Origin of the sequence: Roseateles sp., from assembly GCF_049240545.1 — a bacterium.
Classification (GTDB): domain Bacteria; phylum Pseudomonadota; class Gammaproteobacteria; order Burkholderiales; family Burkholderiaceae_C; genus Paucibacter_A.
The window spans coordinates 1-55,180 of the sequence record NZ_JBMLSK010000213.1 but is presented as its reverse complement, the minus strand read 5'-3'; the positions used below and the strand labels follow the sequence as shown (position 1 = coordinate 55,180).

The following is a 55,180-nucleotide window of genomic DNA, read 5'->3' as shown; positions in this document are numbered from 1 at the left end:
CATCTCGGTTTGCGGGCTCAGGGTGTTGCTTTCCCAGGGCATTTTCTGGTCAAGCTGAGCATGGGCAATGGCGAGTTGATCCTGGATCCCTTTACCGGCGATTCTTTGTCGCGCTCACGCTTGGATGAGTTTTTGCAGAGCTTTCGTAGCAATAGCGGGTTTCAGGGTGATTTGGATCTGCCGGTGGACTTGTTTTTGCAAACCGCCAAGCCGCGCGAGGTGTTGGCTCGCATCTTGCGGAATCTGAAGGAGATCCACCGTGCGGCATCCGATGATGCGCGTCTTCTTGCGGTTCAACAGCGGTTGGTGGTGCTCTTGCCTGAGGATGCCAAGGAGCGGCGCGATCGAGGATTGATGTTGGAGTCGCTGGCGCATTGGAGTGCGGCGGCCGATGACTTGGCTTTCTATCTTGAGCAAACGCCGGGTGCGCCGGATGCCGAGATGCTGCGCAGTCGATTGAGTCAATTGCGCCAGCGCGGCGCGCCGCCGCTGCATTGAGGGGGCGGTCTTGCTGCCCACTAGAATCGCGCCCGCTGATTTGAATAAGCCCGCTGTGTGGATTTTGGGTATTTGTAGGGGAGGCGAGCGCGTCAAGGCCGGGGTTTTGCTTGCGTGCCTTCCTGGATCTGGGATGTTTGGGTTTTGAAACAAATACCGCTTGCGATTGGTCCCGAGCCAATCTTCACTTTTGAAAACTTCTTGCCCGGGGCCAATAGCGCGGCCTTGGCTCATGTGCAAGCGCTCAAGCCGGGCAACGTCGGCGAGGCGCCTGTGTTTCTTTGGGGTCCGCCGGGCTCGGGCAAGACGCATGTGCTGCGTGCTTTGGCCCAGCGTTGGCAAGATGGTGGTGCCCAAGTTGGATGGTATGACGCCGAGACCGCATTGCCCTGGGAGTTGCCCAGTCAACCCAGTTTGCTGATTCTCGATGACTGTGAGCGCTTCGATGCGGGTCAGCAGCATGCAGCCTTTGCCCTGTTTGTCGAGGCGGCTACGGATGGCTTGGCCGTGGTTGCAACCGGCAGTGCTCCACCCACTGATTTGCAATTGCGCGAAGACCTCCGGACCCGTTTGGGTTGGGGGCCGACCTTTGCCCTGCAACCGCTGTCCGAGCTGGAAACGCGCGCCGCGCTGCGGCGAGAGGCTGACCGGCGTGGCATCTTGCTGGGTGATGAGGTGATGGACTATTTGTTGACCCGTTTCGCTCGCGATCTCAAGCACTTGATGCGCTTGCTCGATCGCTTGGATGAATTCGCGCTAGCCGCCAAACGAGCGGTAACGGTGCCCCTGCTGCGCCAGATGTTGGCCGATGAAGGACTTGTTGGATGAATTTGACTCTGTTTGATCTCGACGGCACGCTGATCCCCAGCGATTCTGACCATGCGTTTGGTGCTTTTATGGTCGATATCGGCTGGGCTGATGGCGAGCAATGGCGGCGGCGCAATGATGAGTTTTATGCACAGTATCAAGCGGGGCGGCTCGATCTTGACGAGTACATCAACTTCGCTACGGCGGTGTGGCGTCGTCGGCCCTTGGCTGAGGCGCATGCGGCGCGTGAACGCTTTATGCAAGAAGTGATGACGCCGATGTTGCAAGACAAGGCGCGAGCCTTGGTACGCCAGCACCAGGAGGCCGGAGATTTGGTGGCCATCGTCACAGCCACCAACGAATTCGTGACCGAGCCGATTGCTCGTGCGTTTGGGGTAGAGCACCTGATTGCGGTTGAGTTGGCGCGTGATGGGGCAGGGGGTTACACCGGCGCGGTGCAAGGCGTGCCGTCGTATCAGGCGGGCAAGATCAGTCGGGTGCAGGATTGGCTGGCGGACTTGGGGCGACAATGGCAGGATTTCGAGCGCGTCACCTTCTACAGTGATTCGGTCAATGATTTGCCACTTCTGGACTTGGTCAGCCACCCGGTGGCGACCAATCCGACCCCAGCTTTGGCGGACATTGCGTCCGCGCGCGGCTGGCCCATTCTGAATCTGTTCGCATGATCAAAAAATTCATAGACAAGCTGCTGGGCAAGCCCTCGCTGGCCAAAGTGGCCAAGGCGGTCAAAGTCGCCAGCGCGGGCAAGAGTCCTCTGGGCAAGCGAGTTGAAGTGCAGCTTGCCGAGCATGGCATCGACCCGAGTTTGCTGGATGAGCGAGCCGTGCGAGTGGTGCAGACCCTCACCGATGCTGGGTTTGAGGCCTATATCGTCGGTGGTGCGGTGCGCGACTTGTTGTTGGGCATGCGTCCCAAGGATTTTGATGTGGCGACCAATGCCACGCCGGAGCAGGTCAAGGGTTTGTTTCGGCGCGCTTTCATCATTGGCCGGCGCTTTCGCATCGTTCATGTGGTGTACGGGCGTGGCCGCGAGCACGAGGTCATCGAGGTCTCGACCTTTCGTGCCCTTTTGGTCAACGAAGGTGCCGAGCAGGTAGCGGGCAACGAGAAGACCTCCAAGTCGGAGTTGGCCGGCAAGTCCCATGTGGTGGATGCCGCCGGCCGGGTCTTGCGCGATAACGTTTGGGGGCCACAGATCGAAGATGCGGCGCGCCGTGACTTCACGGTCAACGCCCTGTATTACGACCCTCAGCGCCAGTTGGTGGTGGACTACCACGGCGGGCTGGCTGACGCCAAGAAACGCGTCTTGCGCATGATTGGCGACCCCGAGGTGCGCTACCGCGAAGACCCTGTTCGCATCGTGCGGGCGGTTCGGTTTGCGGCCAAGCTCGGCTTTGAGCTCGAGCCCAAGACTCGGGCCCCCATCAAGAGCATGGCTGAGTTGTTGGCGAACGTGCCGGCATCGCGCTTGTTTGATGAAATGATCAAGCTCTTGCAAACTGGGCATTCGCTGGCCAGCCTGGACGAGTTGCGCAAGCAGGGCCTGATCCCTGGAGTGTTCCCCATTCTGGATGCGATGCTTGACGAGAGCGGTCAGCTGGCGGAGGGCGTGCGCGGTAAGTTTGTACGACAAGCGTTCGAGGATACCGATCTGCGCGTTTCCGAGGGGCGCGGTGTATCGCCGAGCTTCATGCTGGCCTGCATGTTGTGGTTTGAGGTCCTGGAGCGCTGGACGCGTAATCGCGAGGCGGGTGAGCCTGCAATTCCGGCTCTGCAACTGGCCATCGACACCGTGTTTGATGCTCGCATTGGCGACATCTCGGGGCGTGGCAAGTTGGCGACCGATATGCGCGAGATCTGGATGATGCAGCCGCGATTCGAGCGGCGCACCGGCAGTGGCGTCTACACCTTGGTGGATCAGCCGCGCTACAGGGCCGGTTTCGATTTTCTGCGTCTGCGGGCCGACGCGGGTGAGATTGACCCGGCGCTGGCTGATTGGTGGGAAGACTTTGCGCTCGGCAGCGATGATGAGCGCGAGGCCTTGCTGGATGAAGCTCGCGCGGCCGAAAAACAACAGCGCCGCACCGGGGGCAAGGTCCATCAATTGCCTCGCAAATCGAGTGCGGCATCTGCGCTCAAGTCCGATGATGCTGAAGACTCTGAAGTCGAGGCATCGAGTGAAGCGGAGCCCAAAGGCGAGGGCTCGCCAGCCAAGAAGCGCCGTCGTCGCCGCAAGCCGTCGGGCGCGAAGCCCGTGGCTGCGAGCGATAGCGTCAGCTGAATGGACCCAGGTCTCGGCGCCGGCTCGGGTGAGGCTCCGGTGCTGGCATACATTGGTCTTGGTGCCAACCTGGGGGACTTGGCGCTCACGCTAAGGCAAGCCCTGCGCAGCATGGCGGCTCTGCCTCAATGTCGCTTGGTGGCGGTCTCGGGGGCTTATCGCAGCGCACCCATTGAGGCGGGCGGGCCCGATTATCTGAATGCGGTTGCCTTGCTCCATACCACGCTGCCCGCGGTGGCCTTGTTGCAAGCCTTGCAATTGATCGAACTTCAACATGGACGCGAGCGCCCCTATGTCAACGCGCCCCGCACTCTGGATCTGGATCTGTTGTTGTACGGGCAGGAAACGATCGACTCGGCCCATTTGACGGTGCCGCATCCAAGGCTTTGCGAGCGCGCTTTTGTCTTGCATCCCTTGTTGGAGCTTGCCGAGGATCTGCGTGCCCCGGGCTTTGGGGCTTTGGCCGCATTTCTGCCGGCGGTGGCTGGGCAGATCATCGAGCGCCTGCCGCTGTCTTTGAGCGATGCTTAGGCTAGGGGGGGGGTAGAGGCCCCGGATTTGCCATGACTGGTAAATATGATCGTCTGACGGCCTCCCGCTGAAGCCCTTGGCGCCGCTTGAACAGAGAGAGTCTTTGGCCCCCGACGCTACTTCTTGTCGGGGCTGGCAGGCCTCTCTGGGTTTGGTGTTTCGGCCGGGGCCGGGCTTTCGATCTGGCTTTCAAAATAGCGTTGTGCGCTGAAGGCGATGGTGGACATCAAGCAGATGCCGCCAATCATCACGCAGGCCACGATCGCGATGATGACCGCCCAACCGCTGGGTCGGATGGTTTGACCGGGGTTGTGCTTGGCGTTCCAGTCTGCGTCTGAGTTGAGGCCATAGACGATGCCGGTGATGGTCGCGTTGACCAGCATCAGCCCAAGAATCGGCATCAAGACCCAGGCGAGTCGGTCATCTTGCCCAATCAGGTCCATGCGTTGGACGCCATAGAGCCCCAGGAGCGTCGGCCAGGGGTGCATCCAAGCCCATTTGTCACCCAGGCCATAGAGGTAGAAACGATGCAGGCCCAGGCTGCCCAGCAGCAATGCCAGCCAAGTGGCGATGGTTTTTGATTTGTAGCTAGTCATGCCTTGACTCATTCCGGTTGGCTTTGATCGCCTGGGCCCAAGGTGCGCTGCATCATCACAACATCCAGCCAGCGGCCGAACTTCCAACCGGCGCTGTGCAGGGTCCCCGAGGCCTGAAATCCCAGTGCCTGGTGCAGGCCGATGGACCCTTTGTTCTCGGAGTCTCCGATCACAGCCAGCATCTGACGTGCGCCCGCTTGTTCGCAACGAGCGATCAACTCGGCCAGCAACAAGCGACCTAAGCCCTTGCCTTGTTGGTCGGCATGCAGATAGATGGAATCCTCGACACAAAAGCGATAGGCCAGACGAGGGCGGAAGTAGTTGGCATAGGCGTAGCCCGCCACCTTTCCTTCGACTTCTGCGACCAGCCAAGGTAGTTGTCGACTCAGAACCTCGGCGCGACGCTTGGCCATTTCTTCGATGGCAGGTGCTTCGGTCTCGAAGGTCCCGGTTCCGTGCACAACTGCATGGGCATAAATCGCCTGAATGGCGGGTAAATCAGCTTCGCGACTCGGTCGAATCAGCACTTGGGCTGGAAATATGGATTTTTCTGTGTTCATGTCTGTGCCGAGTTGAATGTCCGAGTTTATAATGCTGGGTTTTGGACCTGGTCGAATAGTCATAAATTCTGCAGAAATTGCGGGTGAGGGGCGATTCGGCGTATCTACAGGTCCAACCACGGCGGCTGCGGTTTGAGTGCTTGTTTGTGCATTGCTTTGGGCTTTGCGCGCGGGCTTTGGGCTGAGGCGCTACCCCGATCTATTCGCCCTGAGTGTCTCCTGGTGCGATGGATGCAAGAGATTCATAGGAAACATCATGGTTGTAATTCGTCTGGCTCGCGGCGGCTCCAAGAAGCGCCCCTTCTACAACATCGTCGTGGCAAACAGCCAAATGCGCCGTGACGGCCGCTTCATCGAGCGCGTGGGTTTCTACAACCCCGTGGCTTCCGGTGCTGCTGAGCCGCTGCGCGTCGCTATGGACCGCGTCAACTACTGGATCGGTGTCGGCGCCCAGCTGTCGCCCACCGTCGAGCGTCTGGTGACCCAGGCCAAGAAGGCTGCCGTCTAAATCGACGTCAGGCATTCTGCAATGACAAGATCACCCGCCGATATACGCTCCACACCTGCCGCCTCAGAAGAGTTGGCTTGGCCCGAAGATGCGGTTGAAGTCGGGTGCATTCTTGATGCCTGGGGCGTCAAGGGCTGGTTCAAGGTGCAAGCCTATTCCAGCGACGCCCAGGCGCTGTTCTCCTCGCGGCGCTGGTTTCTCCGTGCGCCCGAGGGCAATGGCCCTGTCGTGGCACGCGCCAAGCCGCTGCCGCGATTGCTAAAGATTCTGTCGGTGCGCGAACACGGCGAAGGCATTGTGGCCAACGCCCAAGACATCGCGGACCGAAACCAAGCTGAAGCCTTGCGCGGTGCGCGCATCTTCATCTCGCGCTCGGCTTTTCCCAGCGCCAACCCAGATGAGTATTACTGGGTCGATTTGATTGGCCTGACGGTCATCAATCGCCAGGGTGAAACCTTGGGCGTGGTGGAAGGCTTGATTGATGCCGGCCCGCACAGCGTGCTGCGCATCACCCCTCCGGGCCTGGATGCACCGGTGAAGCCGGACCAAGAGCGTCTGGTGCCTTTTGTGTCGGCCTTTGTTGACGATGTGGATCTGGAGCAGCGCCAGATCACCGTTGACTGGGGTCTGGACTACTGATTCGGGCCGGACTTCTTTCGGTTCAGCGCAGCATGCGCTTTGACGTCATCACCCTTTTTCCGGAACTGTTCGGGCCGCATCTGAGCCAGGGCGTGACACGCCGTGCGTTCGAGTCGCGCCAGGTGGATGTGAACCTGTGGCAGTTGCGTGACTTTACCGATGACAACTATCGCCGCGTCGATGATCGTCCCTACGGCGGCGGCCCGGGCATGGTCATGCTGGTGGAGCCTTTGGAGCGTGCACTGGCTGCGGCCAAGTCCGCTCGTGTCGAGGCGATGGCCGAGGCCGGTGCGCCCGCCATCATCCATTTCAGCCCGACCGGTCGGCCCATTACCCAGGGCCTGGTTGAGGAAATGGCGGGCGGGACCGGTGGTGTCCTGCTGTGCGGCCGCTACGAGGGCATAGATCAACGCTTTCTCGACCGCCATGTCACGCTGGAATTGAGTCTGGGTGACTTTGTCCTGTCGGGCGGCGAGCTGCCTGCGCTGGCCTTGTTGGACGCTGTTGCGCGGCTGCAAGAGGGTGTGCTCAATGATGCGCAATCGCATCAGCAGGACAGCTTTTCGGAGGGTCTCTTGGATTGCCCGCACTACAGTCGGCCCGAGGTCTTGACTGGCATGCCGGGGCAAACCGAAGCGCTGCCCGTCCCTGAAGTCTTGCTTTCAGGGCATCACGCCAAGATTGCGCGCTGGCGGCGGGATCGTGCGCTGGAAATCACGGCGCGGCGCAGGCCTGAATTGATCCAATTGGCCCGCGCGGCCGGCCGCTTGAGCAAGGCTGATGAGCGTTTTTTGGCCGATTTGGCGCAGGCCAAGCCCGAAACCTAGGCGAAACCAGCGATTCGGGCTATACTTGCGGGCTGTCCGATCCTCTGGTGGGTGGGTTTAGAGCCGATCGATAGTTTATTGATGGGTTCAAAAGCACTCAGTTTGATTCCCGTGTTTGGGGATCAACGCCCGCGCCGCCATGATCACTAGGAGAACTCTGTGGACTTGATCCAAACCCTTGAGCAAGAAGAAATTGCTCGTCTGAACAAGACATTCCCGACCTATTGCCCAGGCGACACGGTCATCGTGAGCGTCAACGTCGTTGAAGGCACACGCAAGCGCGTGCAGGCTTTTGAAGGCGTGGTGATCGCCAAGCGTAACCGTGGCCTGAACTCCAGCTTCATCGTGCGCAAGATCTCCAATGGCGAAGGCGTGGAGCGTACGTTCCAGCTGTACAGCCCGCTGATCGCTTCGATCGAAGTCAAGCGTCGTGGCGATGTTCGCCGCGCCAAGCTGTACTACTTGCGCGACCGTTCGGGCAAGTCGGCTCGAATCAAGGAAAAATTGGGCTGATCTTCGGATCACCCGGATGGCGCTTGGTCGCCATCCCTGTTGGCGGCCTACTGCCAACAAGCAAAGCCGCCCTCGGGCGGCTTTGTCGTTTTCGGGTGCAGATGTTTCGGCCCCGAGTGGCGGCCACAACGGGAATCGTTGAACAAGCCCTATGCTTCGCCCATGAGTCGTCCTCCTATTCTTGACCCCAAGGCAGTCCCAGTGACCGCCGTTGACAGCCATCTGCCCCCGCTGCCGGCCGAACGATTGCAACTCGACTTTTTGCGCCAGCGCTTTGCCCATCCACCTCTTTGGCAAGTCGAGATTGCGGGGGACGGCGCACAGTTTGCGCAGCGCAGTCCGGCGGCCGCGGCCGTCCTCTTGCCCTTGGTCATGCGTGAGCAAGGCCTGAGCCTGCTGCTGACGCGTCGCTCTGAGCAACTGCGGGACCACGCGGGGCAGATCAGCTTTCCGGGCGGGCGTGTCGAGCCGGACGATGAGTCCAATGAAGCGGCCGCCCTGCGCGAAGCAGAAGAAGAGATTGGCCTGAGCCGGGCCTACGTCGAGGTCTTGGGCCAATTGCCGGTTTACAGCACGGTCACCGCCTTCCAAGTCACACCGGTCGTGGCCCTGGTGCGTCCCGGCTTCGGTTTGAAGTTGGATGGGGTGGAGGTTGCCGAGGCCTTCGAGGTGCCCTTGCAGTTTTTGATGACGCCTGCCCATCATCAGCACCATCGTTTTGAGTTTGCCGGCGGACAACGTCAATTCTTATCGATGCCTTGGCGCAACAACCAGCATCCAGGCGAGCCGCGCGAGTACTTTATTTGGGGTGCTACCGCGGCCATGCTGCGCAACTTCTATCGTTTCCTTTCAGCTTGAGCTGCGCTGCCCGCTATCATCCTCGGCCATGAACTTCTTTGCGGTCCTTTTGGCCTTGCTGTGTGAGCAGCTGAAACCTTTACGCCATGGCAATGGCATCCACCACGGTGTGATCGGCTGGGTCCGATGGACGGGCCGTAACTTCGATGCTGGACGGGATCATCATGCCATGGTGGTCTGGGGCATCACCGTGGTCGCTCCGGCCTTGTTGGCCGCCGTGATCTACTTTGTCGTCGGTCGCTTCAGTCTGATGCTGGCCTTGGCCCTTGATGTGGTGGTGCTTTATCTGACCTTGGGCTTCAGGCAGTTCAGTCACTACTTCACCGATATTCGCGATGCACTGGAACGCGGGGATGATCTTGAGGCGCGCCGCCTTTTGTCTGAGTGGCGGCATCTTGACGCCAGCGAGTTGCCGCGCACCGAATTGGTTCGGCATGCGATTGAGCATTCATTGCTCGCCGCCCATCGGCATGTTTTTGGCGTGTTCTTTTGGTTTGTCGTTTTGTCCACGGTGGGCTTGGGGCCTGCAGGTGCGGTGCTGTACCGGATGGCTGAGTTCGTGAGTCGGTATTGGGCCTTCAAGAGTCGTACATTGGAAGCGCCGACCAATATGCGCTTGATGACTTTGTCGCGAATGCTGTTTGCGTGGATTGATTACATGCCAGCGAGGTTGACGGCCACAGGTTTCACCATTGTGGGTAACTTTGAAGAGGCGGTGAACGGATGGCGCCGTGATGCGGGGCTTTGGCTGCATCCCAACGAGGGCATCATCTTGGCCACGGCGGCAGGTGCGCTGGGGCTGCAACTGGGGGGCGCTGCAGCACCCGGTGTGACGCCTGATCGCAGCAAGACCTTCAACGCGGGCATGGATGGGGACGAGACGCTGGCCGAGGGTTCGACGCCAGGTCAATTGCCTCAGTTGGGGCATTTGCAAAGCGTGGTGGGTCTGATCTGGCGGTCGGTGGTGCTGTGGATGCTCCTGCTGTTGCTGCTGACTTTGGCGAATCTGGTGGGTTAGAGGCCTTTCTGGAGGCGAACAGGCAGAGGGTGCCTAGCACTGGAGGCCGACAGGGTTTAAAGTTCGCCATGAGGATGTCGAAAATATCCTCATGATCTGTGATAAAAGGCTTGATCGCTGCCCTTAGCTATGAAGCCATCGCAGCCCTGCAAAGTCTCTCATGTGGAGGTTTGCCATGATGAATTCCGTCACGGGCGCAGCCGAGCGGGCTCTCGGCTCTGCAGCCCGAAGCAATGGGGATGAGGCGTCCAGGCGCGTTGACTCGGTGCGCGTGAACAGGTCTTCGACACCGTTTGAGCGCAAGCCTGAATCAGCCGTGGTCGAGATTTCTAGCGAAGGAGCGCGGCGTGCGGAAGAGCAGCGCGAGACTCGGCCGCCAACTTCGGTGCCCAGAGTTGCTGCTTTAGGCGCAGAGGCTCAGGCAGGCGGGGTTGGACCTGACCCAAGCCCATTGACAAGCCAGCCCCAGACGGTGCCTGCGATCCAGAGTCAGGCTACTGATGTGCCGGCTTCTGCCGCTGAACAGGGCGCAGCAAACTCGGTTGCGGTGCAGGAAGATCCACTCAGTACCGTCAAGCAGTTTGATGACGCTGACACCAACCAAGATTACACAGTCAGCGTCTTGGAGCAGCGTGCCTATGACTTCCTCCATCCGACCTTGAAGAGCTTGGCCGAGGCGGAGCAGGAGGGCAATCAGCCCGCACAGATTTCCCGCGCGGTCGATGCCGAGTTGAAGGCCTACGCAGAAATTGCCAAGGCAGGGCGCTCAGTCTGAGCTAGTACTTTTCAGCTTGTCACATGAAAAAAAAGGCCCGCAGAGCGGGCCTTTTCTTGTGGCGGTCGTAGTGACCTTAGCGTCCTTGAGACATTCAGTTGCGGGCCTGGATGCCTGCAATCGCCCATTCGCGGCTTTCGTCGATGGGGCGCACCAAGTGCCAGACTTCATCGAAGTTTTCAGCGGCCGCACCGCTTTGCTCGCGAATCAGACCCCAGAAGCGCACGCTGACGATTTGCTGCCCATCTTCCTGGACACGTTCCACGACGGCTGCGTCCAGTTGCAACACCTCGGTCGACTGGGTGGCACCCTTGCGGTCGAGCAAGTCTTGCTGAATCACGCCGTACATTTCCGGTGTCGTGAAGCGGCGCAGGTCGGCTTGATCGCCGGCATCATTGGCGGCTTGCAAACGGATAAAAACGCGCTTGGCCAACTGCTCGAAGCCCGAGGTATCAAAGCCATCGTTTGCAATGGGCGCAGCGGCGGCAGGAGACACGGGCGCCATCCCGGACGAAGCGTTGCTTGAAGCCACGCTCGGTGGCGTTTGCGTTGCGGAAACCGGCATTGGCGAAGGCTGGTAAGACTGCGCCGCCTGGTTCGGGAAGGGGGCGCCGGCACCGGCATACTGCATGCCGTTTGGCATGCCGCCTTGCATTCCGTTCTGCTTGGCCTTGTTGGCAGCCATGCGGCGCAACACAAAGCCGATCACGAACATCAAAGCCACACCGATCAAGAGCATGGTCATGATATTGGCCAGCGCTTCGCCGAAGCCGAAGTGGCTGGCCAAGGCTGCAAGTCCGAGGCCGGCCGCCAAGCCTGCGACGGGGCCCATCCAACTGCGTTTCGGGGCTGCGGCAGCGGCTGGCGCGGCAGCCGCGCCAGCGGTGGCTGGAGCCGCTTGTTGTGGGGACGGTGTAGCCGCCTGCTGGGGCGGTGTTCCCTTGCTGGCATCGTGCGTTTGCTGTGGCGCGGCACGCTTCATTCCTGAAGATCCACCGTTACCCAAGCGCTTGGCTTCGGCGTCAAACGAAGTCAGGCTCATGGCCAGAAAGGCGACGGCTGCACTCAACACAAAGAATCGTTTCACTACAAGCTTCCTCCAGGCCACCATTGGCCTCTGCGCATATTTTGGGGCCGACCAAGCTTTCACAAGGCCGGTTTGACAATTAACAAAACGTGAACGGACGATGAATTGCATGAATGGCATCGTGCCTTGTCACGCATCGCCATGCGGCCGTGTTCAGGCATCTCTCACATCGGCCAGAACCGTCGAACCAAAGTCATCGCGTGCGAGGTAGCGCAAGACCTTGCTTGCGGCCTCTTCCGGGCTCATCAATTGGCCGCTGTTTTTCAGGGTGGCAAACACGGCCTGGTCGGGGAACTTACCTGGGTCACCGCTGCGCAATTGTGTTTGCATCTCGGTGTCGATGACGCCTGGTGCTAGCGAAACCACGCGAGCTCCTACCGGCTTGGCGGCCTCATCCAAAGCCATGGCGCGTGACAAATTGTCCATGCCTGCTTTGGCGGCGCAATAAGCGGCGCTGCCTGCCATGGCACGCCGGCCCAGGCCGGACGAGATGTTGAGGATGCGACGCTGTGACCCCCAGTGGGCGGTGCCACGAAGAAACGCGCTGCTGAGCAAGAGGCAGGCTTCCAGCCCGACCCGAATTGCGTTGGACAAGTCCTGCAGCGAGGTTTCATTGATCGGCCCGGGTTCTGTGACGACCCCTGCGTTGTTGATCAAGATGGCTTGGCTGAAGCGCCCCTGCGGCTGGTTGATCAACCAATCTTCCAGGCGCTGAGCGGCGGCAAGGGGTTGCGCCAAGTCTTGCTGCCACTGTTCAAGCGGCGCGGAAAGAGACTGCGCTTCGGCCGTCAACTCTGGACTGCTGCGGCGCGAGATGCCAATCACCAGATGCTGAGGTGAGAGCAACTGGCACGCCATCGCTTGGCCCATGCCGCGCGATGCGCCGCTGATGATGTAAAGGGATTGAGTCATACGAATGCTCCAGCAAGTTTCATTCAAATAGCCCCCGGTTTTGGGGATGCCGGCTTCGCGCGGTTGGCGCGAGCGAACACCAGCAAGAGGTTGTTGGCCGGCATTCTCAGCGTTTGCTGTAACTGTAGCCCCGAGTGCTGGGCGGCGTCAGAGACCTCGCGCAAGGAGCGCAGGCCCCAGGCGGGATCGCGTCGCCGCAAATCGGCATCGAATGCCAGATTGCTAGGTGCTGTGGACTCACCCGGCACGATGAAGGGGCCATAGATGATCAGTAGGCCTGCTTGGCTCAGATGGTGGGCGCTGCCGCGCATCAGCGCCGCCGTATTGGACTCTGGCGAGATGTGCAACATATTGGCGCAATAAATCAGGTCAAGCGTTTGGTGGCTCGGCGGCAGCGCCCAGTCTTTTTGTGCCACGTCCAGTTTCAAGGGCTTCGGGCCTTGGGGGTGCCATGCCTCAATGGATGCGAGCGCTGCATCTGAGGGGTCAGAGCCTAACCAGTTCCACCCGGGCAGTGCTTGGCTGAAGTGGGCCAAGTGCTGCCCGCTGCCGCTGGCGATCTCGAGCGCCACACCTTGCTGAGCTAGCAATTCCAACAAGGCCGCCAGAATCGGTGTGCGGTTGCGCTCGGCAGCAGGCGAGTAGAGCTTGGTATCAAAGGGCGTCATGGCTTGCGTTTTCGCAGAGTCTTCAGAAATCGGGCGGGCATTCAAAAGCGAGATTCAGCGCCGGAAGCTGCAAGGAGCAGGCATGGAGATGAAGCCGAGAAGCCTTGTCCAGTGCCGGGCCGTAAAGCGAGTCGCCCAGAATCGGATGCCCGAGCGCCAGCATGTGGACTCGCAGTTGATGCGTTCTGCCGGTGACGGGCTCCAGCAGCACCCGGGTGTGGCTTGCCGGGCTTGAGTTCGGGAGGACGGGTCGGTAGCGCGTTAGCGAAGGCTTGCCATTCTGGGGGTCGACTTTTTGACGGGGTCGGTTGGGCCAGTCAGTGATCAAGGGGAGCTGAATCTCTGCCCAATCCTTGTCGGGTGTGCGCAGCTCGCCGTGTACGACGGCGACATAGCGTTTGTGCACTTGGCGGGCTTCAAATGCCATGCTGAGTCGTCGCTGCGAGGCCGCGCCCCGGGCCAGCAAAAGCAGGCCTGAGGTTGCCATATCGAGGCGGTGGACGATCAGCGCTTCGGGAAAGAGCTTTTGGATTCGGTGGATCACGCAGTCTTGTTTGTCCGGCCCACGGCCAGGGACGGACAGCAAGCCACTGGGCTTGTTGACGACCAGCACATCCTGATTGGCAAACAAGACCTCGATGGCGAGCGGCGAATCCGGGGGCTGCGCGGCATGTTCGCTGTTGCCGGGCGAGTCCGTGTCCGTGTCCACCGAAGTCAAAACCGATCAATCCAAGTCGATTGCACGGCAGACTGTGGATTGGCGCCAGCAGCTCTGACGGCTGACAGCGCTTGATCTCGACTGGCCCCCAAATGTTTCAACACACAGGCCGCGACGGTGCCGGTGCGGCCAATTCCAGCGGCGCAGTGCAGCAAAACTTGTTCACCGAGGATGAGGCTGTTTCCAATCTGCTCCACGCCGAGTCGAAATGCGGCGGGATCAGCTCCCAGCCCAAAGTCGCGCATGGGCAGGTGTTGCCAGCGAAAGGGCAGGCGGCCTTCAGAAATGGCCTTGTGATAGGCCGGTGACAACTGCGCCACCTCCTCCAGCGGGTTCAGGCAGACCACCAAGTTCAGCTTGCGTCGGCGCGCCTCGTCCAAGAAGCCGCTCCATGATTCGAGCCGCCCCGGCATGGATTGAAGCCATAAGCGTGCTTCAACTGTGTTGGGGCTTTGAAGTGCGGAAGGAAGGGGCAGTGGACGAAATGGCATGGCGCTATTTTGGGGCAGAGCTGAAAACCCGGCTTTGAGTCTGGTGCTACCTAGCGGCTCATTCGGCGTCTGTCGAGCTGGTCTTGGCCTGCTGCCGCCCACGCCAACGCAAGCCCACGGACAGCAACACGATCAGTCCCAAGACCAGCAACAGCGCGGGCCAGGCCAGATCCTCGGGATGCTGGAGCCAAGCCAGTATCCAATCAGCGAAAAAGGCCATCGCCAACATGCTCGGTGAGATGCCAATTGCAGAGCCCAAGAGCAAGTCCCTGAGCCGGATGTGAGTCGCCCCGGCGACCATATTGACCACGGCATACGGTGCGATCGGCACCATGCGAATGGTCACCACGGCCCAGAAACCTCGCCGACCCAAGGCCTGACTCAGCAGCCGCACCTTGGGGCCGGCCACTCGCTGTAGGGCTTGGTGCCCCAGCAGATGCCCGAGGGCGTGGCTGATGCTCGCACTCAGCAGGGCCCCGATGATGACCGCAGCAAAGCCTGTCCAAGGTCCCAGGGCAGCAATCATCAGCAGGGCCAACAGGCCCAGCGGTACCGCCAGGGTCAAGGCCAGCGTGAACAAGGCCAATAGCCATAGCGGTCCCGCCTGCAGGGCCGTGGCTTGCAGTTGCGTCAGGCTTTGCTTCAAGTCCGGGCCGCTGAAACTCCAGTAAACCGCCATGCCCAAGAGAGCCAGAAGACACAGGCCCAGCATCAGCAAGCGCATCCACGGGTGGTGCAAGGACCGAAAAACGGCACGCAGCGCGCTTCGCGTAACCGGGCTGGCTGGATCAGACGGCCGCGCTGGATCCACAGGAGGCAAGGAATCGTCCTGGCTCATGCTGGCGCTTGCTTCGAGGGCTCAAGCATGAACTGACGCATCGCGTCGGCCAACTCGTCTACATGGCTGGGCTCAAAGATCGACCCATGCAGACCGGTCACCACGCAGGTGCGGAGTCTGTCGGGCAAGAGTCGGTGCCAGGCCTGAAATAGCAGACGGTTCCAGCCCGCCAGACCGCTGGATTTGAGCAAAAGCACCGGGCCGTCGAAAGCCTGGCAATGGTGGCCGCGCAAAGCCATCACCTGGCTGATCAAGCCCGGATCGCTGAACATGGCGCTGAGCCTGCGCCCATTCATGCTGAGCTCTTGCATGTGCAGTTTGCGCACCAGCCAGCCCAAGGTGCGCCAAGAGGCGGCGCCGCCGAAGACGGCTTCAGGGTGAATGGTGTCCAGCAACATCAGCCCCAGCGGCGGACGGCCACGCCGCTGCAGCTCCCGTGCTGTTTCCAGGGCCGTCACGCCGCCGACCGAGAACCCAGCCAGCCAGACGTTTCCAGGGGCCTGTGCTTCTATCGCGTCGGCGTAAAGGGAAGCGAAATCTTTCATCTTGGCAGGGGGCGGCTCCAGCGGGGCTTGCAGCATGAACAAACGGGCGTCGCCTTGGAGCGACTGCGCCAGATTTTGCAAGCGCAAGATGTCACCCAATCCAGAGGCCACCAAAAACACCGAGGTCTGAGAGGCCGCGGGGCCCACCTCATCCAAGCTGGCGCCTCCAAGAGGCTGGACAATGCCGGGCCGAGCGATAGGCTGGGAGAGCGCGCTTGCCAACTCGGCAATGCTCGGATGCTCGGCCATCAGATGAAGGGGCAGATGGCGGCCCAGTTGCTCCTCCATCGCGCCAAGGATGGACAGGGCCGCCAGCGAATCACCGCCCAGATCAAAGAAGTTGACATTCACGCCCAAGGGCACCCCGGGTTTCGTGGTGTCGGCCTGGAGCGCCGGGCTCAAGGCTTGGCGCCACAAGGCGTGAAGGGTCTTCTCCATGGCAGTTGTCGGCGCCTGGATTGCTTCGCCTGGGCGGGGCTGTACCGGCCCGTTCAATTGGGGCAGGGCTTTCAGATCGATCTTGCCGTTGGTGGTCAAGGGCAACTCGGGCAAGCAAATCAGACGGCTGGGCCGCATGTAGTCGGGCAGACGCAGGCGCAAGCCGGCTTGAAGCGTGGTCGGATCGAGCGATGCGCCGCCCAACCATGCATGCAAAGCCGGTGCTTGTCCTTCGACGCGAATCAATTGCACCAAGGCCTGCTGCACCCCAGTCTGAGCCAGACAAGCGGCCTCCACATCGCCCAATTCGATGCGGTAGCCCCGCAGTTTGACCTGGCGGTCGGCCCGGCCGCTGAAATGCAGTCGACCTTGGGTGTCCCACCAGCCCCGGTCTCCGCTGCGATACATCCGTGCAGGCGCCTGGGGGTCAGTGCTGGTTTGGAATGGATCGGGAAAAAAAGCGTGTGCGTCCAGATCGGCGCGCCCCAGATAGCCGCGAGCGAGGGCATTGCCCCCGATGAAGATGTCGCCAATGACGCCATGCGGCTGAACCTGGAGTTCAGGACTCAGGACGTAGATGCGGGTGTCGTCCACAGGGTAGCCAATGGGCAGATCGGGGTTGGCCTCGGCAGCCATGAGGGGGGCGCCGGTGCTGTTGGCGCTTCGCGGCGCGTCCTCAAGGGCAATGACCGGCTCCGACACAGGCATCAACTGCGCGGAGACAGGCCAAGCGCTGGCAAAGATGATGGCTTCGGTGGGGCCATAGACGTTGTACAAACGAGCACCGGTTTCCCGAACGAAGCGTTCCGCCAATGCTGGCGCCAAGACTTCGCCTCCGCAGCAGGCGACGCGCAACTTGAGCGTGCAGCCCGACTTCGCCATCGTTGTCGCGGCCGCGCCGCGCCAGCCGGCCAGCAGACCCGGCAGCGCAGACGGCACCAGGGCACTGAAGGTCGCACCATGACGCAAGATGAACTCCGCGAGCTTTGCCGGATGCAAGCGACCCGGCGTGGGCAGGGCGATGCTGGCCCCTTGGGTCAGCGGCAGCAATAGCTCGATCATGGCCGGATCAAAGCTCAGCTGTGTGCCTTGTGCAGAGCGATCGTTGGCATCAATGGCCCAGGTACGAGAGAGCCAGGCCAGTCGACGCGACAAGGCGCCATGCTCGACCATCACCCCTTTGGGTCGTCCGCTGGATCCTGAGGTGAAGAGCACATAGGCCAAATCGTCGGCACCGGCTTTGGCCCAGGACCACAGGGCGGGCGCATCGTGAGGACTTGGCTCGGCATCTCCGTCGGCGCCCAGCAGATCCAGCGAGAGCCGCAGGCAGCGTTGGTGCAAGTTTTGCAACTCAGGTGTTGCCGAAGGGGCCAGCAGCAAGGCGACGGCGGCACTGTCAAGCAAGACACCCGCCAGTCGGGCCAGGGGCGCCTGCGGATCCAGCGGAAGAAATGCGGCTCCCGCGCGGGCAATGGCCAGGATTGCCACCACCATCTCAGGCGAGCGCTCCAGGGCCAAGGCCACCACCTTGTTGCGTGCGGCGCCCAGACCGCGCAATTGGCTTGCCAGGCGCTCGGCGCGGCGCGCCAATTCACCATAGCTCATCTGCCCATGGTCCCAGACCAAGGCACAGCGTTCCGGCCAAAGGGCGGCCTGGTGCAGGAAGAGATCGATATAGGGCTGAGGCGATTCGAGTTGCGCCAGATCTTTGTGAGGGCCTTCCAGCAGTGCCCAGCGCTCTTCGGGCGGCACGATATCAAGCCGGTCCAGCTGCAACTGCGGATCGGTCAGCATCGTTTGAGCCAGATGCCAGATGCGTTGACCAAGCAGCACGGCCTCCGAGGCGCTAAAGCAGTCTTTGCTGGCTTCGAGCACCATGGCTGTATCGATGTTGGCACCGAACTCACATAGCGTGATGGCGAGTGGATACCTGGCTTGGCCTGCAAACAGTTGGCAGGGCTCGCACAGATGGGCCTCACCAAAGGCAAAGTCATAGTCTTGTCGTTCGAAAGACAGCAAGACGTCGATAAGGCTGTCGCGTCCACTTCGGAGTAGGTTCTGTTGAACCATGACATCACTGAAGGGGAATCGTGCGTGTCGCAGGGCGCTTTGCATCTGCAGCGCGACATGGCGTAACAGTTCTGTGACAGTGTTCGTCCGATCCACATTGATCCGCACCGGAAGAACGCCAGCAAACATGCCGGGCGTCGTCAGAAAGCGACGACCCGATCGGTTCAGGCTTGGCACGCCTATCAAAAGGGAGTCAAGACCATTGGCTCTCGAAAGATACAGCGCCAATGCGGCCAGCAAGCAGTTAAAAGGGCCAAGGCCAAGAGACTTGCTTGAGTGAGAGAAATCCTCGTAAGCCGCACGTGCGATGCTGAATCGAGTGACGCTTGCGATTGGCAGACCTTCTTTGGGTGTGTTTGAGCTCCTTCGGGTGGGCGCGGCCTCAGGTAAGTTGCCGATATGCCCCCGCCAGAACTCAGCATCTCGTAGGTACGCGGCCGATTGTTTGTATTCATTGGACTCTGCAATGAAATCGACATAGCTTGGTTTCGGGACTGATTCAGAAACGTACGGACCGGGATGAGCCAAGGAATCGTAGATCTCAGCCCATGCGCGCAAGATCAAGGTGGTTCCCCAACCGTCCATGATCAGGTGGTGAAACTGAATCGAGAGATCATGCAGATCGGGGCCATAGCGAAGTAGCTCGAAGCGCCAGAGCGGACCACCATCGAGCTTGAAAGGTGTGCGAAGTCTCTCGCGCCACTGGGCCCGTGCTGCCTCAAGTGACGCTTGTGCCGGTTGTTCGAGTTCAATCAGAGGCAACTGCGGTTCGAAGGGCTGCAGTAAAACTTGCTCCCCATCAGGGAGCAGGGCGAGGCGTAGCGTCTCGTGGCGCTCAATGAGTATTCGGAGTGCGTGGCGCAGCCGGGCTAGGTCGAGAGGACCATTCAATGAAACAGCGCCGCCGATGTTCAGGTGAGCGCTGTTGGGCCAAGCGCGCTGATCGAGCCAGACTTCGCGCTGACTCAGGGACAGCGGGATTTTTTTGGCGGACTCTAGGTTTGTTTGTTCTCGAGATGCCATTGGCCGATCTTTTCCAACGCGTACTGATAGCCGACCTCTGCGATATCGGCGCCACGCCCGTAGGCCATAAGCCCAAAGTTCGCCACAGGGGGCTCGAGATACAGATCGGCCTGTGACAGGGTGCGAGACCGCTGACTGATGCTGCCGACATGGCCGGCGCTGTAGAGAATTGAGGCGATGCCAGGTGAGACAGGGGCCTTCTTGAACACCATATGTTTGAACGTGCTCCAGGTGCTCAGGCGTTCCAGGGACTCGTCGGCGCACAGGTGCTCGCGAACGTCCACATCAATGGCGATGATGGAGCCATTGCCACGTCGACGTTCATGCTGTGTGCCCAGGCGCAAGCGCATTGCTTGTACCGGCACATTGTCAAGAATCGCTCCATCGACCAGCAGCGAGCCTTTGTGCAGCACCGGCGGCAGCAGGCCGGCGGGTGAATTGCTGGCCAGCACGGCGTTCCACAGCGGGCCCTTCTCCAGCACCTGGGTGTTGCCCTGGCTCAGATTGCAGGCCGCAGCGAAATAGGGCTTCCACAGTTGTTCGATCAACTGCTCTCCAAACAACCGGTGCAAATCGCGGGCGACGCGTCGGCCTCGAACCAAGGACACCAAGGGTAGGGCAGGCCATTCGCCACCGCTCGCGAAGCGCTGTGTTTGGCTGAGGATCTGCGTCAACTCATGGCCGCAAGCGAACTGAGCACCAATCAGGGCGCCCATGCTGTTGCCTCCGATCAGATCAACCGGGATGCCTGATTCCTGCAAGGCCCGCAACACGCCGAGATGAGCGAAACCGCGTGCACCGCCGCCACCCAGCACCACGCCGACGGCGCTGCCGGTCAGGAACCGTGCCAGTCGCTCCGCATCCCGCCGGCGGCCTATTCGCATCGGGTACAAGCGCTCAAGATCGCGGCCTTGCAGCCAGGGGGCAGGTAGGACTGGCATGCGGGCATCGTCGGCATGCAGCAAGGCCAAGTGTTTGCGCTTGAGCGCATAGCCGGTCTCTTGGGCCAAGGCCAATTCGACCGGCTGAATGTCAGGCCTTGCGTCCGCCCGGGCAACAAAGATCAACTGGTCGGCCTGACGAAAGGCCAGATGAGTCCAGGCCTGCTGCGGTCCTTCTGCTGGGGTACCGGCTTCGTAGACGATGAACTCATGCTCATCTTCCAGCCGGGCCAAATCGTCGCTGGCGATCGGGGCGCGAAGCAAGACCACGCGCCCCTGTTGAGAGAGCGCCTGGGTCAGTTCCCGTGCCAGGGCTTCGATAGGCACGCCTTCCTGCAACGGGATCAGGGCGAAGGTCTGGGCCATGCGGCGCTCTCCGCTCTCGTTCACATTGCGCAAACGGTCATAGACCGCTTGCAAGAAGACCTGTGACAAGGCCAGGGGATGGCGTTGGAGCAGGGCCTCATAGGCCTGGCGGCTCAGCAAGGCAATCCTGGAGTCCCGTACCGCGGTGACGTCTTGCGCCCGTGCTTGTCCTAGGATCAGGCCCAACTCCCCAATGCTCTGACCCGGCTGAACCTGGTTGTACAGCAGCACTTGGCCATTTGCATCTCGGCGCGAAACTCGCAAGCCGCCGCTGACCACGAAAACAATGCTGTCGGACGTCGCGCCTTCGCGAATGATCTGCTCGCCCCCTTGGACCTTGCGCAACTCCATCGCATCGGCCAAGGCCAGCAGGATGTCTTGCGGCAACTTGCCGAAGACCGCGCTGCCCCGCAGGACATCGATCACGCGATTTCGTTGTGCGCTCGGGGGCTGGAGCTCCATGCCTTCAGTCTATCCGCGGCAGGCATGCCGATGCACAAGAAAAAAAGGCCTGCGTCTTGTGCACGCAGGCCCGCTGTTCGGCATGAACGCCCGCTGCAAGGGGCGGGCGTTTATGCGAGCGTTGAAGGGTCAAATCAGTTGGGCACGAGGGCCGATCCCAGGGCCTGAACGGCCTCATCGAGCTTGGTGGAGGCCAGGGCCTTGCACTGCTCGATGGAGGCGTTGGTCAAATGACCAAAGGTGGTGGCGCTCTTGGCCGGCTTGAACACCAGATCCTTGCCGCGCACAGGCAGCATCAAGGTGCGGGCGGTGATCACACAAGTTTTCGTGGCGTCCATGCCGCCCTCGACCTGGCTCAGAAAACCCCATTTCTTGGCCGGATAGAGTTTGACGAACTTGGCCGATGGCTTCTTCAGCCAAATGCTCTCGGCGGTCGCTTGGTCCATCCAGGGCGTTGTCGAATGATCGATGATGATGTACTGGGCGGGTGTGGGTGCTGCAACGGCCATCGTTGCAAAAGGCAAGAGCATGACAGCGATCAGCTTGGCGAGTTTCATGGTTTTCTTTCAGGCAATGGGTTTTTCGACGTCCCGACCGTGGGGGGCCGATGGCGCATGATTGTAGAGAAGCGAGAACTTCAATTGGCCTGTGATTGGGCGGCCGATCCGTCGGAGAAACCCTAGCCTTGCAGCTCTTGCTTGCTCATCAATGCGGCCATCAGCTCAGCAGCCAGCTGCTGATTCTGAAGGTTAGAAAAGACGCCAGATAGGCCAAGCCGAACAAATAGCACGCCATCAGCAAAGGCATCTTGAACCCACCGGTTTCACGCTTGACCGCTGCCAGGGTGGCCAGGCATTGCGGCGCAAAGACAAACCAGGTCAGCAAGGACAGCGCGGTGGGCAGGCTCCAGCTGTCGGTGATCAAGGGGGCCAAAGCCTGCGCGGTGTCCTCCACCGTGGACGATAAGGCGTACACGGTTCCCAGGGCGCTGATGGCGATCTCACGCGCAGCCAAGCCAGGCACCAAGGCCAGGCTGATTTGCCAGTTGAAGCCGATGGGCTCAAACACATGGGCCAGCGCGCGGCCCAGCATGCCGGCAAAGCTGTGTTCGATGGGCATGCCGCTAACGCCCTCTGGCGGGGCCGGAAAGCTGGACAAGGCCCAGAGCAGCAAAGTCAGCACCAAGATGATGCCGCCCACGCGCCGCAAGAAGATGTCGGCGCGCTGCCATAGACCGATCATGATATTGCGTGGATGCGGCCAGTGGTAGTTCGGCAACTCCATCATCAATTGCCTCACCTGCGTGCCGCTGGTGAAGCGTTTCAGCACCCAGGCGACCGCCATGGCCCCGACAATGCCCGCCAGGTACAGGCCAAACAAGACCAGCCCCTGCAGCGACAGCCCGCCCATCACCTCGCGCTGGGGAATGAAGGCGCCGATCAGCAGCGCGTAGACGGGCAAGCGGGCCGAGCAGGTCATCAGCGGCGCAATCATGATGGTGACCAGGCGGTCACGCGGATTGGCAATGCTGCGGGTGGCCATGATGCCGGGAATCGCGCAAGCAAAGCTGGACAGCAGCGGAATGAAGCTGCGCCCCGACAGGCCGACGCTGCCCATCAGCCGGTCCAGCAAAAAGGCCGCGCGCGGCAGATAGCCGGACTCCTCCAGCACCAGGATGAAAAAGAACAAGATCAGCACCTGCGGCAGGAAGACCAGCACGCCGCCGACCCCGGCAATCAGGCCGTCGACCACCAAGCTGCGCAGCCAGCCATCTGGCAACAGCGGCCCGACCGTTTGGCCAAGCCAAGCCATGCCGGACTCGATCAGATCCATCGGTGCGGCTGCCCAAGTGAACACAGCCTGGAACAATAGAAAAAGAATCGCGGTCATGAGCATCGGCCCGAGCAACGGATGCAGCACCAGGCGATCCAGTTGGTCGCTGGGTAGATTCGGCAGTTGTCGATCCAGCTTCAGCTTTTGCAGCGTCTGTTTCACCACCAAGTGATCGGTATCGGCCTGATCGGCCAGCTGCGAACGCTCGGGCCATTCGCGCTCGGCGGGGACCCAGACCTCGCGCTGATCGAGCAGGGTCTTGAGTTCCGCAATGCCTTCACCGCGGGTGGCGACGGTGCGTACCACCGGCACGCCGAGCGCTTCGGCCAATTGCTCCGTATCGATCTCGATGCCGCGTTTGGCCGCCAAGTCGGCCATGTTCAAGACGACCACACAGGGCAGTTTCATGCGCTTGACGGCCAAGACCAAACGCAAGGTGCGGCGCAGATTGGTGGCATCCAGCACGCAGATGACCAGATCCGGGCGCTTTTCGCCGCGGGCACGTCCGGCCAAGACCTCGCAGGTCACCCGCTCGTCAGGGGAGCGCGGATGCAGGCTGTAGGTGCCCGGAAGGTCGAGCAGGCGCAGCATCCGGCCTGCGGCACTGTGCAGGCGTCCCTCTTTACGTTCCACCGTCACACCGGCGTAGTTGGCCACTTTCTGGTGGCTGCCGGTCAAACGGTTGAACAAGGCGGTCTTGCCGCAATTGGGGTTGCCGACCAGGGCCAACAAGGGACCTTGGGGGTGCACATGAATGATGGATTCACGCATGGACGGCCCCTGTGCGGCTAACTGAGACGCACTCGGCCTCGGCGCGGCGCAAAGCGAAGGTGGACTGTCCGATGCGCACCACCAGCGGGTCGGCGCCGGGTTGCCCGCGCGCCATCACATGAACACTCTCCCCAGGCAAGAAGCCGATCTCCTCGAGCCAGGCCGTCCATTCGGGGGCGAAAGTGGGCGCGGTGACACCCAATACGTGCAAGGTCTCGCCAATCGCGGCCTGGGCCAGATTGGCTGGGGGTTCGGTCTTCATCAATGGGGCGCCCTGGCAATCATGCGTCGCCCAAGGCGGACGCGAGGTTTAATCGAGAATGATTCGCATTATAGTCTCGCTGGCGGCATCTGGCAGGGTTCCTGGGCGGGCTTCTTCAAGGACAGCAGGCTGAGCTGCCCCTTCGGCGTGGCTAAGCCCTGTGCTTACTCCAGTGAAAACATCTGCTGATGCAATTGCTGGCGAATCTCACCCAGACACTCCGGCACGCATCGGGCCGGGCTGTCTTCGGCCGCGAAGCGGCTCAGCAATTGGCTGGCCCGCCACAGCCCCAGCGTGGCGCAATTGGTTTGCAATGCAGCCATTTTTTGTCGCAGGCTCTTGTTGGCCAGGGCCGCAGAGCGCCCACCCGTCTCTTCTAACTCGGCCAGCAGCTGGCCAATCTGTCTTTGCATGCCGCTCAAATAGGCCCGGTAGCGGTCTGGGGGCAGCTTCAAACGGGACATGGTGTGCGTGGGCCGCTCCACACCTTTGCCATGCGCCATGGACAGGAGCTTTCTCAAGCGGTTGCGCGCCTCTTCTTGGATGAAGGGCTTCACGAGATAGCCGCTGACGCCCAACTCCATGGCCTCCTTGATCGTCGTCGCTTCATTGACCATGGAAATGAGAACGAAAGGCAGATCTTTGCCGCTGGGATGGGCTCGTACCTTTTGCAGCAAGTCCAGGCCCGACATGCCCGGCATGCGGATGTCGCAGCAGACCAGCATTGGCGGGACCTCGGTGCCACTGATCTGTTGCCATGCCTGTTCGGCCGTTGCCGCCTCGGCAATGCGGTAGCTGCCGCAGTCCGCAATGGCGCCGATCAAGGCCATGCGCGACACCTCCTCATCATCAACCACCAAGACCTTCAAGTCAGCCCCTCCGTTGCGTCGCTGATGCCCAGACTGGCCTGCAGTTCACGCTTGAGTAAAGCGTAGCTTTCGATGCACTCGTCCTCTTCCTCGCTGTCGGCCATGCGCTCCAGCCAGTCGCTCAATTCATAAGCCAATCCCGTGGGGGCGATGAAGGCCAGGCAGCCCTTGATGCCGTGCGCCAAGACGGCAACGCTGTGCCAGTCTTTGGCCGCTAGGGCGGTATCAATCTCCCGGTACCGCAAGGGCGCTTGCGCCCTGAAGGCGCTCAGCATTTGTTCCTTCAAGGCATTGACGCGTTCGGTGCCGTCCAAGCGGCTGGGCACCGGAGCGGCCTTGGCTTCGGTATCGGCCGATGCAGGTGCCAGCCATGCATCCAAGCCAGCCAGATCGGCAGCCCCCGCCGCGTCGGTCGGCGTCCGCGGCTTGAGCATCAGTCCTTCGGCCCTGCGTTGCTTGATGACGCTGCTGAGTGCATGGTGCAGCGCCACCTCGTCCACGGGCTTGCGCAAAAAGTCCGTCATCCCGACCGCGAGGAATTTGGCTTTGTCCAGCTCGGACGCATTGGCGGTCAGCGCGATGATGGGGATGTTGCGCTCGGCAAAGACCCAGTCTCCCCAGAAGCCCGCACGAATATGTCGGGTGGCTTCCAAGCCATCCATCACCGGCATGCGGCCGTCCATCAGGATCAGATCGAAACTTTCTCGGGTGAGTGCTTCCAAGGCCTTCTCGCCATTGCTGACCAGGGTGTGGGTGTGTCCCATCTCGGTCAAGACGGCCTTGATGATCAACTGATTCGTTTCAGCATCCTCGGCCACCAGCACATGGAGTTGATGCTCATGCGGGCTCAGTTCGTCTGGGCTGAGCTGCTGTGGCTCTTGCCCTGGCTGCAAGGGCACGTCGAAGAAAAACGTGCTGCCGCTGCCCACCACACTGTGCATGCCGATGTGGCCCCCCATCAACTCGACCAACTGTTTGCAAATGGACAGCCCCAGTCCGGTGCCGCCGAAATGGCGGGTGGTGGACGTGTCGGCCTGTTCGAACTGCTGGAACATGCGCCCCTGCGCGTCCTCGCTGATGCCGATCCCTGAGTCCTGCACCGAAAAGTGCACCCAAAGTGCTGGCGTCTGGCCCTGAGGAGACTCGACCTCGGGGGAGGATTGCAGACGCACATTCACGCTCACGCCGCCTTGCTCGGTGAACTTGATGGCATTGCCGACCAGATTGAGCAGGACCTGACGCAGTCGCGTGGGGTCGCCCTTCAAGAACTGCGGCAGCCGTGGGTCGACATGCAGCGCGAAGTTGATGCTCTTCTGACTGGCTCGCTCATGCAGCAGTTGCATCGCATCGTCGAGCAGGGGATGCAAGGCGAAGTCCACGCATTCCAGGCTGAGCTTGCCGGCCTCGATTTTTGCGCCATCGAGCAGGTCATTGACGATCTGCAGCAAGGCATTGGCGTTCTTGCAGGCCAGTTCGACGCGCTCGCGCACAATGGGTTCCATCTGCCCGCGCAGGCCGAGCTTGAGCATGCCCATGACGCCGGCCATGGGGGTGCGCAGTTCATGGCTCATCAAGGCCAGGAAGGCGCTCTTGGTCGTAGAGGCCTGTTCAGCCGCTTCCTTCAGCGCCAGCAGGCGGCGATTGTTGTCTTCGAGCAATTCGTCTCGTTTGACGATCTGATCCAACATGTGGTTGAACACCAGGCTCAGGTCGCCTACCTCGTCGTTGGCCACCAAGGCTGCACGGACGGTAAATCGTTCCTTCTGGGCCACTTCGTCCATGACTTGCTTGAGGCCAGACAAAGGCTCCAAGGCGCGGCGCAAGAAGCGCCTGGCCAACAGGGCCGCGGCGATGCCGGACACCCCCAGCGCCACAATCAAAGAGATACCGAATCTCAGCACCGAGCGCCACATGGGGGCGAGATCAATCTGAGCGACAACGGTGCCGACCTGTTCATGCGAGAGCCACACCGGCGTCGCGATCAGCAGCGATCGGTCGAAGTAAGCGGATCTGGGTAATTGCTTCAGCGCGCTGGCAGCCAGGGGCGGGTGCAAATCGTCCAGGTGGCGGGCCATGATCGAGCCGTCCGCACGCAAGATGTACGCCGCCTGCAGTCCTGGGTAGATGCTGGTGGCGCGCAGGATCTCGGTAGCCGCTTTGGCGTCATCAAAGACCAGTGGCGAGGCGGCTTGCACGGCCAAGGTATTGAGCCAGGCTTGGCTGCCATTGGTGACGGCGGCACGCTGGCTCACCACCTCCTGGCTGCCGATCAACACCAAGGCAATCAAGAGTGCGGCTCCCATGGCCGTGGTGAGGATGCGCTCGAGCCGACTGACCAAAGACTGGCGACGGCCGGCCAGAGGCGTGCTGATTTCGGCAGCGGGAGGACGGTCGGTGTCGGGAAGCTGGCTCACTGGGAAGATGAAAGGGGAGAAATCGAAAGGAGTGCGTCAGTCGCTTCGGCTGCAAGCCGGGCCCATCAGTTGGTGCTGCGCGCCAACTGCAAGACCTTGGACGACATGGTGATGCCCAGCTTCTTGACGCGTTGAACATTGATGTCGAAGACCAAGCGGTTGCCATCCACCGACAACATCACGGCTGCGCCCACGGCCAAGGGCGAGTCGGCCACGGTCAGCACCGGGGCTTCACCGAGCGAGTTCTGGATGGAACTCATATTGGGCGCCTCGCGTTCGGTGATGAAGAGCAGGTGGCACTTCTTGACGCCGGGTAGATGATTCATTCGCATCACATTCAAGCGGCGCCCGTTGACGTTCTTGCCTTCCAGATTGGACAGTGCCGGCCCAAAGTTGTCCGGGCCGAATACACAAAGATTGAGGCTCTCTTTCGCGACAGCACCGCCCTGCGGATCTGCCTGCGGCCAATCGGAAAACACCATGAAGTTGTACAGATAGGTGGCCTTCATCACGTACTCGGGCACGGGCTGCGCCTGCGTCTGAGCCTGGCTCGGCGCAGAAACCGCGCAAGCCAAAGCCAAGAAGAAAGCAGGGCAGAGACCGGGCAGACGCATCCCTATCTCCAGAAGTCCAGGCTCAGTTGCAGCCAGAAGGTGCGGCCATCCATCGCCATGGTGTCGAGCACCCGGTCCGTGCCGGCATATCGGGTGTCGGCTGCCGGGACCTCATAGCGTCGATCCAGGGCATTCTTGACGCTGAAGGTGGCGCCCAGGCCGTACCAGGTGCGGGTCGAACTCAGGGTCAGGTTCAGCAGGCTGACGCCGCCAATCGGGCGTCCCTCGCGGATCACCACCAGATTGCTGTCGCGCAGAGGCAGGGTGAGGCGATTGCCGATGTATTGGCCCTCGACCCCGATGCGCAGGCTGTCTTCCAGCGCCAACCAACTCAGGTTGAACTTGGCCAAGAGCTTTGGAGAGTTGACGAGCCGCTTGCCTTCGACACCTTGCGCCGACTGCCAGGCCGCACTGGTGCGCAGCTTGAGCTGATTGCGCCAACTCTGATCGAGTTGGAGTTCCAGCCCACGGGTCTTGCTCAGACCATGGAACTGACGCAGCCCGGTCTGGGAGGAGCGATAGCTTTGGTCGGACAGCCGGTAGTCGTACACCGCGCCGGTGATGCGCAGGGTCGGCGTGAAATCTTGCTGGAGCACCAATTCGGAGGCGCCCACTTTCTCCGGTTGGAACAGGGTCGAGGGCACCGGAGTGTTCACCTCATAGGGGTTGGGCAGACGAAACGCTTGGCTGTAGGAGGCCTTGATCGTGGTTCTGGGGTCGGGCATGTAGACCAATGCCAGCCGCGGACTGAGCGCGGCCTTTTTCGCGTAGCTCACACAGGGGGAAACGCTGCAGTCGCGTGCATTCGGTTGGTCGTAGCGCAAGCCGAGGTTCGCCGAGAGCGTGGGGCTGACTACGAATTCATCGCTGGCATACAGGCTGTAGGTCTTGTTGCTGAACGGCGACCTGAGGTACTCGAACTGTTCTTTTTGCTGTGCATCCAAGGCAACGGCCCTGACCTCTTGCTTGAAGTCATTGCGGAACTCAAAGCCAAAGATAACGGTATGCCCCTGCAGCGCGGTCAAGGCAAATTTTTGGTCCAGGCCCCACCATTTGCCATGCGTTTTGTTCAGGCGGAAATACTCGTTCGGATCCGGCTCACCGTACTCCCGAAGGGTGTTGTCTTCGTAATGACCGTAGTAGAGCCTCGAAACCGATTTCAGCTCATTGACGATGTTGAAGTCGTATTGCGCACTGAGGTGGGTGGAGGCGTCGGCCAGCGCATAGGTGCGATTGAAGGCGTTTTCTCTTCTCGGAACCGGCGTTGCCTTGGTGCGGGAGGCCTTGGCTGCTTGCAGGCTGAGGCCCTCAAACTCCAGTTTGGCGAAAAAGCGTTGGCTGTGCTCGTAGTCTTGGCCGACGGCGACGCCATTGTTCTGCTGGGGGCTGTCGAAATAGGGGATGTAGAGCGATTGGCCATCGCTGCGTTGCCGCGAGGCTGAGACTAGAAAATTGCTGCCGTTGTCCAGTCGCTTGCCAACGCTGATTCTTTGTTTTTGGCCCCCATGGCTGGCTGCTTCTGAGGCGATCTGGGCGGAATTAAAGTCGCTGCCTTTCTTGCTGATCACGTTGATGATGCCCAGCAAGGCATTGTTGCCATAGGTCACCGACCCGGTGCCCGGCACATACTCCACGCGGTCAATCAACTCCAGATCCAGCAGGCCTGAGTTGTCGATATAGGCCTGGTTGTAGATGTTGTCTTGAACCGAATTGCCGTCGACCAGCACCATGATGCGGCCGACGTAATCGCCAGGTGCACCAAAGCCTCGCCCACCCAGGTATTCGTAGCGGCGGTCATAGGTGGTGTAGAGGCCGCGCATGCCGTTGATGACATCAGCCAGCGTGCGGTAGCCGTAGCTGCGAATATCTTCGGCGGTCACGATGGAGACCGCAGAGGGCGAGTCACTGACTTGCTTGGCCAGCTTGGATGCGGTGATGACCTCCGTCTGCGTGAGCTTCTCGAAGGGGATTGAGGTCAGGTCAAGGCCGCTTTCCTGTGCCTTCGCTACCGTGCAAAGCGGCAAACTCAGCAAACCCAGCAGTATCAGTAGCGCTTGGCTGCCGAGGCCGGCTCGGCCAGACGGGTCCGGGAAGGCTTGGCGAAGCAGGGGGTGGAGAGCCTGAATCATGTCCGTGAGGTCGAAGCGGCAGGAAAGAAGAGGCGCATGGAGTCGATGCGCCACTGCGAGACTGCAGCGCAAGAGTATCTGCGCTCGCGCAGCGGGCGATTGAACGCAATCATGGCGATTCCTGCTTCTTTTGTTGCTTTAGCGTGGGAGGTGGCCGGCGGCATGGTTCTTTTTGGGTCGCCGCAGCCTGACAGCGAGTTGCGCGCCGACTTTACTTGATTCAAAGCAGGGGGCAGAGTCATGCGCTCAGGCTTGATTCGCTGGTCGGTGCTCTCGGCACGGAACTCCATCCGCGCGATCGCCCGCAGGGAAGGTCGACTTGACTCCATGCTCTAAACGGTGGAATGCCCTGAAAAACGCACTAATTGATGCGAATAATGCCTGCGCAAACGTTTAGCGTTTTCCATTGTCTGTCGATACACTGGAAGTTCTTACAATGCCGCCCAATCCCGAGTCGGACCTCAGCATTCCGGCACCCCACCCATTTCCGCCATATTTTTCAAAAGCCATGACGATTGCCTTCTCGCCGTTTGCTCGCGCCGCTGCCTCGAAGCTTGGCGCGCCTCTGGTTTCATTGCCGCTGGCGATGGTTCTGCTGGGCCTCTCGACTGCAGCGATTGCGCAAAGCAGACCTGCTGTCATCTTCGATATGGGCGGCAAGTTCGACAAGTCTTTCAATGAGTCCGCCTACCGGGGTGTCGAGCGTTGGAAGAAAGAAAGCGGCAAGCCTTATCTCGAGTTTGAGATCAGCAATGACACCCAGCGGGTGCAGGCCATCCGCCGCATGGCCGAGCGTGGCGCCAGCCCCATCATCAGCGTCGGTTTCGCCCAGGCTTCGGCGCTGGAGCAAGTGGCCAAGGAGTTCCCGAAGACCCAGTTCGCCATCGTGGACGCCGAGGTGAAGTTGCCCAATGTGCAGTCGCTCTTGTTCAAGGAGCATGAGGGCAGCTATTTGGTCGGCGCTATGGCAGTCTTGGTCAGCAAGACCGGCAAGGTCGGCTTTGTGGGCGGCATGGACATCCCCTTGATCCGCAAATTCCAATGCGGTTACGAGCAGGGCGCCAAGGCGACCAACCCCAAGGTGGAGGTCTTCGCCAATATGACTGGCACCACCTCCAGCGCCTGGAACGACCCCACCCGCGGTGGTGAGTTGGCCAAGGCTCAGTTCGCCAAGGGCTCCGACGTGGTCTTTGCTGCTGCCGGCGGCACCGGTTCTGGCGTCTATCAGGCCGCCAAGGATGCTGGCCGTTTGGCCATTGGCGTGGACAGCAATCAAAACCATCTGCAGCCCGGCACCATGCTGACTTCCATGGTCAAGAACGTCGACGTGGCGGTCTACAACGTGCTGAAGGGCTGGAAGGCCGGCACCACCGTGCTGGGCCTGAAAGAAGGCGGCGTGGAATATGCGCTGGATCAGCACAATGCTAAGTTGGTGACCCCCGCAGTCAAGAGCAAGGTCGAGGCCATCAAGGCCGACATCATCTCGGGCAAGGTCAAGGTCGCCGACTACATGGCCGACGGCGCCTGCAAATACTGATCGCGCGTTCGACAGAAACTTCCCCATTCATCATGAAGCAAGTTGTGCAGGGCGCTGGGCCTGACGCGGCGCCCGGCTCGGGTCGGCCTGCTGTTCAGTTGTGCGCCATCTCCAAACGATTCGGCGCGGTGCAGGCCAACCGCGAGGTCAGCTTGAGCGTGGCCGCGGCCAGCGTGCATGGTTTGGTGGGCGAGAACGGTGCCGGCAAGAGCACCTTGATGGCCATTCTCTATGGCTATTACCAGGCAGACGACGGCCATATTGAGATCGATGGCCAGCGCGTTGAGATCGCCAATTCACAGCAAGCCATCGCACTGGGCCTGGGCATGGTGCACCAGCATTTCATGCTGGTCGACACCCTCAGTTGCCTGGACAACGTGATGCTGGGCGCCGAGCCGGCATTCTTCTTGAATGCGGCCAAGCGCAGCGTTCGCGCCAAGCTTGAGGCCTTGATGCAAGACACCGGCCTGCATGTGCGGCTGGATGCCTTGGTGGGCGACCTGCCGGTGGGCGAGTTGCAGCGTCTGGAGATCCTGAAGGCGCTCTACCGCGGCGCCAAGATCCTGATCTTGGACGAGCCCACGGCGGTGCTGACGCCGCAAGAAACTCTGCAATTGTTTGAAACCTTGCGCCGGCTGAAGGCGCGCGGCACGACCATCATCTTGATCACCCACAAGCTCAAGGAAGTGATGGCCTTGTGCGATGAAGTTACGGTGATGCAGGCCGGCCAAGTGGTGCAGACCCGCGCTATCGCGGACACCAGCCCGGAAGATCTGGCCGAAGCCATGGTCGGGCGCAAGGTGAATTTGGGTCGCAAGGCTGGAGCCAAAGCCGAGCAGGCCGAGGTGCGTCTGCGAGCCGAGGGCTTGAGTCTGCGCGCCGCGAACGGCGTGCCCGTGCTGACTGACTTGGGCTTGAGCCTGCATGCCGGCGAGATCGTCGGCGTGGCCGGCGTTTCGGGCAATGGCCAGAGCGAGTTGCTGGAGATCCTGTCCGGCATGTTGGCGCCGGATGCTGGGTGCATGCACTTGGGCGCGACCGAGTTTGACGCGGCTGCGGGCGACTGGTTGAACCCGAAGCGTGCGCGTGAGTTGAAGCTGGCCCATGTGCCGGAAGACCGCCATGCCTGCGCCATGGTGATGGGCTTCCCGGCCTGGGAAACCGCCGTGCTGGGCTATCAAAACCAAGCGCAGTACCGAAGCGGTCCGGCAGACCTGGGCATGAATCAAGCCTTGATGCGCGAGCAGACGGCGCAAATGCAAGAGCGCTTTGATGTGCGGCCGCGCAATGTGGAGTTGGGTTCCTCCAAGTTCTCCGGCGGCAATCAGCAAAAGCTGGTGATGGCGCGTGAGATCGGTCAGGCGCCGCAAGTCTTGCTGGTCGGCCAACCGACCCGTGGTGTGGACATTGGCGCCATCGAGTTCATCCACAACCAGTTGCGTGCCATGCGAGACGCCGGCTGTGCGGTGCTGGTGGTCAGCAGTGAGTTGGATGAAATCCTGGCCTTGGCCGACCGGGTCATTGTGATGAACGGCGGCCGCATCACCGGTGAATTGGCGATTGAGGCCTGTGACGAGAAAACTTTGGGAATGATGATGGCCGCTCAAGCGGAAGCAACGGGGGTGTCGGCATGAGCAACGGCCAAGCCATTGTCTTGCCGCGTTGGATCGATGTCGGCTTGTTGCCGCTGTGGAATCTGCTGGTGGCCATGGCCGTGGCCGGCTGCGTGGTGCTGGCGATCGGGCAAAGCCCCGCGCAGGCCCTGAGTGTCTTGCTGCAAGGCGCCTTGGGCAGTTCGCGCGGTATCGGCTACACGCTGTACTACACGACGACCTTCATCTTTACCGGCTTGGCGGTGGCGGTGGCCTACCACGGTGGCCTCTTCAATATTGGCGGCGAGGGCCAGGCCACGCTGGGCGGCATTGGTCTGGGGCTCTTGGCGCTGGCCTTGGGGCCAAGTTTGCCGGCCGCTGTTTTGCTGCCGCTGCTGGTCGTGGCCGCCGCTTTGTTCGGCATGGCTTGGGCTTTGGTGCCGGCGGCGCTGCAGGCTTGGCGCGGCAGCCATGTGGTCATCACCACCATCATGTTCAATTTCTTGGCGGCAAGCCTGAATGTCTATTTTCTGGTGAATTGGCTGCGCCCCAAGGGCTCGATGTCGGTGGAGAGCGAGAACTTCGCCGACTCGGCGCGCATGCCGGGTCTGCATGAAATCGCCGCCAAGTTCGGCTATGAGCTGCCCTCGTCGCCGCTCAATCTGAGCCTCTTGCTGGCTTTGCTGGCTTGCCTGTTTGTCTACTGGTTTCTGTGGAAGAGCGGGGCGGGCTATGCCTTGCGTGCGGTCGGCAGCGCGCCGCGAGCCGCCCATTACGCCGGCATCAAGCCGCGCATGCAGGTGCTGGTCGCCATGGGTTTGTCGGGTGCCTTGGCTGGCTTGGTGGCGGTGAATGAGATTTCCGGCGTGCAGGGCAAGCTGACCCTGGATTTTGTGGCCGGTGCCGGTTTCACTGGCATTGCCGTGGCCTTGATGGGCCGCAACCATCCGGTCGGCATCATCCTGGCATCTTTGCTCTTCGGTGTGCTGTACCAAGGTGGTGTCGAGGTTTCCTTTGAATTGCCCGGCTTTAGCCGTGAAATGGTGGTGACGGCCCAGGGCCTGATCGTGCTGTTTGCCGGCGCCATGGCCAGCGTCAGTGCGCCGACGTTTGCGCGTCTGTACGCGCTCATCGCCACAAAGAAGAAGGAGGCCAGCCATGGATGAAGTCATGATCGGCTCGGTGCTGGCCTCGACGCTGCGGGTCAGCACGCCGCTGCTGCTGTGCGCGCTGGCTGGATTGGTCAGCGAACGTGCGGGCGTGGTGGACATCGGCCTGGAAGGCAAGATGCTGTTTGCTGCCTTTGCTGCGGCCGCCGCCGCTAGCGTGGCCCATTCCACCGGCTTGGGTGTGTTGGCCGCCGTGGGCGTGGCTTGTTTGATGTCGCTGATCCATGGCTATGCCTGCGTCACGCATCGCGGGGACCAGGTGGTTTCGGGCGTGGCTTTGAATATGGTGGCGGCGGGACTCACCGTCGTCTTGGGCATTGCCTGGTTCGCCCAGGGCGGGCAGACCCCGCCAGTCGCCGCCGATGTGCGCATGACGGGGCTGATCCCAGGCTGGAGCGAGTTGGACGCCGCCGTGGCCGATCTGGGGCCTTGGCTCGGCGCCGTCGTCGGCCATGGCTTGCTGAGCCACAACCTGCTGGTCTACCTGGCCTTTGCCTTGGTGGCCGGCGTTTGGTTCTTTCTGGAGCGCACCAAGCCAGGCCTGCGTCTGCGTGCCGTCGGTGAGAACCCGGCCATGGTGGACGCGGCGGGTCTGTCCGTGCCGCGCTTGCGTTATGCCGCTTTGATGATCAATGGGCTGCTGTGCGGTTTGGCGGGCAGCTATCTGGTGCTGGCGCAAAACGCGGCCTTCTCTCCGAATATGACAGCTGGCCGTGGCTATATCGCCCTGGCGGCCATGATCTTCGGCAAGTGGAAGCCGGTGCCGACGATGTTGGCCTGCCTCTTGTTCGGCTTCTTGGACGCGGTGGCGATTCGCATGCAAGGCGCCGTCATTCCGGGTATCGGAGAGGTGCCGGTGCAACTCATTCAGGCCTTGCCTTATCTGCTGACCGTTGTTTTGCTGGCCGGCTTCATCGGCCAAGCGCTGGCGCCCAAGGCCTTGGGCCGCCCCTACGTCAAAGAACGCTGAGTTCACAAGAACCGCAAAGGAAGCCCTTTGAGTCTGAGTCCTGATTTGATGCAGCAACTGCTGCAGGCTTCGCTGGCCGCGCGGGTGCATTCGCATTCGCCATATTCCGGCTATGCCGTGGGCGCGGCCGTGCTGGACGAGCAGGGCCGCATCCATGTGGGTGCGAATATGGAAAACGCCGCCTATCCTCAAGGCTGGTGTGCCGAAGCCACGGCGCTCAGTGCCATGATCATGGCCGGCGGGCGCCGCGCTCAGGCGGTGCTGGTGACGGGCCCAGGCCCCGAAATCATCACGCCCTGCGGCGGCTGCCGACAAAAGCTGCGCGAGTTTGCAGGACAAGAGCTTGTCATCATTGCCAGCGATCCTTCGGGGATTCGCCAGCAGTGGACCCTGGGCGAATTGCTGCCTTTCAGCTTCGGCCCCGAGCATCTGAGCCGCAAGGCTTGATGCGTTTTGAAGAGTCATCCCAGTTTCAGTGGAGTTTAGAAAAATGATCAATCACGCCATCCTCAATCCCGCCATCGCCAGCACCGTGGCCAAGCTGAACGAGCTGTTCGGTGCCGCCCCGGCGGTTGCCGTGGTCTTGGGCTCCGGCTGGGCCGGCGCGGTCAGCCTGGTGCAAGACGCCAAGCATTTGTCCTACGCCGAGTTGCCGGCCTTCCCGCAGCCCAAGGTGGAAGGCCATGTCAACGAGATCGTCGTCGGCACGATTGGCGCCCAGCGCGTGGTGATGTTGCGCGGCCGCGCTCACACCTATGAAAGCGGCGAATGCACCGGCATGGCCGGCGCTCTGCGCAGCTTGAAGGGCTGGGGCGTTCAAGTGCTGCTGCAGACCAATGCCTCGGGTTCTTTGCGCAGCCATATGGCGCCGGGCAGCCTGATGCTGATCAGCGACCACATCAACGCGCCGCAGCGCTCGCCCTTGGTGGGCGAGCCCGGCAGCGAGCGTTTTGTCGACATGAGCTGCGCCTATGACCTGGAGCTGCGCCAGCACGCCAAGAAGGTGGCTGAGTCGCAAAACCTGACGCTGGGAGAGGGCGTGTACTGCTGGGCGCTGGGCCCACAGTTTGAAACCCCGGCCGAGATCCGCATGTTCGCCGCTTGGGGCGCTGACGCCGTGGGCATGAGCACCGTGCCCGAGACGATTTTGGCCCGCCACGCCGGCCTGCGCGTCATGGGCTTGGCCTTGATGACCAATATGGCGGCTGGCCTCTCGGAGGAAGCCTTGACCCATGCACTGACCTTGCAGCAAGCTCAGTTGTCGGGCGAGCGCGCGGCCAGCTTCCTGGGCGCCGTGGTGGCCGGCTTGGCCGAGTTGCCTTCACTGCAAGCGGGGGCATGATGACTGAGCTGAAACATGCGGCGCAGTTGGCGCTGCAATGCCTGGATCTGACCAGCCTGAACGAGGCCGATACCGCTGCCGATATCGGGGCGCTTTGCGCTCGGGCTCAAACGCCGTTTGGCAATGTGGCCGCGGTCTGCGTCTGGCCGCGCTTTGTGGCGCAGGCACGCGCTGCCTTGCCCGCGACCATCCGCGTCGCTGCCGTGGCCAATTTCCCTGACGGCGCGCTGGACCTGAACCGCACGCTGGCCGAGGTGCAAGCGATTGCCAGCGCCGGCGGTGACGAGGTCGACGTGGTCTTGCCTTACCGTGCCTTGATGCAAGGGCAGAGCGTTGAGTGCGCCGAGTTCCTGGCCGAAGTGCGCCACGCCACCCGGCCGCTGACGCTGAAGGTCATCATCGAAAGCGGAGAGTTGGCCAGCAGCGAGCTGATCGCCCAGGGCGCGCGTTTGGCCTTGATGGCTGGCGCCGACTTCGTCAAGACCAGCACCGGCAAGAGCAAGGTTTCCGCCACGCCCAAGGCGGCCGGCGTGATCCTGCGCGAAATCGCGGCGAGTGGCTTCCGCGCTGCGGGTTTCAAGGCTTCCGGCGGCATCCGCACCGTGGCCGATGCGCAGGTCTATCTGCAACTGGCCGAGCAGCACTTGGGTGCCTCCGCCTTGAACCCGCGTCGCCTGCGCTTCGGCGCCAGCGCCTTGCTGGGTGATATCGAAGCTATCTTGTCCGGCGCGCAAGCGGTGGTGACCGACGCCGCCTACTGATCGCCTCGATGCTGGCTCAGGAAATCATTCGCGCCAAGCGCGACGGTCAAGTCTTGGGCGAGCCGCAGATTCAGGCCTTTGTCCGTGGCTTGGTGGATGGCAGCTGGAGCGAGGCGCAGATCGCCGCCCTGGCCATGGCGGTGTTTCAGCGCGGCATGGGGCGCAATGAATGCGTGCAGCTGACGCGCGCCATGATGCTCTCCGGCCGCACCATGCGCTGGCCCGAGATGCCGGGCCCGGTCTTGGACAAGCATTCCAGCGGCGGCGTTGGCGACAAGGTCAGCCTGATGCTGGCGCCACTGGTGGCGGCCTGCGGCGGCTATGTGCCGATGATCTCCGGCCGGGGCCTTGGCCACACCGGCGGCACGCGCGACAAGTTCGATGCCATCCCCGGCTACAAGGGCACGCCGACGCCCGAACTCTTCACCCGCGTGGTGCGCGAGGTTGGCTGCGCGGTGATCGGCCAGACCGGCGATCTGGCCCCGGCCGATGGACGCCTCTATGCGATTCGGGATGTGACGGCCACCGTCGAAAACGTGCAGCTGATCACCGCCAGCATCTTGTCCAAAAAGCTGGCCGCCGGCCTGCAAGGCCTGGTGATGGACGTCAAATGCGGCAATGGCGCCTTTGCCGATTCGCCGCAGATGGCGCGCGAATTGGCCCTCAGCATTGTCGAAGTGGCCAAGGGCGCCGGGCTGCCAACGCGGGCGCTGATCACCGATATGAACCAAGTGCTGGGCCGCGAAGTCGGCAATGCACTGGAGATGGACGAGGCGATCCGCTATCTGACGGGGCAGGGCGTGCGCGAGGCGCGGCTGCATGAGGTGACCTTGGCGCTGGGTAGCGAGATGTTGCTGCTGGGTGGCTTGGCCAGCGATACGGCAGACGCCCGACGCCGGCTGCAACAGGCTTTGGATAGCGGTGCTGCCGCCGAGCGTTTTGCGCGCATGGTGGCCGGCTTGGGTGGCCCCAGTGATTTGCTGGAGCGCCCGCAGCACTATCTGGCGCAGGCACCCGTGCGGCTGCCGGTGCCCGCGCTTCGCAGCGGTGTGTTGACGGCCATGCGCACCCGCGACATCGGGCTCGCTGTTGTGGAGTTGGGCGGTGGTCGCCGTTGGGCCTCGGATCTGATTGATCCCCGCGTCGGCCTCTATGCCATGCGCGCCTTGGGCGAGGCGGTCGAGGCGGGCGAGGTCTTGGCCTGGGTGCATGCGGCGGACCCGGCCGCAGCCGAGCGCGCGATTGAGCAAGTCCAGGCTGCCTGCACCATCAGCGATATGGCGACCCCATTCATCGCAAGCGCTGTCGTGCTCGACCATCTGAGCTGATTCTTTCCCTACTGGCGGCTCGGGGCCAAGTGTCCCCCCAGCCGGGGCGGCTAGACTCGGGTCGGATAGACTTGCCGCCCCTCGCCAGCGAGTCTTTCTCTTTTTTCTCTTACTCATTCCAAGCCTATGTCAGAACTTCCCGAGCAGCCGGAGCCCCTCGCCCCCGCCGAATCTGCAGCGGATGCCCATAAACATCGGCCGATCAAGAGCTTTGTGGTGCGCGCCGGGCGCATGGGCTCGGGGCAGGTCAAGGCCTTGGCCGAGTTGGGCCCCAAGTTCGTGCTGCCTTTCAAACCCGAGCGACTGAATCCGGTCGAAGTATTCGGCCGCGAGGCGCCGCTGGTGTTCGAGATTGGCTTTGGCATGGGCGACGCTACCGCCAAGATCGCCCAGACCCTGGCCGACACCGATTTCATCGGCTGCGAGGTGCACGAGCCCGGCGTGGGAGCCTTGCTCAAACACATCGACGAGCGTGGCTTGAACAATATCCGCATCGTTCAACACGACGCCGTCGAGGTGTTGGAGCAGATGATTGCCCCGGCCTCGTTGGCCGGTGTGCACATCTATTTTCCTGACCCTTGGCACAAGGCGCGTCACAACAAGCGCCGCCTGATCCAGGCGCCGTTTGTGGCCAAGCTGATCCAGCACATCCGCCCCGGCGGCTATTTGCACTGCGCCACCGACTGGGAACCCTATGCCCAGCAGATGCTGGAGGTCTTGTCGGCCGAGTCGGGCTTGGAGAACACCGCCCAAGGCTTCGCCGAAAAGCCCGACTACCGCCCGCTGACCAAGTTCGAAAACCGTGGTCTGAAGCTCGGCCACGGGGTTTGGGACGTGGTGTTCCGTCGCCGCGCCTGAGCGGGGCTCTGAGCTAGAGTGCGCGCATGAGTGAACTTCAACATCTGGCCGGCAAGCACATCTTGCTGGGTCTGTCCGGCGGCATCGCCTGCTACAAGTCCGCTGAACTGGTGCGTCTGCTCAGCAAGGCGGGCGCTACCGTGCAGGTGGTGATGACCGAAGCTGCCGAGCAGTTCATCACCCCGGTGACCATGCAGGCGCTCTCCAACCGGCCGGTGGTGAGCAGCCAATGGGACGCGCGCGAACCCAACAATATGGCCCACATCAACCTCAGCCGCGAGGCGGACTTGATGCTGGTGGCGCCGGCCAGCGCCGACTTCATTGCCAAATTGGCACAGGGCCGTGCCGATGATTTGCTCAGCTTGATGGCCCTGGCGCGCCCGATCGAGCGCTGCCCACTGGCGGTTGCGCCGGCCATGAACCGCGAGATGTGGGCGCACCCGGCCACCCAGCGCAATCTGGAACAGATTCGCGCCGATGGCGCCTTCTTGCTCGGCCCCGGCAACGGCGATCAGGCTTGCGGTGAGGTCGGTGACGGCCGCATGCTGGAGGCTGCCGAACTGCTGGACGAAGTGATCGCCTTGTTCCAGCCCAAGCGGCTGGCGGGGCTGAAGCTCTTGATCAGCGCCGGGCCCACTTTTGAGCCCATCGACCCGGTGCGCGGCATTACCAATCATTCCAGCGGCAAGATGGGTTTTGCCATCGCGCGCGCCGCACGTGAAGCGGGGGCGGAGGTCACCCTGGTGGCCGGCCCGGTGCATCTGCCCACGCCGCGTGGCGTGAAGCGCATCGATGTGCAGACTGCGCAGCAGATGTTCGATGCGGTGCTGCCTCTGGCGGCCTCGCACCGCGTTTTTGTGGCCACCGCCGCTGTGGCCGATTGGCGCCCCGCAGCCGCAGCCGATCACAAGATCAAAAAAGACGGCAGCGGCCAAGCGCCCAGTATCGCGATGACGGAGAACCCGGACATTTTGGCCGCCGTGGCCGCCTTGCCGCAGGGGCCGTATTGCGTGGGCTTTGCGGCCGAGAGTCAAGACTTGGTTACGCATGGCCGCGCCAAGCTGATCCGCAAGGGCGTGCCGCTGATCGTCGGCAATATCGGACCGGCCACTTTTGGCCGCGATGACAACGCCTTGCTTTTGATCGACGCCGAGGGCGAGCGCGAGATTCCCCATAACGACAAGCTCACACTGGCGCGCGAATTGGTGCGCGGCATTGCCGAGCGTTTGCTACACACCCAACGCCCATGACCACAGTTGATCTGAAAGTGCTCGATGCCCGCATGGCCGAGCAATTGCCCGCCTATGCCACCCCCGGTAGCGCCGGCCTGGACCTGCGCGCCTGTCTGGATGCAGCCATCACCTTGGAACCCGGCCAGACCACGCTGATCCCGACCGGCTTGGCCGTTCACATCGGCGACCCGGGTCTGGCGGCCATCATCCTGCCGCGCTCCGGCCTGGGTCATAAGCACGGCATCGTGCTGGGCAATTTGGTGGGTTTGATCGACTCCGACTACCAGGGCCAGCTGATGGTCAGCTGCTGGAATCGGGGTCAGAGTGCCTTTGTGATCGAGCCGATGGAGCGCATCGCTCAATTGGTACTGGTGCCGGTGGTGCAGGCCAGCTTCCGGCTTGTCAACGACTTCGATGCCACCCAGCGTGGCGAGGGCGGCTTCGGCTCGACCGGCAAAGCTTGAGCCTTGCCCTTGAAGGCCTAGCGCTCAGTGCAACTGCGCATCCGGCGGTGCGCCGCTGGGCAGCTGAAATACCGCTTCACCCAGGCTGCCGGCTTCTAGTTCTTCGGCCGTGGCTTCGCGCACATCCAAGACCTTCAGATGCATGCGCAGGCCCACGCCGGCCAGCGGGTGGTTGCCGTCCAGCACCACATGCTCGGGGTAGACCTCGGTGACGATGTAGATGGCGTCGCGCGGCATGTCTTCGGTCACCGCGCCCTCGGGCAGTCCTTCGACTTGCATGCCGGGCTCCAACTCGGCCGGGAAGAGGCTGCGTGCTTCAAAGCAGACCAGCGAGGAATCGTAGTCACCGAAGGCATGCTCCGGCTCTAGGCCCACAATGGTTTGAAAGCCAGCTTCCTGGCCTTCCAGCGCCTCTTCAACCTTGGCGAACAGGTCTTGCCCGCCATAGAAAAACTCAAGGGCTTCGGTCAACTCATCGATCAGATGGCTTTGGGCGTCTTCTAGTCTCCAGCTGAGGGAGACGATGCAGGGGGCAGAAATTTTCATGCCGACATTGTTTCACAGGGCTTGGTGGCCCCAGGGGTCGCACCAAGAACACATCAAGGCCTTGCCCGCGTTCGCACGATGTCAAGGCTTGGGCGTCCGTTGAATCTGCGCTCAAGGCGCATGTAAGCTGCGTGTTCATCGCGTTACAGCGCAAACAAGAAAGCCGTGCCGAAGCTCGACCTCAGCGGCCTGGACTGAAGAGGGGGCGACGAGCTCTGCGACCCAGTTCCATCGGCAGCGGCTCAAGCGACAATGTGGGCATGAACATCCAAGAAAAACTGCCGCTGCTGGGCGGCCTGACGCCCGAACAATTCATGCGCCGTCACTGGCAGAAGAAGCCTTTGTTGGTGCGCCAAGCACTGCCAGGCGTTCGGTCGCCGGTCACGCGAAGCGAGTTGGCTCAGTTGGCCGCAAGCGAAGACGTTGAGTCCCGCCTGGTCAGTGCGTTCAAGGATCGTTGGGCGCTGTACCCCGGTCCGGTAGCCAAGCTGCCGCCGTACTCAAAAGCGGGTTGGACCCTGCTGGTGCAGGGCTTGGAGCAGCATGTGCCCGCCGCTGCCGAATTGCTCAATCGCTTTCGCTTTGTGCCCGAGGTCCGGCTCGACGATTTGATGATCTCCTACGCCAGCGATGGCGGCGGGGTCGGCCCGCATTTTGATTCCTACGATGTGTTCTTGATTCAGGTGCAGGGTCAGCGGCGCTGGCGCATTGGTCGCCAAGGCGTGGCCACCAGCGGTGCCTTGCGCGAGGGCGTGCCGGTCAAGTTGTTGGCGGACTTCGAGCCCGAAGAAGAGTTTGTACTGGATGCCGGCGACATGCTCTATCTGCCGCCCGGCTGGGCGCATGACGGCATTGCGGTTGGCGAGTGCATGACCTGCTCGGTGGGTTTTCGCACCCCTTGGCGCGCCGAGTTGGCCAAGGACTTGTTGAGTCGTTTGATGGACGACGAGGATCAGGCCTATGCGAATCGCATGTATGCCGATCCCAAGCAACCGGCCACGGTGACGCCCGGCTTGGTGCCCGATCAGTTGCTGGAATTCGCCCGTGATGCCGCCGAGCGTGCGCTGCGTGAACCCTTGGCTTTGGAGCGCGCCTTGGGCGAGGCGCTGACCGAGCCCAAGCCGCGCGTTTGGTTTGAAGCGGGTTCCGAGTTGCCGCCAGGGCAGGGCGTTAGCCTGGATCGACGTAGTCGCATGATGTACGACAAGGCGCATATCTTCATCAATGGTGAGTCCTTCCGCGCGGGCGGTCGTGACGCCAAATTGATGCGGGCCTTTGCCGACAGCAAGCAGCTCAGCGTCAAGCAAGTGGGGCAGCTCTCAGAGCCGGCGCGTGAATTGCTCAGCCAATGGGTTGAGGACGGCTGGGTTCAGCCCATGTCGGATCAGGCTTGAGATGATTGAGTTACAGGCTCGTCAGTTCGAAGGCCGGCGTGAGTTTCTCGACACGCTCAGACAGGCCTTGCTGCAGGCTTGTGCCGAAGATCGCACACAGCTGTATTGCTTGGATTCGAGCTTTTCTGATTGGCCCTGGTCTGATGTCGAGGTCTTGGCGGCATTGAAGCGCTGGGCTCGACCGGGCCGTCTCTTGCATCTATTGGCCGAGCAGTATGAAGATTTGGCGCGGCTTCAGCCTCGTTTCGTTCAGTGGCGGGCCACTTGGGGGCATTGCGTCCATGCCCGAGCTTATGGGCCTGAAGCGCTGGCGGCTGTCGGTCCAAGCGGTCCTGCCGCCTTGTTTTTTTGGTCTGAGGACGGGCGCCAGTTGAACGTTGCGTCAGCCTTCAGCATCAGGCTGCACGACAAGCGTCTGTGGCGGGGGGCGGCCTCGGTTGCCTTGTCTGAGGTGTCGCGCTCGAAGGACTACTTTGATGCTTTGGCGCAACGCTCTGAAGAATCCTTTGCCAGCACGACATTGGGCCTGTAAGGGCTTTCAAAAGCTAACGCTATAATTAGAGGCTAGGCGATGGAAGCGCTCGAGGTTTCCGCGTCTTGTCATGCAGAAGTTTGCAGTCTGTCGAAGCCCTTGGGTTTCGATTTGGTTGTAAAGCTTCAAAAAATTACCGGTAATTGCAATTTCGTTTAACGAATTTTGAGGATAAGTATGAACAAGTCGATCCTGTTGGCTGCTGTGTTGTCTGCTGTTGCTCTGACCGCTTGCGGCAAGAAGGAAGAAGCTCCTGCTGTCGTGGCTCCCGCTGTTGCTGAAGCCGCTTCGGCCGCTGCCAGCGCTGTTGACGCTGCTGCCGCTACTGCTGCTTCCGCTGTTGCTGCCGGCGCTGCTGACGCAGCTTCGGCTGTCGGCGCTGCTGCCGCAACTGCTGCTTCCGCAGTCAGCAAGTAATCAGACCTCGTTCTGATACTTGAAAAGCCACCGGGCGCAAGCCCGGTGGCTTTTTGCTTTTCTGGGGCCGGTTTTGGCTTCTCCGGCTCAGACGCTCAACCAGGGGTGACCTGACTGCTGATGACAAAGCAGAGCCTCGTGAGTCTCGATGTTCAGTACCTTTGCCAATGTTTGCGCGGCCAATTCGGGCCTGTTGTTGCGTTCGCTCAGATGGGCGCCCACCACATGCCGCAAGCCGGGGTGCAGGCATTGCCGCAAGAGCTCGCCGGCGGCAGTGTTGGAAAGGTGGCCATGGCTACCCAAGATGCGGCGTTTTAAGCTGGCAGGGTAATTGGAAGCACGCAGCAAGTCTTCGTCATGATTGAACTCAAGCAGCAGCGCGTGGCAAGCTTGCAAAGCTTGGATGACCCGAGTACTGGCGTGACCCAGGTCGGTGATCAAACCCAGGTGCCGAGCGCCATCGCTGCAGCGCAGATGCAGCGGCTCGTGCGCATCATGCGGCACCGCGAAGGCCTGCAGGCTCATGTCGCCCAGGCTGATTTCTTCCCCGTCGCTGAGGAAGTGCAACAAGGCCTTAGGGAAGTCAGGCTGTGCGATCGAGCGCCAGGTGCCGCGACTGGTCCACAAGGGGATCTTGTACTTCTCGGAGAGCTTCAGGGCGCAGCCGATATGGTCGCCGTGCTCATGGGTGATAAAGATGCCGTTGAGCAGCTCTGGGCTGCTGCCGGCGCGTTGTAGGCGCCGCGTCAGTTCGCGCAGACTGAAGCCACAGTCCACCAAGAGTTGGGTGTGAGTGATGCCTTGACTGGCCTCCACCAAACTCGCGTTTCCACCGCTGCCGCTTCCCAAATTACAAAAACGCATCAAAGCTTCGATTCAAAAAAGCGAGGCATGACAAAAGAAAAACGCCGCCAACCTTGCGGCTGAAACGGCGTCTTCAAGAGAGGCGGGGTCTACTCAATCAGCGCAGGTCATCCATCAGCAGATTGAGGATGCGCTTGGCATTCTCGCCGGTCTGCAGTTGGCCCTTGTCGTCGAGCACACTGACCGTGCTGCGCTCACCCTCGGACTTGACCGAGACGCGGTAGCGCGTGGCTGTCGGTGCGGTGTCCGAGCTGAAAAGACGTTGGAAGAAGTTGGGTTCTTCCTTGCCGGCCTGGTTGGGGTCGGCATAACGCAAGAAGAACAGGCCTTGCTTGCGATCGCGGTCTTCGATGGTGAAGCCGTGGCGATCCAGCGACTGGCCGACCCGGCGCCATGCGCGCTCGAAGCCTTCGTTGACCTGCAGGCTGTCCGGCACGTCGCTCAGCTTGCGTGCGACCGGCGCTGCAACTGCTGCGGCCGCGGCAGCTTGCCCGCTGGTCACCGCAGGTGCATTGGCGGCAGCGACCGCAGCCTTGGCTTGCTCTTCCTTCGCTCCCAACTTGAGCATCAGGCGAGAGAGCATCTCGGCTTCCAACTCGCGATCGGAGGGGCGTGCCTGCCAAGCCGTGTTGTCTTTTTGCGGGCCGGTGTAGACCTCTTGCATGCCTCGGTGACTGATGGTGATTTGCGTGCCGGTGCTTGAACGCTCCACGCGAGTGCGGAACATGTCCTTCTCGCCGGTGGAATAGAAGCCGTCAAAGACCTTGCCGATGGTGGCCCGAATTGCGTCTTGCGGCAGCTTGGCGCGGTTCTCGTTCCAGCTGGTTTCCATCACGCCGATCTCGGCGACTTCCTTGGTCAGCTCAAAACCACGTTCTTGCCAGAACTCGCGCAGCTGAGGCCAGAGCTGCTCGGGTGTCAGCGAGGTGCGCAGCCAGCGGTCTGCACCGTCGCGCTCCAGCTGGACATCACCGGCCGCATTCAAGGCGACGCTGGGCTTGCCTGCGCCAGGCGTGGCGTTCGCTGCTGGGTTGCTGTCAACTTTCTTCTGGAAGGCCGCCGCGCTCACCGCGCCATCGGCGCTTTGCGTGCGGTTGTTTCGGGCCAGTTGAGTCAAATCGGGCGGTACGTCCAAGCCGGTGGTCTGACGCGCGCCGCTGCGATAGTCGACCTTGTCCGAGGAGAAGGTGTTGTCGAATGAGCTGCAAGCGGTCAGCGACCCCGCCAACACCAGGCAAGCCAAGCGCACCGGGGTGGCCAAGGGGGAAACAAAAGAAGAACGGGTCACGCTAGACATCTCCGTGGCTCGGGCCGCTGGAACGCGGCCCGCTGTACATGTGGGGCAAAACTCGATGGGGGGATTAGAGCAGACTGGCGGCTCGGCCAAGCTGCCCAGCGTTCAAAGCAATCCTGCTTCTTTCATGGCTTGACCCACCAGCGCCTGACCGGCTTCGGTCAAGGGGGTGATGGGCAGGCGCATCACGTTCTGGCAACGGCCCAGGCGCGACAGCGCCCATTTTGTCGGCGCCGGGCTCGATTCGCAGAACAAGTTCTTGTGCAGACCGAGCAATTCAAAGTGGAGGCGTTTGGCTTCGCTCACATTGCCAGCCAGGGCGGCACGGCAGAGCTCGCTCATGGCGCGGGGGGCGATGTTGGCAGTCACGCTGACATTGCCATGGCCGCCCAGCAGCATCAAGGCAATCGCGGTGCCATCGTCACCCGAGTAGATCGAAAAGCCCTTGGGCGCGTGCTTGATCAGATAGGCCGCGCGCTCGATATTGCCGGTCGCTTCCTTGATGCCAAACACACCCGGCAGCTGGGCGCAGCGCAGCGTGGTTTCGGGCTGCATATCGGCCACGGTGCGGCCGGGCACGTTGTAGAGCATCATGGGGATGTCCACGGCCTCGGCAATCGCCTTGTAGTGCTGATAGATGCCTTCTTGCGAGGGCTTGTTGTAGTAGGGCACGACGGACAAGGTGCAGTCGGCGCCGACTTCCTTGGCGTAACGGCTCAATTCGATGGCTTCGGCGGTGCAATTGGCGCCAGTGCCGGCCATGATGGTGACGCGGCCCGCAGCATGCTCGACCGCAGCGCGGATGACCTCGCGGTTTTCTTCCATGCTGACGGTGGGCGACTCACCGGTGGTGCCGACCACGCAGACGCAGCTGGTGCCCTCGGCGATGTGCCAGTCGATCAGTTTGCGCAGCGTGGGGTAATCGATGCTGCCGTCTTCTTGCATCGGTGTCACCAAGGCGACGATGCTGCCAACAAGTCCGTTCATTGCGAGTTCCTATTTATCCGACGATTCTACTCAGGCCAAGGAAGTCTCGGCCTGGTCGAGCGTGTAGCGCTGGAAATCCCCGTCCGGCGTCTCTCGAACCGCAGCAACGCGCTGCACGAAGCGGGGGTTGACCGCCATCGCTTCAAAACCGTCCTCAAAGGCCACGATGCTGAGCCCGGCGCAAGCATCGAGCAACTCGCCGGTCTTCAGCAAGAACTCAGGCCGGGCCGGCCGGCCTATGCTTTGTTGGCCTTGCGCAAAGGTTTCGTAAATCAGCCAGCCGCCGGGAGCGACAGCCGCTTTGATGCGCGGGATCAGCGGGCGCCAGAGGTAGTTGGTGACCAGCACCAGGTCGAACTGGCGTTCGCCCAGCGGCCAAGGGCCGGACTCGATATCGGCCGTGATGATCTCGGCCAGGTTTTCCAGCCCGGCCGTGGCCTGAGCATCGATGTCCACGCCGGTGACCCTCATGCCTTGGCCGGCCAGGTATTTCACATGGCGGCCGCTGCCGCAGGCCAGATCCAGTGCGGTGGCGCCTGGGCGCATCGCTTGCGCCCAGCGCAGCAGCCATTTGGAAGGGGGAGTCGAGGTACTCATCAATTTCAGAAACAGGCCCAAATCTGCTCAGACAGCTGAACCATCAGGCCGGGTTGAAGATAGGCCACAAACACCAGGGCCAGAGCCAACAAGCAGAGGCTCCAAATCAAGAAGCGAAGGCCTTTGCCGCGCATATTCTCGTCCTGGCTAGTTAGAGCGGCCACCCTACATGGCGGGCGCAGCGCCGCGGGTCGGCCTGACGATGGCCGTTTCGCGCACCGGCAGATTCACCAAGGCCGCTATCACGCCCAGCGCCACGGCCAACCACCAGACCACGTCATAGCTGCCGGTCGTGTCAAAGAGCCGCCCGCCCAGCCAGACGCCCAAGAAGCTCCCAATCTGGTGGCTCAAGAACACAAAGCCACTCAGCATGGACATGTGCTGCAGGCCGAACATCTGGGCCAACACCGCATTGGTGGGCGGAATGGTGGAGAGCCACAGCAAGCCCATCACGCCAGAGAACACATAGACCGAAGCAGGCGTCAGCGGCAAAACCAAAAACAGCACGATGGCGACCGAGCGCAGGGCGTAGATGCAAGACAGGATGTAGCGCTTTGGGAAACGCTGCCCCAGGGCGCCTGCGGCATAGGTGCCGAAGACATTGAAGAGGCCGATCAAGGCCAGGGCGTAGGTGGCCACCTGCGGGCTCAAGCCTTGGTCCTTCAGGTAACTGGGCATGTGAACGCCAATGAAAACGACCTGAAAGCCGCAGACAAAATAGCCCGCCATCAAAAGCTGAAAGCTGCGGTAGCCAAAAGCCTCGCGCAGGGCTTGCATGATGCTTTGCGAATGACCCTGCGGCGCTGCTGCGCGCGCCGGTTCGCGCAAGCCAAAGGCCAGCGGCACGATGATCAAGGCCGCGCAGGCCAGAATGAACAAGGCGTTTTGCCAGCCGCTGCTGGCGATCAGCCAGTTTTCCACCGGCACCATCAAGAATTGCCCGAAGGAGCCAGCCGCAGCCGCCACCCCCATGGCCCAGCTGCGTTTTTCGGCTGCCACATTGCGGCCAATCACGCCGTAAATCACCGCATAGGTGGTGCCCGACTGCGCAATCCCGATCAAGAGCCCAGCGCTGCCGGTGAAGGCCAGGCCCGAGGTCGAAAGCGCCATCAAGACCAGGCCCAGGGCATACAAAACGCCCCCGACCATCAAGACGCGGAAGGGCCCAAAACGGTCCGCCAGCATGCCGGTGAAGGGGCCGGCAATGCCCCAGGCGATGTTTTGAATGGCCAGCGCAAAGGCAAAGGTCTCACGCGTCCAGCCCCGGTCCATGGTGATGGGCTGCAGCCACAGGCCAAAGCCGTGGCGTATGCCCATGGACACGGTCACGATCAGGGCGCCGCAGAGCAGCACCTGGAACATCGACAGTGTTGCTCTGTCCTGGCCTTCGGTCTTTTCCATGCTTTGCAATGTAGCCAAGTTCTGCCGGGTCGGTCGGTCGATGCCGTCAAGGCGTGCTCAAAACCCGTCCTTGCTTGACGCGCAGCTGAATGCGATTCAGCACGTCCAGATCGTTCAAGGGATTGCCTGCCAGCAACAAAAAGCTGGCTTCGCAGCCCGATTCAAAGCAACCCAGGCGACGTTTGGGGAACAGGGCATGCGGCGTCTCGATGCTGGCGATGCGCAGCAGGGTGGCGCGGTCCAGTGCCGCCAATCCGTCCAGATGGCGCAGCTCGGCCAAAGCCGTGCCGTTGAAGAGGTCTGAACCCAGCAGCAGGGGCACGCCGGCGGCTTTCAGTGTTTGCAAGTTCTCGGCTTGCAGGCGCCGCACCGCCGCTTGGCTGTCGACCGGCATTCGGAACAGGGTGCTTGAAACGGTGGCGGTGATCACCGCCACCTTGCGTTTTGTGGCCTCGGCGGCCGCCTCCGGGCTGATTCGGTAGGCCTCGGGGCTCACGCCCTCGTGGAAGACATAGCCCGGTAAATGGGCCAGCCAATCAACCCCGGACTGCACCGCTAGGCTGAAGTCGGCCGCCGTGTCTACATGGGCCAGCACACGCAGACCGTCCTGGTGGGCGCGCTTGGCAATGGCCGGCACCAGCTCGGGCTTGAGGCCCAGGCGACCCAGCTGCTTGGGGTCGTTGCGCAAGTCGGGGCTTTCGCTGCGGCTGATCATCAGCTTGACTAGATCAGTCTTGCGCGGCGCCACCAGCGGCCACTTTTGGTTCAGCTGCTCGGCTGTGTCGATCAGCAGCAAGGCCTTGTCGGCGAAGTCTTCCAGTTTCGGCTTGGGCGCCCCAGCGCCTGGGTCCTCGGCCAGCAACTGAGCCAAGGGCATGCCGTCGGACGAGGTGATGCAAGCGCTGGTGAACAAGACATCCGGGCCGGGCGCTTGCGCGGCCAGGCTGCGCGCTGCCGCCACGCCCTTGGGTTCGCCGCATTGCATGGCGGCGTAGAACACGCCGTCGCGCAGGTAGTTGTTGGCGTAGCGCCCCCAGCCCCAGGCGTTTTGCAAATTGTGGTTGTGCGCCTCAGCCAAGGGCGGCAGCAGGAACTGGCCCTGCAAGTCCATGCGCCGCTGTGGCTTGGGGATTTTTTGATTCGTGAACTTGCCTTCCTTGACGTAGAGCGTGCCTTTGCGAAAGCCCTTGCCGTCAAACCACTGGGCGTTTTTCAGCTCCATGGTCAGGGCTGGTCCTGCGGTGTAGCGGCTGGCGTCGGCTTGAGCGCTGGCTGGCGTGGGCGCCAGGCTCACAGTCATGGCAAAGGCCAATATGGCCATGGGACCCGCCCAGGGGTGCCGAGGTTGTGAGGAAAGTTCAAAAGCAAGACTCATAGGCTCGTCATGCTAGCGGGTGTTGGGGAGGGGCCCCGGTGCAGCCGCCTAGAATCCCGCCCCATGGCGACCAGCAAAGCATCCTCTTCCTCCTCCAGCAATACCCCGACCCTCGGCTCCTATGGCGAGGGTTCGATCCGCGTGCTCAAGGGCTTGGAGCCCGTCAAGCAGCGGCCGGGCATGTATACCCGCACCGACAACCCCTTGCACACGATCCAGGAAGTGATCGACAACGCGGCCGACGAGGCCTTGGCCGGTTTCGGCAAGCGCATCGACCTGATCCAGCACAGCGACGGCTCGGTGTCGATTGCCGACGATGGCCGCGGTATTCCCTTCGGCCTGCACCCCGAAGAAGGCGTGCCGGTGGTCGAGATCGTCTTCACCCGTCTGCATGCCGGCGGCAAGTTCGACAAGGGCTCGGGCGGCGCCTACAGCTTCTCGGGCGGCCTGCACGGCGTTGGCGTCAGCGTTACCAATGCCTTGGCCAAGCGCTTGGAAGTGACCGTCTGGCGCGGCGGCGAGGTGGCCACGCTGGCCTTTGAGAACGGCGATGTGGTCGAGGCCGTGGCGGTGCGCAAGGCCGAACGCGGCGACCGCAAGCAGGGCACGACGGTGCGCGTCTGGCCCGATGCCAAGTATTTTGAGAGCGCTGACCTGCCCAAGAACGAGTTGGTGCATTTGCTGCGCAGCAAGGCGGTGCTGATGCCGGGCGTCATCGTCACGCTGACGAATGAGAAGTCCGGTGATGTGCAGACCTGGTCTTACAAGGGCGGCCTGCGCGACTATCTGCAGCAGACCTTGACGGCCGAGCCGCTGATCCCGCTGTTCGAAGGCGAACAATATGCCGGTCGCAGCGAGACCGAGAACTTCGCCGAAGGCGAGGGCGCCGCCTGGTGCGTGGCCTTCACCGAAGAGGGTCAGACCATGCGCGAAAGCTATGTCAACCTGATCCCCACGGTGGCAGGCGGCACGCATGAGTCGGGTCTCAAAGACGGCCTGTTCGGTGCCATCAAGAGCTTTATCGAGCTGCACAGCCTCTTGCCCAAGGGCGTCAAGCTGATGCCCGACGATGTGTTCTCGCGCGCTTCCTTTGTGCTCTCGGCCAAGGTGCTGGATCCGCAATTCCAAGGCCAGACCAAGGAGCGCCTAAACAGCCGCGACGCGCTGCGTTTGGTCTCCACCTATGTGAAGCCGGGTCTGGAGCTGTGGCTGAACCAGCATGTGGAGTTTGGCAAGAAGCTGGCCGAGCTGGTCATCAAGCAGGCGCAGACCCGCCAGCGCGCCTCGCAAAAAGTCGAGAAGCGCAAGGGCTCCGGCGTGGCGGTGTTGCCCGGCAAATTGACCGATTGCGAAAGCCGCGATCTGCTGCACAACGAGATCTTCCTGGTCGAGGGCGACTCGGCCGGTGGCAGCGCCAAGATGGGCCGCAACAAAGAAACCCAGGCCATCCTGCCGCTGCGCGGCAAGGTGCTCAACACCTGGGAAGTGGAACGCGACCGTCTGTTCGCCAATAACGAAATCCACGACATCTCGGTGGCTCTTGGCGTGGACCCGCATGGCAAGAACGACTCGCCCGATTTGAGCGGCCTGCGCTACGGCAAGGTCTGCATCCTCTCGGACGCGGACGTGGACGGCTCGCACATCCAGGTGCTGCTCTTGACCCTGTTCTTCCGTCACTTCCCCAAGCTGGTGGAAGCCGGCCACATCTTCGTGGCGCGCCCGCCGCTGTACCGGGTGGATGCACCGGCCCGTGGCAAAAAGCCCGCCGCCAAGATCTATGCGCTGGACGAGGGCGAGCTGACCGCCACGTTGGACAAGCTACGCAAGGAAGGCGCCCGTGAAGGCTCCTGGAGCATCAGCCGCTTCAAAGGCCTGGGCGAGATGAGCGCGACGCAGTTGTGGGACACCACGCTGAACCCCGAGACTCGGCGACTCAGCACCATCACCTACGGTCAGCTCGATTTGGCCGAGACCGAGGTGGCGATCAACAAGCTGATGGGCAAGGGCGAGGCGTCATCCCGCCGGGAGTTGATGGAGATTCACGGCGACTCGGTGGAAGTCGATATATGAGCACGCCGCGAGTCCATCTGCGTCCGACCATGTTGTCGGACCTGGACTTTGTGGTCTCGGTGGAGCAAGACGGCAGCAACCGGCCCTTCATCACGCCTTGGGAGCGCACCCAGCATGAAGGCGCGGTGCGTTTTCCAGACTTTCGCCACTTCATCATCGAGGCGGGGCCGGACTCGGCGCGCGCCGGCTTTGTGATCTTTCAAGGCTGCCGCAATCCGCATGGGTCGGTTGAACTGAAGCGCATCGTCTTGGCACCCAAGGGGCAAGGCCTGGGCCGGGCCTGCGTGCGCTTGTTGAAAAAGCTGGCCTTCACGCAGCTGCATGCCCATCGCTTTTGGCTGGATGTGAAGGCGCTCGATACCCGAGCACTCAAGCTCTACGCCAGCGAGGGCTTTGTGGAAGAGGGCCGTTTGCGCGAAAGCGTGCGGGTCAATTGGGATGGCGCCGATGGTTACGACAGCCTGATCGTCATGTCCATGCTGGACCGCGAGTACCAAGCCCGCCTGGCCTTGGGCGAGGAGGGCGAGTGATGTCGGCCCGTTATGCGATGGCTGCCGCTCTTCTTTGGTTTGCCTTGCCGGTGCAAGCTGAGCTTTGGGGTTATGTCGATGCCCAAGGCACGGCACATCTGGCCACGCGCCAAATTGATGGCGCTTACAACTTGGTGCTGGGTTCGGCCGAGGCTGGCCACGGTCGTGTGCCGGGCAAGCAAGACAGCAGTCGTCATTTGCTGACCTGGCTGGAGATCGCCCCCGAGGTCAAATCGGTGCAGCCTTATCTGCGCGAGGCCGCTGCGCTAACCGGCGTGGACATGGCCTTGCTGAAGGCGGTGATCACGGTGGAGTCGGGTTACAAGCGCGATGCGGTGTCGCCGCGGGGCGCCATCGGGCTGATGCAAATCACGCCCGCAGCGGCGACCCGCTATGCCAGCCTGAGCGAGCGTCTTCGCCCGGTGGAGGAACGATTGCTAGACCCGCGCATCAATGTCTTGACCGGCGCGCGCATGCTCGCCGATTTGATCAAACGATTTGGCCGCATTGACGCGGCCTTGGCGGCTTGGAACGCCGGCGAAGGCGCGGTGCGCCGCGCGGGTGGCGTGGTGCCGCCCTATGACGAAACCCAAGCCCATGTTCATCTGGTGCTGGAGCTGTACTGGGTCTTGCTGCAACACAGCATGCCCGCTCGAGCCCAGCACCTGTCGATTCACTCTGACAAACCATGACTCAGCAGACCTCGATTTTTGACGCCCCGCCGCCCAGCGATGACCCCGATGCCTTGACTCTGGGCCATTACGCCGAGCGAGCCTATCTGGAGTACGCCCTCAGCGTGGTCAAGGGCCGCGCCTTGCCCGATGTCTGCGATGGCCAAAAGCCGGTGCAGCGCCGCATTCTGTATTCGATGGAGCGCATGGGCCTGGCCTTTACCGGCACGGCCGGCGCCAAGCCGGTCAAGGGCGCCCGTGTGGTCGGTGATGTGCTGGGCCGCTTCCATCCGCACGGCGACCAGTCGGTCTACGACGCCTTGGTGCGCATGGCGCAGGACTTCTCGCAGCGCTATCCGCTGATCGACGGCCAGGGTAATTTCGGCAGCCGCGATGGCGACGGCGCGGCGGCCATGCGTTACACCGAAGCGCGCTTGGCGCCGATTGCGCGCCTGCTGCTCGATGAGATCGACGAAGGCACGGTGGACTTCGCGCCCAACTACGACGGCTCCACCGAAGAGCCACGCCAGCTGCCGGCGCGCTTGCCTTTTGTGCTCTTGAACGGCGCGAGCGGCATTGCCGTGGGCATGGCCACCGAGGTGCCCAGCCACAATCTGCGCGAAGTGGCGGCGGCTGCCGTGGCCCTGCTGAAGAACGAGAACCTCAGCGACGAAGACCTGTTCACCTTGCTGCCCGGCCCGGACTATCCGGGCGGCGGCCAGCTGATCAGTTCGGCGGAAGACATTCGCGCAGCCTATCAAAGTGGGCGCGGCAGCATGAAGTTGCGCGCGCGTTGGAAGATCGAAGACCTGGCCCGCGGTCAGTGGCAATTGATCGTCACCGAGTTGCCGCATGGCACCAGCAGCCAAAAGGTGCTGGAAGAGATTGAAGAGCTGTCCAACCCCAAGGTCAAGGCCGGTAAAAAGGCGCTCAGCCAAGAGCAACTGCAGCTCAAGGCCAGCCTTTTGGCAGTCTTGGACGGGGTGCGCGACGAGTCCAGCAAGGACGCGCCGGTGCGCCTGGTCTTTGAGCCCAAGAGCCGGACGGTGGAGCAGCAAGACCTGATCACCACGCTTTTGGCGCACACCAGCTTGGAGACCTCGGCCTCGATCAATATGACCATGATCGGCGCTGACGGCCGGCCCACGCTGAAGAGCATGCGCCAGATTCTCAGCGAATGGCTGGGCTACCGCCAGCAGACCGTGCTGCGCCGCACCCAGCATCGCTTGGCCAAGGTGCTGGATCGCATCCATGTGCTGGAAGGCCGGCAGCTGGTGCTGCTCAATATCGACGAGGTCATCCGCATCATCCGCAACAGCGATGAGCCCAAGGCCGCGTTGATCGAGCGCTTCAAGCTCAGCGATCG

General features: G+C 61.8%; 57 protein-coding genes (1 of these 57 cut by a window edge). 32 read left to right on the top strand and 25 right to left on the bottom strand.

What is annotated here, in order from left to right; all coding sequences use genetic code 11:
- The 5 genes from ACOVRJ_RS13945 to folK form a co-directional block, all read left to right on the top strand.
- Positions 1-498 carry the 3' portion of a SirB1 family protein gene (locus ACOVRJ_RS13945; protein WP_422044451.1) on the top strand. Its footprint begins 372 nt before the window's first position, so only the last 498 of its 870 coding nucleotides appear in the window; its start codon lies off the left edge, out of view; the stop codon is at positions 496-498.
- A gap of 144 nt (positions 499-642) precedes the next feature.
- Complete coding sequence (hda, locus tag ACOVRJ_RS13940; protein WP_422044450.1) at positions 643-1,326, top strand: DnaA regulatory inactivator Hda; 684 nt, start codon at positions 643-645, stop codon at positions 1,324-1,326.
- Entirely contained in the window at positions 1,323-1,991 is a 669-nt protein-coding gene (locus ACOVRJ_RS13935) for an HAD family hydrolase (RefSeq protein ID WP_422044449.1), read from the top strand. The genes hda and ACOVRJ_RS13935 overlap by 4 nt, the downstream gene beginning before the upstream one ends.
- Positions 1,988-3,607, top strand: coding sequence for a polynucleotide adenylyltransferase PcnB (gene pcnB / locus ACOVRJ_RS13930; protein ID WP_422044448.1), 1,620 nt, complete (start codon positions 1,988-1,990; stop codon positions 3,605-3,607). Before ACOVRJ_RS13935 ends, pcnB begins: the two co-directional genes overlap by 4 nt.
- Entirely contained in the window at positions 3,608-4,138 is a 531-nt protein-coding gene (gene folK / locus ACOVRJ_RS13925) for a 2-amino-4-hydroxy-6-hydroxymethyldihydropteridine diphosphokinase (RefSeq protein WP_422044447.1), read from the top strand.
- A gap of 116 nt (positions 4,139-4,254) precedes the next feature.
- On the opposite strand, the gene ACOVRJ_RS13920 is transcribed toward folK, so the two are convergent.
- Together ACOVRJ_RS13920 and ACOVRJ_RS13915 are read right to left on the bottom strand one after the other, a co-directional pair.
- Positions 4,255-4,734 carry an NINE protein gene (locus tag ACOVRJ_RS13920; RefSeq protein WP_422044446.1) on the bottom strand — a complete coding sequence of 160 codons (480 nt, stop codon included), beginning with the start codon at positions 4,732-4,734 and terminating at the stop codon, positions 4,255-4,257.
- A gap of 8 nt (positions 4,735-4,742) precedes the next feature.
- Entirely contained in the window at positions 4,743-5,294 is a 552-nt protein-coding gene (locus tag ACOVRJ_RS13915) for a GNAT family N-acetyltransferase (protein WP_422044445.1), read from the bottom strand.
- A gap of 256 nt (positions 5,295-5,550) precedes the next feature.
- Between ACOVRJ_RS13915 and rpsP the strand changes: the two genes are divergently transcribed.
- The 7 genes from rpsP to ACOVRJ_RS13880 all read left to right on the top strand — a co-directional run bounded on the left by rpsP (position 5,551) and on the right by ACOVRJ_RS13880 (position 10,432).
- The gene (gene rpsP, locus ACOVRJ_RS13910; RefSeq protein ID WP_263540094.1) at positions 5,551-5,802 is read left to right on the top strand and encodes a 30S ribosomal protein S16; all 252 of its coding nucleotides are present in this window, start codon (positions 5,551-5,553) and stop codon (positions 5,800-5,802) included.
- 21 nt (positions 5,803-5,823) lie between these two features.
- Positions 5,824-6,441 (top strand): ribosome maturation factor RimM, encoded by a 618-nt coding sequence (gene rimM / locus ACOVRJ_RS13905; protein ID WP_422044444.1) that lies wholly within the window; start codon positions 5,824-5,826, stop codon positions 6,439-6,441.
- 32 nt (positions 6,442-6,473) lie between these two features.
- A complete protein-coding gene (gene trmD, locus ACOVRJ_RS13900) occupies positions 6,474-7,268 on the top strand; it encodes a tRNA (guanosine(37)-N1)-methyltransferase TrmD (RefSeq protein ID WP_422044443.1) in 795 nt (264 codons plus the stop codon).
- Between the two features lie 159 nt (positions 7,269-7,427).
- Positions 7,428-7,781 carry a 50S ribosomal protein L19 gene (gene rplS / locus ACOVRJ_RS13895; RefSeq protein ID WP_263517580.1) on the top strand — a complete coding sequence of 118 codons (354 nt, stop codon included), beginning with the start codon at positions 7,428-7,430 and terminating at the stop codon, positions 7,779-7,781.
- Positions 7,782-7,943: 162 nt separating this feature from the next.
- Positions 7,944-8,639 (top strand): CoA pyrophosphatase, encoded by a 696-nt coding sequence (locus tag ACOVRJ_RS13890; RefSeq protein ID WP_422044442.1) that lies wholly within the window; start codon positions 7,944-7,946, stop codon positions 8,637-8,639.
- Between the two features lie 28 nt (positions 8,640-8,667).
- Complete coding sequence (locus ACOVRJ_RS13885) at positions 8,668-9,657, top strand: CobD/CbiB family protein (RefSeq protein ID WP_422044441.1); 990 nt, start codon at positions 8,668-8,670, stop codon at positions 9,655-9,657.
- Between the two features lie 472 nt (positions 9,658-10,129).
- A complete protein-coding gene (locus tag ACOVRJ_RS13880; protein WP_422044440.1) occupies positions 10,130-10,432 on the top strand; it encodes a hypothetical protein in 303 nt (100 codons plus the stop codon).
- 94 nt (positions 10,433-10,526) lie between these two features.
- On the opposite strand, the gene ACOVRJ_RS13875 is transcribed toward ACOVRJ_RS13880, so the two are convergent.
- The 5 genes from ACOVRJ_RS13875 to ACOVRJ_RS13855 form a co-directional block, all read right to left on the bottom strand.
- Positions 10,527-11,519: a Tim44 domain-containing protein gene (locus ACOVRJ_RS13875; RefSeq protein ID WP_422044439.1), complete on the bottom strand. Its 993-nt coding sequence runs from the start codon at positions 11,517-11,519 to the stop codon at positions 10,527-10,529.
- Between the two features lie 153 nt (positions 11,520-11,672).
- The gene (locus ACOVRJ_RS13870; RefSeq protein ID WP_422044438.1) at positions 11,673-12,431 is read right to left on the bottom strand and encodes an SDR family NAD(P)-dependent oxidoreductase; all 759 of its coding nucleotides are present in this window, start codon (positions 12,429-12,431) and stop codon (positions 11,673-11,675) included.
- 23 nt (positions 12,432-12,454) lie between these two features.
- The gene (locus ACOVRJ_RS13865; protein ID WP_422044437.1) at positions 12,455-13,099 is read right to left on the bottom strand and encodes a DUF938 domain-containing protein; all 645 of its coding nucleotides are present in this window, start codon (positions 13,097-13,099) and stop codon (positions 12,455-12,457) included.
- Positions 13,100-13,121: 22 nt separating this feature from the next.
- Positions 13,122-13,808 (bottom strand): RluA family pseudouridine synthase, encoded by a 687-nt coding sequence (locus ACOVRJ_RS13860; protein WP_422044436.1) that lies wholly within the window; start codon positions 13,806-13,808, stop codon positions 13,122-13,124.
- 5 nt (positions 13,809-13,813) lie between these two features.
- Positions 13,814-14,197, bottom strand: coding sequence for a protein-tyrosine phosphatase family protein (locus ACOVRJ_RS13855; RefSeq protein WP_422044435.1), 384 nt, complete (start codon positions 14,195-14,197; stop codon positions 13,814-13,816).
- 11 nt (positions 14,198-14,208) lie between these two features.
- On the opposite strand from ACOVRJ_RS13855, the gene ACOVRJ_RS13850 reads away from it, so the two are divergent.
- Entirely contained in the window at positions 14,209-14,346 is a 138-nt protein-coding gene (locus tag ACOVRJ_RS13850; RefSeq protein WP_422044434.1) for a hypothetical protein, read from the top strand.
- Positions 14,347-14,366: 20 nt separating this feature from the next.
- Here the strand turns inward: ACOVRJ_RS13850 and ACOVRJ_RS13845 are convergent, their stop codons facing one another.
- The 10 genes from ACOVRJ_RS13845 to ACOVRJ_RS13800 all read right to left on the bottom strand — a co-directional run bounded on the left by ACOVRJ_RS13845 (position 14,367) and on the right by ACOVRJ_RS13800 (position 29,883).
- Entirely contained in the window at positions 14,367-15,146 is a 780-nt protein-coding gene (locus ACOVRJ_RS13845) for a TVP38/TMEM64 family protein (RefSeq protein WP_422044433.1), read from the bottom strand.
- Positions 15,143-19,222 (bottom strand): non-ribosomal peptide synthetase, encoded by a 4,080-nt coding sequence (locus tag ACOVRJ_RS13840; RefSeq protein ID WP_422044432.1) that lies wholly within the window; start codon positions 19,220-19,222, stop codon positions 15,143-15,145. The genes ACOVRJ_RS13845 and ACOVRJ_RS13840 overlap by 4 nt, the downstream gene beginning before the upstream one ends.
- Positions 19,195-20,991, bottom strand: a complete 1,797-nt coding sequence (locus ACOVRJ_RS13835) for a cyclic nucleotide-binding and patatin-like phospholipase domain-containing protein (protein ID WP_422044431.1) — start codon at positions 20,989-20,991, stop codon at positions 19,195-19,197. Before ACOVRJ_RS13835 ends, ACOVRJ_RS13840 begins: the two co-directional genes overlap by 28 nt.
- Positions 20,992-21,125: 134 nt before the next feature.
- Positions 21,126-21,548 carry a hypothetical protein gene (locus tag ACOVRJ_RS13830; protein WP_422044430.1) on the bottom strand — a complete coding sequence of 141 codons (423 nt, stop codon included), beginning with the start codon at positions 21,546-21,548 and terminating at the stop codon, positions 21,126-21,128.
- Between the two features lie 160 nt (positions 21,549-21,708).
- Complete coding sequence (gene feoB, locus ACOVRJ_RS13825; protein ID WP_422044429.1) at positions 21,709-23,595, bottom strand: ferrous iron transporter B; 1,887 nt, start codon at positions 23,593-23,595, stop codon at positions 21,709-21,711.
- Positions 23,588-23,857 carry a FeoA family protein gene (locus ACOVRJ_RS13820; RefSeq protein WP_422044428.1) on the bottom strand — a complete coding sequence of 90 codons (270 nt, stop codon included), beginning with the start codon at positions 23,855-23,857 and terminating at the stop codon, positions 23,588-23,590. Before ACOVRJ_RS13820 ends, feoB begins: the two co-directional genes overlap by 8 nt.
- A 164-nt stretch (positions 23,858-24,021) precedes the next feature.
- Positions 24,022-24,726 (bottom strand): response regulator, encoded by a 705-nt coding sequence (locus ACOVRJ_RS13815; protein ID WP_422044427.1) that lies wholly within the window; start codon positions 24,724-24,726, stop codon positions 24,022-24,024.
- Positions 24,723-27,140: an ATP-binding protein gene (locus ACOVRJ_RS13810; RefSeq protein WP_422044426.1), complete on the bottom strand. Its 2,418-nt coding sequence runs from the start codon at positions 27,138-27,140 to the stop codon at positions 24,723-24,725. The genes ACOVRJ_RS13815 and ACOVRJ_RS13810 overlap by 4 nt, the downstream gene beginning before the upstream one ends.
- Positions 27,141-27,205: 65 nt before the next feature.
- Entirely contained in the window at positions 27,206-27,754 is a 549-nt protein-coding gene (locus ACOVRJ_RS13805) for a YfiR family protein (protein WP_422044425.1), read from the bottom strand.
- 2 nt (positions 27,755-27,756) lie between these two features.
- Positions 27,757-29,883, bottom strand: coding sequence for a TonB-dependent receptor plug domain-containing protein (locus ACOVRJ_RS13800; RefSeq protein ID WP_422044424.1), 2,127 nt, complete (start codon positions 29,881-29,883; stop codon positions 27,757-27,759).
- A 36-nt stretch (positions 29,884-29,919) separates the two neighbouring features.
- Here ACOVRJ_RS13800 and ACOVRJ_RS13795 point away from each other — a divergent pair, with 36 nt between their 5' ends.
- The 12 genes from ACOVRJ_RS13795 to dut all read left to right on the top strand — a co-directional run bounded on the left by ACOVRJ_RS13795 (position 29,920) and on the right by dut (position 41,136).
- Complete coding sequence (locus ACOVRJ_RS13795) at positions 29,920-30,102, top strand: hypothetical protein (RefSeq protein WP_422044423.1); 183 nt, start codon at positions 29,920-29,922, stop codon at positions 30,100-30,102.
- Positions 30,103-30,469: 367 nt separating this feature from the next.
- A complete protein-coding gene (locus ACOVRJ_RS13790) occupies positions 30,470-31,420 on the top strand; it encodes a BMP family lipoprotein (protein ID WP_422044476.1) in 951 nt (316 codons plus the stop codon).
- 32 nt (positions 31,421-31,452) lie between these two features.
- Positions 31,453-33,054: an ABC transporter ATP-binding protein gene (locus tag ACOVRJ_RS13785; RefSeq protein WP_422044422.1), complete on the top strand. Its 1,602-nt coding sequence runs from the start codon at positions 31,453-31,455 to the stop codon at positions 33,052-33,054.
- Entirely contained in the window at positions 33,051-34,178 is a 1,128-nt protein-coding gene (locus ACOVRJ_RS13780; protein WP_422044421.1) for an ABC transporter permease, read from the top strand. The genes ACOVRJ_RS13785 and ACOVRJ_RS13780 overlap by 4 nt, the downstream gene beginning before the upstream one ends.
- Positions 34,171-35,151: an ABC transporter permease gene (locus tag ACOVRJ_RS13775; protein ID WP_422044420.1), complete on the top strand. Its 981-nt coding sequence runs from the start codon at positions 34,171-34,173 to the stop codon at positions 35,149-35,151. Before ACOVRJ_RS13780 ends, ACOVRJ_RS13775 begins: the two co-directional genes overlap by 8 nt.
- 27 nt (positions 35,152-35,178) lie before the next feature.
- Complete coding sequence (gene cdd, locus ACOVRJ_RS13770; protein WP_422044419.1) at positions 35,179-35,598, top strand: cytidine deaminase; 420 nt, start codon at positions 35,179-35,181, stop codon at positions 35,596-35,598.
- 43 nt (positions 35,599-35,641) lie between these two features.
- A complete protein-coding gene (locus ACOVRJ_RS13765) occupies positions 35,642-36,493 on the top strand; it encodes a purine-nucleoside phosphorylase (RefSeq protein WP_422044418.1) in 852 nt (283 codons plus the stop codon).
- Positions 36,493-37,254, top strand: coding sequence for a deoxyribose-phosphate aldolase (gene deoC, locus ACOVRJ_RS13760; protein ID WP_422044417.1), 762 nt, complete (start codon positions 36,493-36,495; stop codon positions 37,252-37,254). Before ACOVRJ_RS13765 ends, deoC begins: the two co-directional genes overlap by 1 nt.
- Before the next feature lie 8 nt (positions 37,255-37,262).
- The gene (gene deoA / locus ACOVRJ_RS13755) at positions 37,263-38,582 is read left to right on the top strand and encodes a thymidine phosphorylase (RefSeq protein ID WP_422044416.1); all 1,320 of its coding nucleotides are present in this window, start codon (positions 37,263-37,265) and stop codon (positions 38,580-38,582) included.
- Between the two features lie 126 nt (positions 38,583-38,708).
- The gene (trmB, locus tag ACOVRJ_RS13750) at positions 38,709-39,440 is read left to right on the top strand and encodes a tRNA (guanosine(46)-N7)-methyltransferase TrmB (RefSeq protein ID WP_422044415.1); all 732 of its coding nucleotides are present in this window, start codon (positions 38,709-38,711) and stop codon (positions 39,438-39,440) included.
- 26 nt (positions 39,441-39,466) lie between these two features.
- Positions 39,467-40,690 (top strand): bifunctional phosphopantothenoylcysteine decarboxylase/phosphopantothenate--cysteine ligase CoaBC, encoded by a 1,224-nt coding sequence (gene coaBC / locus ACOVRJ_RS13745; RefSeq protein WP_422044414.1) that lies wholly within the window; start codon positions 39,467-39,469, stop codon positions 40,688-40,690.
- Positions 40,687-41,136, top strand: coding sequence for a dUTP diphosphatase (gene dut, locus ACOVRJ_RS13740; RefSeq protein ID WP_422044413.1), 450 nt, complete (start codon positions 40,687-40,689; stop codon positions 41,134-41,136). The genes coaBC and dut overlap by 4 nt, the downstream gene beginning before the upstream one ends.
- 24 nt (positions 41,137-41,160) lie before the next feature.
- On the opposite strand, the gene ACOVRJ_RS13735 is transcribed toward dut, so the two are convergent.
- Positions 41,161-41,682, bottom strand: a complete 522-nt coding sequence (locus tag ACOVRJ_RS13735) for an FKBP-type peptidyl-prolyl cis-trans isomerase (RefSeq protein WP_422044412.1) — start codon at positions 41,680-41,682, stop codon at positions 41,161-41,163.
- Positions 41,683-41,942: 260 nt separating this feature from the next.
- Between ACOVRJ_RS13735 and ACOVRJ_RS13730 the strand changes: the two genes are divergently transcribed.
- The 3 genes from ACOVRJ_RS13730 to ACOVRJ_RS13720 all read left to right on the top strand — a co-directional run bounded on the left by ACOVRJ_RS13730 (position 41,943) and on the right by ACOVRJ_RS13720 (position 44,041).
- On the top strand, positions 41,943-43,076 hold the full coding sequence (locus ACOVRJ_RS13730; RefSeq protein WP_422044411.1) for a JmjC domain-containing protein: 1,134 nt from the start codon (positions 41,943-41,945) through the stop codon (positions 43,074-43,076).
- 1 nt (position 43,077) lies between these two features.
- Positions 43,078-43,608 carry a hypothetical protein gene (locus tag ACOVRJ_RS13725; RefSeq protein WP_422044410.1) on the top strand — a complete coding sequence of 177 codons (531 nt, stop codon included), beginning with the start codon at positions 43,078-43,080 and terminating at the stop codon, positions 43,606-43,608.
- Between the two features lie 274 nt (positions 43,609-43,882).
- A complete protein-coding gene (locus tag ACOVRJ_RS13720; RefSeq protein ID WP_422044409.1) occupies positions 43,883-44,041 on the top strand; it encodes a hypothetical protein in 159 nt (52 codons plus the stop codon).
- A gap of 71 nt (positions 44,042-44,112) precedes the next feature.
- Here the strand turns inward: ACOVRJ_RS13720 and ACOVRJ_RS13715 are convergent, their stop codons facing one another.
- The 7 genes from ACOVRJ_RS13715 to ACOVRJ_RS13685 form a co-directional block, all read right to left on the bottom strand.
- Positions 44,113-44,892 (bottom strand): MBL fold metallo-hydrolase, encoded by a 780-nt coding sequence (locus ACOVRJ_RS13715; protein ID WP_422044408.1) that lies wholly within the window; start codon positions 44,890-44,892, stop codon positions 44,113-44,115.
- 94 nt (positions 44,893-44,986) lie between these two features.
- Complete coding sequence (gene bamC, locus ACOVRJ_RS13710; RefSeq protein WP_422044407.1) at positions 44,987-46,186, bottom strand: outer membrane protein assembly factor BamC; 1,200 nt, start codon at positions 46,184-46,186, stop codon at positions 44,987-44,989.
- Between the two features lie 102 nt (positions 46,187-46,288).
- Complete coding sequence (gene dapA / locus ACOVRJ_RS13705; RefSeq protein WP_422044406.1) at positions 46,289-47,170, bottom strand: 4-hydroxy-tetrahydrodipicolinate synthase; 882 nt, start codon at positions 47,168-47,170, stop codon at positions 46,289-46,291.
- 30 nt (positions 47,171-47,200) lie between these two features.
- Complete coding sequence (locus tag ACOVRJ_RS13700; protein WP_422044405.1) at positions 47,201-47,767, bottom strand: class I SAM-dependent methyltransferase; 567 nt, start codon at positions 47,765-47,767, stop codon at positions 47,201-47,203.
- Positions 47,768-47,772: 5 nt separating this feature from the next.
- Positions 47,773-47,901, bottom strand: a complete 129-nt coding sequence (locus ACOVRJ_RS13695; RefSeq protein ID WP_422044404.1) for a hypothetical protein — start codon at positions 47,899-47,901, stop codon at positions 47,773-47,775.
- Between the two features lie 31 nt (positions 47,902-47,932).
- Positions 47,933-49,168 carry an MFS transporter gene (locus tag ACOVRJ_RS13690; RefSeq protein ID WP_422044403.1) on the bottom strand — a complete coding sequence of 412 codons (1,236 nt, stop codon included), beginning with the start codon at positions 49,166-49,168 and terminating at the stop codon, positions 47,933-47,935.
- Positions 49,169-49,214: 46 nt separating this feature from the next.
- Positions 49,215-50,468 (bottom strand): amidohydrolase family protein, encoded by a 1,254-nt coding sequence (locus ACOVRJ_RS13685; RefSeq protein ID WP_422044402.1) that lies wholly within the window; start codon positions 50,466-50,468, stop codon positions 49,215-49,217.
- A 138-nt stretch (positions 50,469-50,606) separates the two neighbouring features.
- On the opposite strand from ACOVRJ_RS13685, the gene ACOVRJ_RS13680 reads away from it, so the two are divergent.
- The 4 genes from ACOVRJ_RS13680 to ACOVRJ_RS13665 form a co-directional block, all read left to right on the top strand.
- On the top strand, positions 50,607-52,613 hold the full coding sequence (locus ACOVRJ_RS13680) for a DNA topoisomerase IV subunit B (protein ID WP_422044401.1): 2,007 nt from the start codon (positions 50,607-50,609) through the stop codon (positions 52,611-52,613).
- A complete protein-coding gene (locus ACOVRJ_RS13675; RefSeq protein ID WP_422044400.1) occupies positions 52,610-53,143 on the top strand; it encodes a GNAT family N-acetyltransferase in 534 nt (177 codons plus the stop codon). Before ACOVRJ_RS13680 ends, ACOVRJ_RS13675 begins: the two co-directional genes overlap by 4 nt.
- Positions 53,143-53,835 carry a lytic transglycosylase domain-containing protein gene (locus ACOVRJ_RS13670; RefSeq protein ID WP_422044399.1) on the top strand — a complete coding sequence of 231 codons (693 nt, stop codon included), beginning with the start codon at positions 53,143-53,145 and terminating at the stop codon, positions 53,833-53,835. The genes ACOVRJ_RS13675 and ACOVRJ_RS13670 overlap by 1 nt, the downstream gene beginning before the upstream one ends.
- On the top strand, positions 53,832-55,180 hold a 1,349-nt coding region (locus ACOVRJ_RS13665; protein ID WP_422044398.1), incomplete at its 3' end, for a DNA topoisomerase (ATP-hydrolyzing). The genes ACOVRJ_RS13670 and ACOVRJ_RS13665, both read left to right, overlap by 4 nt.

Excerpts from the sequence above, each read along its gene's own strand:
- ACOVRJ_RS13670 (WP_422044399.1), top strand. The coding sequence starts at position 53,143 with ATGTCGGCCCGTTATGCGATGGCTGCCGCTCTTCTTTGGTTTGCCTTG.
- coaBC (WP_422044414.1), top strand. The coding sequence starts at position 39,467 with ATGAGTGAACTTCAACATCTGGCCGGCAAGCACATCTTGCTGGGTCTG.
- ACOVRJ_RS13680 (WP_422044401.1), top strand. The coding sequence starts at position 50,607 with ATGGCGACCAGCAAAGCATCCTCTTCCTCCTCCAGCAATACCCCGACC.
- folK (WP_422044447.1), top strand. The coding sequence starts at position 3,608 with ATGGACCCAGGTCTCGGCGCCGGCTCGGGTGAGGCTCCGGTGCTGGCA.
- deoA (WP_422044416.1), top strand. The coding sequence starts at position 37,263 with ATGCTGGCTCAGGAAATCATTCGCGCCAAGCGCGACGGTCAAGTCTTG.
- ACOVRJ_RS13725 (WP_422044410.1), top strand. The coding sequence starts at position 43,078 with ATGATTGAGTTACAGGCTCGTCAGTTCGAAGGCCGGCGTGAGTTTCTC.
- trmB (WP_422044415.1), top strand. The coding sequence starts at position 38,709 with ATGTCAGAACTTCCCGAGCAGCCGGAGCCCCTCGCCCCCGCCGAATCT.
- ACOVRJ_RS13865 (WP_422044437.1), bottom strand. The coding sequence starts at position 13,099 with ATGACGCCCTTTGATACCAAGCTCTACTCGCCTGCTGCCGAGCGCAAC.
- ACOVRJ_RS13920 (WP_422044446.1), bottom strand. The coding sequence starts at position 4,734 with ATGACTAGCTACAAATCAAAAACCATCGCCACTTGGCTGGCATTGCTG.
- ACOVRJ_RS13675 (WP_422044400.1), top strand. The coding sequence starts at position 52,610 with ATGAGCACGCCGCGAGTCCATCTGCGTCCGACCATGTTGTCGGACCTG.
- ACOVRJ_RS13790 (WP_422044476.1), top strand. The coding sequence starts at position 30,470 with ATGGTTCTGCTGGGCCTCTCGACTGCAGCGATTGCGCAAAGCAGACCT.
- bamC (WP_422044407.1), bottom strand. The coding sequence starts at position 46,186 with ATGTCTAGCGTGACCCGTTCTTCTTTTGTTTCCCCCTTGGCCACCCCG.
- ACOVRJ_RS13765 (WP_422044418.1), top strand. The coding sequence starts at position 35,642 with ATGATCAATCACGCCATCCTCAATCCCGCCATCGCCAGCACCGTGGCC.
- ACOVRJ_RS13795 (WP_422044423.1), top strand. The coding sequence starts at position 29,920 with ATGGAGTCGATGCGCCACTGCGAGACTGCAGCGCAAGAGTATCTGCGC.
- ACOVRJ_RS13885 (WP_422044441.1), top strand. The coding sequence starts at position 8,668 with ATGAACTTCTTTGCGGTCCTTTTGGCCTTGCTGTGTGAGCAGCTGAAA.
- ACOVRJ_RS13775 (WP_422044420.1), top strand. The coding sequence starts at position 34,171 with ATGGATGAAGTCATGATCGGCTCGGTGCTGGCCTCGACGCTGCGGGTC.
- ACOVRJ_RS13935 (WP_422044449.1), top strand. The coding sequence starts at position 1,323 with ATGAATTTGACTCTGTTTGATCTCGACGGCACGCTGATCCCCAGCGAT.
- rimM (WP_422044444.1), top strand. The coding sequence starts at position 5,824 with ATGACAAGATCACCCGCCGATATACGCTCCACACCTGCCGCCTCAGAA.
- ACOVRJ_RS13735 (WP_422044412.1), bottom strand. The coding sequence starts at position 41,682 with ATGAAAATTTCTGCCCCCTGCATCGTCTCCCTCAGCTGGAGACTAGAA.
- ACOVRJ_RS13690 (WP_422044403.1), bottom strand. The coding sequence starts at position 49,168 with ATGGAAAAGACCGAAGGCCAGGACAGAGCAACACTGTCGATGTTCCAG.
- ACOVRJ_RS13730 (WP_422044411.1), top strand. The coding sequence starts at position 41,943 with ATGAACATCCAAGAAAAACTGCCGCTGCTGGGCGGCCTGACGCCCGAA.
- ACOVRJ_RS13835 (WP_422044431.1), bottom strand. The coding sequence starts at position 20,991 with ATGGAGCTCCAGCCCCCGAGCGCACAACGAAATCGCGTGATCGATGTC.
- trmD (WP_422044443.1), top strand. The coding sequence starts at position 6,474 with ATGCGCTTTGACGTCATCACCCTTTTTCCGGAACTGTTCGGGCCGCAT.
- ACOVRJ_RS13850 (WP_422044434.1), top strand. The coding sequence starts at position 14,209 with ATGATTCGAGCCGCCCCGGCATGGATTGAAGCCATAAGCGTGCTTCAA.
- pcnB (WP_422044448.1), top strand. The coding sequence starts at position 1,988 with ATGATCAAAAAATTCATAGACAAGCTGCTGGGCAAGCCCTCGCTGGCC.
- ACOVRJ_RS13915 (WP_422044445.1), bottom strand. The coding sequence starts at position 5,294 with ATGAACACAGAAAAATCCATATTTCCAGCCCAAGTGCTGATTCGACCG.
- ACOVRJ_RS13685 (WP_422044402.1), bottom strand. The coding sequence starts at position 50,468 with ATGACTGTGAGCCTGGCGCCCACGCCAGCCAGCGCTCAAGCCGACGCC.
- deoC (WP_422044417.1), top strand. The coding sequence starts at position 36,493 with ATGACTGAGCTGAAACATGCGGCGCAGTTGGCGCTGCAATGCCTGGAT.
- ACOVRJ_RS13845 (WP_422044433.1), bottom strand. The coding sequence starts at position 15,146 with ATGAGCCAGGACGATTCCTTGCCTCCTGTGGATCCAGCGCGGCCGTCT.
- ACOVRJ_RS13785 (WP_422044422.1), top strand. The coding sequence starts at position 31,453 with ATGAAGCAAGTTGTGCAGGGCGCTGGGCCTGACGCGGCGCCCGGCTCG.
- rpsP (WP_263540094.1), top strand. The coding sequence starts at position 5,551 with ATGGTTGTAATTCGTCTGGCTCGCGGCGGCTCCAAGAAGCGCCCCTTC.
- ACOVRJ_RS13890 (WP_422044442.1), top strand. The coding sequence starts at position 7,944 with ATGAGTCGTCCTCCTATTCTTGACCCCAAGGCAGTCCCAGTGACCGCC.
- ACOVRJ_RS13780 (WP_422044421.1), top strand. The coding sequence starts at position 33,051 with ATGAGCAACGGCCAAGCCATTGTCTTGCCGCGTTGGATCGATGTCGGC.
- ACOVRJ_RS13840 (WP_422044432.1), bottom strand. The coding sequence starts at position 19,222 with ATGGCATCTCGAGAACAAACAAACCTAGAGTCCGCCAAAAAAATCCCG.
- ACOVRJ_RS13820 (WP_422044428.1), bottom strand. The coding sequence starts at position 23,857 with ATGAAGACCGAACCCCCAGCCAATCTGGCCCAGGCCGCGATTGGCGAG.
- ACOVRJ_RS13830 (WP_422044430.1), bottom strand. The coding sequence starts at position 21,548 with ATGAAACTCGCCAAGCTGATCGCTGTCATGCTCTTGCCTTTTGCAACG.
- ACOVRJ_RS13800 (WP_422044424.1), bottom strand. The coding sequence starts at position 29,883 with ATGATTCAGGCTCTCCACCCCCTGCTTCGCCAAGCCTTCCCGGACCCG.
- dapA (WP_422044406.1), bottom strand. The coding sequence starts at position 47,170 with ATGAACGGACTTGTTGGCAGCATCGTCGCCTTGGTGACACCGATGCAA.
- feoB (WP_422044429.1), bottom strand. The coding sequence starts at position 23,595 with ATGCGTGAATCCATCATTCATGTGCACCCCCAAGGTCCCTTGTTGGCC.
- ACOVRJ_RS13870 (WP_422044438.1), bottom strand. The coding sequence starts at position 12,431 with ATGACTCAATCCCTTTACATCATCAGCGGCGCATCGCGCGGCATGGGC.
- ACOVRJ_RS13695 (WP_422044404.1), bottom strand. The coding sequence starts at position 47,901 with ATGCGCGGCAAAGGCCTTCGCTTCTTGATTTGGAGCCTCTGCTTGTTG.
- dut (WP_422044413.1), top strand. The coding sequence starts at position 40,687 with ATGACCACAGTTGATCTGAAAGTGCTCGATGCCCGCATGGCCGAGCAA.
- ACOVRJ_RS13700 (WP_422044405.1), bottom strand. The coding sequence starts at position 47,767 with ATGAGTACCTCGACTCCCCCTTCCAAATGGCTGCTGCGCTGGGCGCAA.
- ACOVRJ_RS13805 (WP_422044425.1), bottom strand. The coding sequence starts at position 27,754 with ATGCGTCTGCCCGGTCTCTGCCCTGCTTTCTTCTTGGCTTTGGCTTGC.